At 36.8% G+C, this 57,671-nt stretch carries 46 protein-coding genes and 1 pseudogene (2 of these 47 cut by a window edge); 15 read left to right on the plus strand and 32 right to left on the minus strand.

All coding sequences use genetic code 11. The features are described from left to right. The 4 genes from ABXH06_RS13170 to ABXH06_RS13185 form a co-directional block, all read right to left on the minus strand. On the minus strand, nucleotides 1–13 hold the beginning of the coding sequence (locus ABXH06_RS13170) for a DUF1835 domain-containing protein (protein ID WP_311582819.1). Its footprint begins 782 nt before the window's first position; the window shows 13 of its 795 coding nt (coding positions 1–13); it begins with the start codon at nucleotides 11–13; the stop codon falls past the left edge of the window. A 122-nt stretch (nucleotides 14–135) separates the two neighbouring features. Next, the gene (locus ABXH06_RS13175; RefSeq protein WP_311582816.1) at nucleotides 136–357 is read right to left on the minus strand and encodes a hypothetical protein; all 222 of its coding nucleotides are present in this window, start codon (nucleotides 355–357) and stop codon (nucleotides 136–138) included. A 311-nt stretch (nucleotides 358–668) separates the two neighbouring features. Continuing rightward, complete coding sequence (locus ABXH06_RS13180) at nucleotides 669–1,580, minus strand: DUF2785 domain-containing protein (RefSeq protein ID WP_353518531.1); 912 nt, start codon at nucleotides 1,578–1,580, stop codon at nucleotides 669–671. A 219-nt stretch (nucleotides 1,581–1,799) separates the two neighbouring features. After that, nucleotides 1,800–2,162, minus strand: coding sequence for a HopJ type III effector protein (locus ABXH06_RS13185; RefSeq protein ID WP_311582811.1), 363 nt, complete (start codon nucleotides 2,160–2,162; stop codon nucleotides 1,800–1,802). A 235-nt stretch (nucleotides 2,163–2,397) separates the two neighbouring features. Here ABXH06_RS13185 and ABXH06_RS13190 point away from each other — a divergent pair, with 235 nt between their 5' ends. Beyond that, entirely contained in the window at nucleotides 2,398–3,030 is a 633-nt protein-coding gene (locus ABXH06_RS13190; protein WP_353518532.1) for a flavin reductase family protein, read from the plus strand. A 106-nt stretch (nucleotides 3,031–3,136) separates the two neighbouring features. Here ABXH06_RS13190 and ABXH06_RS13195 read toward each other — a convergent pair whose 3' ends face one another. Continuing rightward, nucleotides 3,137–3,853: a porin gene (locus ABXH06_RS13195; protein ID WP_353518533.1), complete on the minus strand. Its 717-nt coding sequence runs from the start codon at nucleotides 3,851–3,853 to the stop codon at nucleotides 3,137–3,139. A 421-nt stretch (nucleotides 3,854–4,274) separates the two neighbouring features. On the opposite strand from ABXH06_RS13195, the gene ABXH06_RS13200 reads away from it, so the two are divergent. Both ABXH06_RS13200 and ABXH06_RS13205 read left to right on the plus strand, forming a co-directional pair. Then, on the plus strand, nucleotides 4,275–5,099 hold the full coding sequence (locus ABXH06_RS13200) for a DUF2306 domain-containing protein (RefSeq protein ID WP_353518534.1): 825 nt from the start codon (nucleotides 4,275–4,277) through the stop codon (nucleotides 5,097–5,099). A 177-nt stretch (nucleotides 5,100–5,276) separates the two neighbouring features. Next, nucleotides 5,277–5,993: an META domain-containing protein gene (locus ABXH06_RS13205; RefSeq protein WP_353518535.1), complete on the plus strand. Its 717-nt coding sequence runs from the start codon at nucleotides 5,277–5,279 to the stop codon at nucleotides 5,991–5,993. A gap of 7 nt (nucleotides 5,994–6,000) precedes the next feature. On the opposite strand, the gene ABXH06_RS13210 is transcribed toward ABXH06_RS13205, so the two are convergent. Both ABXH06_RS13210 and ABXH06_RS13215 read right to left on the minus strand, forming a co-directional pair. Then, nucleotides 6,001–6,225 carry a glutaredoxin family protein gene (locus ABXH06_RS13210; RefSeq protein WP_311582793.1) on the minus strand — a complete coding sequence of 75 codons (225 nt, stop codon included), beginning with the start codon at nucleotides 6,223–6,225 and terminating at the stop codon, nucleotides 6,001–6,003. Between the two features lie 153 nt (nucleotides 6,226–6,378). Then, nucleotides 6,379–6,927, minus strand: a pseudogene (locus ABXH06_RS13215) (carboxymuconolactone decarboxylase family protein). A 290-nt stretch (nucleotides 6,928–7,217) separates the two neighbouring features. On the opposite strand from ABXH06_RS13215, the gene ABXH06_RS13220 reads away from it, so the two are divergent. Then, a complete protein-coding gene (locus ABXH06_RS13220; protein ID WP_353518536.1) occupies nucleotides 7,218–7,808 on the plus strand; it encodes a TetR/AcrR family transcriptional regulator in 591 nt (196 codons plus the stop codon). A gap of 2,953 nt (nucleotides 7,809–10,761) precedes the next feature. Continuing rightward, the gene (locus ABXH06_RS13225; protein ID WP_353518537.1) at nucleotides 10,762–11,544 is read left to right on the plus strand and encodes a hypothetical protein; all 783 of its coding nucleotides are present in this window, start codon (nucleotides 10,762–10,764) and stop codon (nucleotides 11,542–11,544) included. A 68-nt stretch (nucleotides 11,545–11,612) separates the two neighbouring features. Here the strand turns inward: ABXH06_RS13225 and sucD are convergent, their stop codons facing one another. From sucD to sdhC, 8 genes are all read right to left on the minus strand, one after another. Continuing rightward, nucleotides 11,613–12,485 (minus strand): succinate--CoA ligase subunit alpha, encoded by an 873-nt coding sequence (sucD, locus tag ABXH06_RS13230; protein ID WP_303451779.1) that lies wholly within the window; start codon nucleotides 12,483–12,485, stop codon nucleotides 11,613–11,615. Beyond that, nucleotides 12,485–13,651: an ADP-forming succinate--CoA ligase subunit beta gene (sucC, locus tag ABXH06_RS13235; RefSeq protein WP_311582775.1), complete on the minus strand. Its 1,167-nt coding sequence runs from the start codon at nucleotides 13,649–13,651 to the stop codon at nucleotides 12,485–12,487. The genes sucD and sucC overlap by 1 nt, the downstream gene beginning before the upstream one ends. A gap of 446 nt (nucleotides 13,652–14,097) precedes the next feature. Further along, nucleotides 14,098–15,579: a 2-oxoglutarate dehydrogenase complex dihydrolipoyllysine-residue succinyltransferase gene (odhB, locus tag ABXH06_RS13240; RefSeq protein WP_353518538.1), complete on the minus strand. Its 1,482-nt coding sequence runs from the start codon at nucleotides 15,577–15,579 to the stop codon at nucleotides 14,098–14,100. Nucleotides 15,580–15,609: 30 nt separating this feature from the next. Next, nucleotides 15,610–18,414 carry a 2-oxoglutarate dehydrogenase E1 component gene (locus ABXH06_RS13245; RefSeq protein ID WP_311582769.1) on the minus strand — a complete coding sequence of 935 codons (2,805 nt, stop codon included), beginning with the start codon at nucleotides 18,412–18,414 and terminating at the stop codon, nucleotides 15,610–15,612. Between the two features lie 148 nt (nucleotides 18,415–18,562). Next, on the minus strand, nucleotides 18,563–19,273 hold the full coding sequence (locus ABXH06_RS13250; RefSeq protein ID WP_353518596.1) for a succinate dehydrogenase iron-sulfur subunit: 711 nt from the start codon (nucleotides 19,271–19,273) through the stop codon (nucleotides 18,563–18,565). A 22-nt stretch (nucleotides 19,274–19,295) separates the two neighbouring features. Next, the gene (gene sdhA, locus ABXH06_RS13255) at nucleotides 19,296–21,062 is read right to left on the minus strand and encodes a succinate dehydrogenase flavoprotein subunit (protein WP_311582763.1); all 1,767 of its coding nucleotides are present in this window, start codon (nucleotides 21,060–21,062) and stop codon (nucleotides 19,296–19,298) included. After that, on the minus strand, nucleotides 21,063–21,410 hold the full coding sequence (gene sdhD / locus ABXH06_RS13260) for a succinate dehydrogenase, hydrophobic membrane anchor protein (protein WP_303451769.1): 348 nt from the start codon (nucleotides 21,408–21,410) through the stop codon (nucleotides 21,063–21,065). Next, on the minus strand, nucleotides 21,404–21,778 hold the full coding sequence (gene sdhC / locus ABXH06_RS13265) for a succinate dehydrogenase, cytochrome b556 subunit (protein ID WP_311582758.1): 375 nt from the start codon (nucleotides 21,776–21,778) through the stop codon (nucleotides 21,404–21,406). The genes sdhD and sdhC overlap by 7 nt, the downstream gene beginning before the upstream one ends. 412 nt (nucleotides 21,779–22,190) lie before the next feature. Between sdhC and ABXH06_RS13270 the strand changes: the two genes are divergently transcribed. Both ABXH06_RS13270 and tcdA read left to right on the plus strand, forming a co-directional pair. Continuing rightward, on the plus strand, nucleotides 22,191–23,477 hold the full coding sequence (locus tag ABXH06_RS13270) for a citrate synthase (protein WP_311582755.1): 1,287 nt from the start codon (nucleotides 22,191–22,193) through the stop codon (nucleotides 23,475–23,477). Nucleotides 23,478–24,449: 972 nt separating this feature from the next. Beyond that, nucleotides 24,450–25,244: a tRNA cyclic N6-threonylcarbamoyladenosine(37) synthase TcdA gene (gene tcdA / locus ABXH06_RS13275; RefSeq protein ID WP_311582752.1), complete on the plus strand. Its 795-nt coding sequence runs from the start codon at nucleotides 24,450–24,452 to the stop codon at nucleotides 25,242–25,244. A 47-nt stretch (nucleotides 25,245–25,291) separates the two neighbouring features. Here the strand turns inward: tcdA and ABXH06_RS13280 are convergent, their stop codons facing one another. Then, on the minus strand, nucleotides 25,292–26,953 hold the full coding sequence (locus ABXH06_RS13280) for a SufS family cysteine desulfurase (protein WP_353518539.1): 1,662 nt from the start codon (nucleotides 26,951–26,953) through the stop codon (nucleotides 25,292–25,294). A 155-nt stretch (nucleotides 26,954–27,108) separates the two neighbouring features. Here ABXH06_RS13280 and ABXH06_RS13285 point away from each other — a divergent pair, with 155 nt between their 5' ends. Further along, nucleotides 27,109–27,342 (plus strand): hypothetical protein, encoded by a 234-nt coding sequence (locus ABXH06_RS13285; protein WP_311582748.1) that lies wholly within the window; start codon nucleotides 27,109–27,111, stop codon nucleotides 27,340–27,342. A 3-nt stretch (nucleotides 27,343–27,345) separates the two neighbouring features. Here ABXH06_RS13285 and ABXH06_RS13290 read toward each other — a convergent pair whose 3' ends face one another. The 3 genes from ABXH06_RS13290 to pnp all read right to left on the minus strand — a co-directional run bounded on the left by ABXH06_RS13290 (nucleotide 27,346) and on the right by pnp (nucleotide 32,061). Then, a complete protein-coding gene (locus tag ABXH06_RS13290; protein WP_311582745.1) occupies nucleotides 27,346–28,788 on the minus strand; it encodes a hypothetical protein in 1,443 nt (480 codons plus the stop codon). A gap of 15 nt (nucleotides 28,789–28,803) precedes the next feature. Then, nucleotides 28,804–29,697, minus strand: coding sequence for a lipoprotein NlpI (nlpI, locus tag ABXH06_RS13295; RefSeq protein WP_311582742.1), 894 nt, complete (start codon nucleotides 29,695–29,697; stop codon nucleotides 28,804–28,806). A 225-nt stretch (nucleotides 29,698–29,922) separates the two neighbouring features. Beyond that, a complete protein-coding gene (gene pnp, locus ABXH06_RS13300; protein ID WP_311582739.1) occupies nucleotides 29,923–32,061 on the minus strand; it encodes a polyribonucleotide nucleotidyltransferase in 2,139 nt (712 codons plus the stop codon). A gap of 424 nt (nucleotides 32,062–32,485) precedes the next feature. Between pnp and ABXH06_RS13305 the strand changes: the two genes are divergently transcribed. Then, entirely contained in the window at nucleotides 32,486–34,420 is a 1,935-nt protein-coding gene (locus tag ABXH06_RS13305) for a RiPP maturation radical SAM C-methyltransferase (protein WP_353518540.1), read from the plus strand. A 57-nt stretch (nucleotides 34,421–34,477) separates the two neighbouring features. On the opposite strand, the gene ABXH06_RS13310 is transcribed toward ABXH06_RS13305, so the two are convergent. From ABXH06_RS13310 to ABXH06_RS13320, 3 genes are read right to left on the minus strand one after another with little or no spacing between them, the layout of a single operon-like run. Continuing rightward, entirely contained in the window at nucleotides 34,478–35,455 is a 978-nt protein-coding gene (locus tag ABXH06_RS13310) for a C1 family peptidase (RefSeq protein ID WP_353518541.1), read from the minus strand. Between the two features lie 57 nt (nucleotides 35,456–35,512). Continuing rightward, nucleotides 35,513–36,214 carry a heme oxygenase-like domain-containing protein gene (locus ABXH06_RS13315; RefSeq protein WP_353518542.1) on the minus strand — a complete coding sequence of 234 codons (702 nt, stop codon included), beginning with the start codon at nucleotides 36,212–36,214 and terminating at the stop codon, nucleotides 35,513–35,515. Next, nucleotides 36,214–36,396 (minus strand): hypothetical protein, encoded by a 183-nt coding sequence (locus ABXH06_RS13320; protein WP_353518543.1) that lies wholly within the window; start codon nucleotides 36,394–36,396, stop codon nucleotides 36,214–36,216. Before ABXH06_RS13320 ends, ABXH06_RS13315 begins: the two co-directional genes overlap by 1 nt. Nucleotides 36,397–36,628: 232 nt before the next feature. Here ABXH06_RS13320 and ABXH06_RS13325 point away from each other — a divergent pair, with 232 nt between their 5' ends. Continuing rightward, nucleotides 36,629–42,664, plus strand: coding sequence for a response regulator (locus ABXH06_RS13325; RefSeq protein WP_353518544.1), 6,036 nt, complete (start codon nucleotides 36,629–36,631; stop codon nucleotides 42,662–42,664). 66 nt (nucleotides 42,665–42,730) lie between these two features. After that, nucleotides 42,731–43,639, plus strand: a complete 909-nt coding sequence (locus tag ABXH06_RS13330) for a GGDEF domain-containing response regulator (RefSeq protein ID WP_311582720.1) — start codon at nucleotides 42,731–42,733, stop codon at nucleotides 43,637–43,639. 13 nt (nucleotides 43,640–43,652) lie between these two features. Here the strand turns inward: ABXH06_RS13330 and ABXH06_RS13335 are convergent, their stop codons facing one another. After that, nucleotides 43,653–44,855, minus strand: coding sequence for a T6SS phospholipase effector Tle1-like catalytic domain-containing protein (locus ABXH06_RS13335; RefSeq protein ID WP_311582717.1), 1,203 nt, complete (start codon nucleotides 44,853–44,855; stop codon nucleotides 43,653–43,655). A gap of 96 nt (nucleotides 44,856–44,951) precedes the next feature. Between ABXH06_RS13335 and ABXH06_RS13340 the strand changes: the two genes are divergently transcribed. Together ABXH06_RS13340 and ABXH06_RS13345 are read left to right on the plus strand one after the other, a co-directional pair. After that, nucleotides 44,952–45,494 (plus strand): YaeQ family protein, encoded by a 543-nt coding sequence (locus tag ABXH06_RS13340; RefSeq protein WP_353518545.1) that lies wholly within the window; start codon nucleotides 44,952–44,954, stop codon nucleotides 45,492–45,494. A 108-nt stretch (nucleotides 45,495–45,602) separates the two neighbouring features. Then, nucleotides 45,603–46,940 (plus strand): M20/M25/M40 family metallo-hydrolase, encoded by a 1,338-nt coding sequence (locus ABXH06_RS13345; RefSeq protein WP_311582712.1) that lies wholly within the window; start codon nucleotides 45,603–45,605, stop codon nucleotides 46,938–46,940. 107 nt (nucleotides 46,941–47,047) lie between these two features. Here the strand turns inward: ABXH06_RS13345 and ABXH06_RS13350 are convergent, their stop codons facing one another. The 4 genes from ABXH06_RS13350 to ABXH06_RS13365 all read right to left on the minus strand — a co-directional run bounded on the left by ABXH06_RS13350 (nucleotide 47,048) and on the right by ABXH06_RS13365 (nucleotide 51,009). Further along, nucleotides 47,048–48,514 carry a DUF3300 domain-containing protein gene (locus tag ABXH06_RS13350; protein WP_311582709.1) on the minus strand — a complete coding sequence of 489 codons (1,467 nt, stop codon included), beginning with the start codon at nucleotides 48,512–48,514 and terminating at the stop codon, nucleotides 47,048–47,050. Between the two features lie 117 nt (nucleotides 48,515–48,631). Next, entirely contained in the window at nucleotides 48,632–49,999 is a 1,368-nt protein-coding gene (locus ABXH06_RS13355) for an ATP-binding protein (protein WP_311582706.1), read from the minus strand. A gap of 5 nt (nucleotides 50,000–50,004) precedes the next feature. Beyond that, nucleotides 50,005–50,685: a response regulator transcription factor gene (locus tag ABXH06_RS13360; RefSeq protein ID WP_311582704.1), complete on the minus strand. Its 681-nt coding sequence runs from the start codon at nucleotides 50,683–50,685 to the stop codon at nucleotides 50,005–50,007. A 3-nt stretch (nucleotides 50,686–50,688) separates the two neighbouring features. Next, nucleotides 50,689–51,009 carry a PepSY domain-containing protein gene (locus tag ABXH06_RS13365; protein WP_311582701.1) on the minus strand — a complete coding sequence of 107 codons (321 nt, stop codon included), beginning with the start codon at nucleotides 51,007–51,009 and terminating at the stop codon, nucleotides 50,689–50,691. Between the two features lie 270 nt (nucleotides 51,010–51,279). Here ABXH06_RS13365 and ABXH06_RS13370 point away from each other — a divergent pair, with 270 nt between their 5' ends. After that, nucleotides 51,280–52,095 carry a choice-of-anchor H family protein gene (locus ABXH06_RS13370; protein WP_311582699.1) on the plus strand — a complete coding sequence of 272 codons (816 nt, stop codon included), beginning with the start codon at nucleotides 51,280–51,282 and terminating at the stop codon, nucleotides 52,093–52,095. A gap of 85 nt (nucleotides 52,096–52,180) precedes the next feature. Here the strand turns inward: ABXH06_RS13370 and ABXH06_RS13375 are convergent, their stop codons facing one another. Further along, nucleotides 52,181–52,939, minus strand: coding sequence for a hypothetical protein (locus ABXH06_RS13375; protein ID WP_311582697.1), 759 nt, complete (start codon nucleotides 52,937–52,939; stop codon nucleotides 52,181–52,183). A gap of 136 nt (nucleotides 52,940–53,075) precedes the next feature. On the opposite strand from ABXH06_RS13375, the gene ABXH06_RS13380 reads away from it, so the two are divergent. Next, nucleotides 53,076–53,507: a hypothetical protein gene (locus tag ABXH06_RS13380; protein ID WP_311582695.1), complete on the plus strand. Its 432-nt coding sequence runs from the start codon at nucleotides 53,076–53,078 to the stop codon at nucleotides 53,505–53,507. A gap of 130 nt (nucleotides 53,508–53,637) precedes the next feature. Here the strand turns inward: ABXH06_RS13380 and ABXH06_RS13385 are convergent, their stop codons facing one another. The 4 genes from ABXH06_RS13385 to ABXH06_RS13400 form a co-directional block, all read right to left on the minus strand. Then, complete coding sequence (locus ABXH06_RS13385) at nucleotides 53,638–54,528, minus strand: alpha/beta fold hydrolase (protein WP_311582693.1); 891 nt, start codon at nucleotides 54,526–54,528, stop codon at nucleotides 53,638–53,640. A gap of 63 nt (nucleotides 54,529–54,591) precedes the next feature. Next, nucleotides 54,592–55,239: a PepSY domain-containing protein gene (locus ABXH06_RS13390; protein WP_353518546.1), complete on the minus strand. Its 648-nt coding sequence runs from the start codon at nucleotides 55,237–55,239 to the stop codon at nucleotides 54,592–54,594. A gap of 174 nt (nucleotides 55,240–55,413) precedes the next feature. Then, nucleotides 55,414–57,012, minus strand: a complete 1,599-nt coding sequence (locus ABXH06_RS13395) for a dihydrolipoyllysine-residue acetyltransferase (RefSeq protein ID WP_353518547.1) — start codon at nucleotides 57,010–57,012, stop codon at nucleotides 55,414–55,416. A gap of 11 nt (nucleotides 57,013–57,023) precedes the next feature. Beyond that, a protein-coding gene (locus tag ABXH06_RS13400; RefSeq protein WP_353518548.1) for an alpha-ketoacid dehydrogenase subunit beta crosses the window boundary here: on the minus strand, nucleotides 57,024–57,671 show its 3' portion. Its footprint extends 330 nt past the window's final position; only the last 648 of its 978 coding nucleotides appear in the window; its start codon lies off the right edge, out of view; it ends in the stop codon at nucleotides 57,024–57,026.

Below are 57,671 nucleotides of genomic sequence, written 5' to 3' on the forward strand. Positions count from 1 at the left end.
GAAATTGAGGCATAAGATTGAAATTAGGAATTATTCATAATAATTACTTTATCATGAAAACAAGTTAAGTATTGGCAATAATCCTCACATAAACAACACAGAGAGCTCTTTCAAAAACAAACGTAAAAGTTAAATTTAGACACTCACGTCAACATTATTACCGCGCCGCTCATCTAGATTCTGTTTATTCGTTGCTAATTGTTGCTGTTTTTGTTCGTCTTGTAGCTCTTGAGTCTTTTTTGCTTGAGTTTGTTGATTTTTTACTTGCTCGGCTTGCAATTTTTGCTGGTCAACGGTTTCTTGTTGCTGCTTTAACTGCTGACTAACCGATGACCGAGTGCTAATTGAAGTTTCCATTATCATCTCCTTTACTTAGCATGAATTAAAAACAAAAAGTTAAGTAAACTACTTGAGTATAGCACCATTGATTACTTTTTATACAAAAGGGAGGGTAATTCTATAATGGACAAATTGTTTTGTAAGTTGCAAAACAATAACGATTAACGTTATCGATAAACTTAGTGAAAACAGATAATGAAAATATAGTAGGGATAAGACTGTAGAAAAAGCTATTAGCAACGCTGATAAACATATTGTTAATTTAAAACGATGAAACATTACTTTTATCGAACGTCGACAGAGCATATGGCAGTGAAAAAATTCAAAGATTATTGGATCTTTTTAATGGCATTTTCTAACGCTGGTACCATTTGTGATAACCGTTCGTTGTTACTATTTTTGATTAACGCATAAATAGCGAATAAAAAGTTTTGCGTGTTATGCAGTTTACTTAGTCCTGTTTGGCTTGAATAGACTTCGCCCCAAGACTTTAAAGGTGCTGGATTTGTTAAATCATTCAGCCAAGTCTGCCAGTTTTCTATCGTATACTCGTCATTAAGAAAAATATAAATAACAGGCATTGCCAAGCGCTTAGGTTCACCATAAATATAGAAATGATCGTTTTTCGCAACAACCTGGCTTAATAACGCAGATAACATGTGATCTAAATGCTGTTTGGTTATTGCTGGGTTTAATGACAGTTGCAGCATTAAATCTGCGGTATGCGCAACACTATGTCGCCAGCCAATGGTTGCATGATAACCGCGATAATCATCAACTGAACGTAAAAATGTTGTACCTAATGCAACAAGCTTTTCCCGAGCTACGTCAGTTAAAAAAGGAGATTTTCTATCAACTCTCGCCACTTCTGACAGCATTAATATGGCAAAAGGTTGATAGACACTGTATTCATCTTTCACGTCGGCGCTAATAACATTGCTTAAGGTTGTTAACATAGCAAGGTAAAAATCGGCATTAAAATCATTCGCTCTAAGCCATTGACTCAAACCAGTAAAAGCAATTTCGTCCCTAAGTACTGGATCAGGGCTTGCTAAACAATCTAGTAATTGTTTAGCAACAGCGGTTTTTTCTTCGGTATCTTTAATTAAAAAATTTTGCTCTTTCAGCAATAATAATGCCTTTTTATCATATGTTGATGTTTGACATCGTTTCGCGACATTCGCCGCATCAACGATGTTTTTGTCTGCCGCCAATGTAGCTGTGTTAAAAGAAACTAGCATTACGCAACTTAACAGGATTGGTATTGTTTTCATCATTCTTGCCTTATTATTTTAATTATCGACAAGGGTATCTTCTCATAACTTTACTCGTTTTTAATTTAATTATGTAACAGGTCTTTTACTAGACAATCAAAAAAGCAGCCTAAAAAGACTGCTTGAGGTTGGATGTTAGTGACGCAATAAAGATCAAAACTATAGCTTTAACTCAGTTTAAGCCTTTTATTTTAACGATAATGGTGCCTGTTCAAAAGTGATGCCTGGCCAACCATTTTTAATAAAGTTTCGAATGTTGCCATGATCTTTTCCTGTGGGATTTTTCAATACATCTTCACGATAATATTGCCCGAAACAATGTAACGTTGCTTGTTCAGATAAATTATTTAGCTGAGCATAAGCAAAGATTTTACATGAGCCTTCGTTTGTACCAGCTTGGTTGACAATGTCGCCATTATAAAATGTGCAAGGTTGGTAATGGTAATTAGCTGATATTACGGCAATTACCTCTTCAAAAGTAATGTTTTCCGTGATAGATGGCTCTGAAGCGTTTAATTTCGAATTTAGTGCGTCGATTGATAAAGTCATATTATTGCGTTTAGGTAAAATGTAGGGATATTTTCTCGCAATTAAAAATTTTGTCTATGAACGGTTTATATTTAAATATACCTTTAAAATATATCGACTAACATGTGTTAAACATTCAACGCTAATTAGACGCTATTACGATGCATAAAAGTCATTTAAAACTCCTATAACCGTTTTAAAATAGCGTGATATGATATTGTTTTACCATAATATTAGCGACTTAAAGTAACTTTTTATGAACATCAACTTTGCAGATCACAACGCAACTCAACGTTACCATTTAATGACACAAACCATCATTCCACGCCCTATTGCATGGGCGCTGACTAATTCAAATATAGATGGTTCACCAGAAAGCTTAAATTTAGCGCCCTTCTCATACTTTACGGCAATCTCAAGTGACCCTGCCTTATTGATGATTTCGGTAGGTAAAAAACCAACGGGAGAGCCAAAAGATACGTTAACCAATCTCTTGAAAACCCGAAAAATAGTGATACATATAGCCAGCGAAAACCAAGCAGACTTAGTTACACAAACGGCAGCCACATTGCCACATGGCGAGTCTGAAATCGCATTAGTTGATAATGAAGCACTGACAACCGTACCATTTGAACATTTTGATTTGCCTAGACTCGCCCAATGTGACATTGCTTATGGTTGCGAACTTTATGAAATTAAAGAACTTGGTGAGATACCACAAACCCTTATTTTTGTTGAAGTTAAACAATTGTATGTCAGCTCAAAAATTAGCACACAACATGATGGCCGGATAAAAATAAACGCCGATATTGTAAAACCATTAGCAAGATTAGGGGCAAATGAGTATTCAGGGATCACCACACCTTTTAAAAAAGCTCGACCTAAATAGAGTGGTACAAGAACAAATATAAGCGGCTGAAAACTAATGTTTCAGCCGCTTGTTAATGAGTGCTCGATTAACAATTCAGAAAAATTGTTCGATTCATATGCCAAAATTAAAAACGATAAGTTAGGTATAATCCAAGGCTACGTTCAAAATTATTTTTTAAATCATAGCCATTTTCTTTCGCTTCAAAATTGTCATAACTTGCATACATGCCAACATCAATATTTTTACTCAATGTATAGTTTAATCCAGAATGCACACTATGAGCCTTATCTTGGGTAAAGCCTTTTAAATCACGATAAGTGTAGTTGGTAAAAGCAGTCCAATTTTTCGCCACTTTACTTTGAACACCGACAGAAAATCGATTTTCACTTTTATTTGCTAAGTGCTCTTCATCCCAAATCACGTGACCTAATGAAAAAGTCATGGCAATATCTTGATTAAAAACATATTTACCATTTAAATCGGCGCCATAGCCAATAGCATCTCCATTACTCGTTGATTCTTGAAAACCTCTTAAGCCTACGCCAACAGCCAACTCTAAACCCGTTCGATTATTATTCCTAGCTAGCACTCGGTAATCAAGGCCAGCGAAACCTATCGTAAGATCATCAGTTAAACCATAAGCCGCATTTAAATTAAGCTCACCTCTGCTTTTATCTTTTTCTTCACCCCAAGAAATTGCTCCGCTAACAGCAATTGTGCCATCATTTAAAGTCAGTGGTCTTAAAATTGGGTTTTCAGGATAATTAGAATCAGATTGATCGCCAGCGAAAACGCCTGTAGAAGCTAAAAGTAATGCCATACTGATAAGTGATTTTTTCATAAAAGTATTCCCTGTGTTTGTTGTGTTAATCAGTTATGCAAGCATGGTATAGATAGCTTGTGTTCGATTCTTGCTGTAATTTGTTGATGAAATGCAAGAAGAATGTGAGATTTTGTAAGATTAAATTTTACCACCCAATCTAAATTATCAATCATTAAAACGGCTACACTCAAACCTATAAATAGTCATTAACTGTGTGTTAGTTGGCATTTTCATTTTATTTCTAAGCTAAATGTTTAGGTAACTACAGATTGCTGTTGAAAAACCTAAATAATGAACAAAAAGTAATAAAATTAGCCATTTTCAAATAGTATCGTTTTATAACTTATGTACCCCATTGAAATTTATAGCTTTTTAACTTGGTATGCTTTCTGCTCTAAAGAACAAAATATAAGACTATAAAAATGATTTAGAGGGAAAGATGACTAATTCAGTTCTAATGAGCACAGAAACGGTATCAATTAATGCCAACAAATGGTTAACGAATAGCGTAAAAGCATGGTTTATCACGGCTGTTTTGGGACAATGGTTATTTGCTGCTTACGTCGGCTTGTTCTATGGCGGCGCTACATTAAATGGCGATATTTCACAGTGGAACGAAGTCATGCCTCATGGATATGTTGAGGGTGATTTTGTTGGCAACCTTGCAGTAGGAGTCCATCTACTACTTGCATTCATTGTATTAGTGGCGGGGCCATTACAGTTCATTGGACAAATAAGAAACAACGCGCCAGCTTTTCACCGATTGCTAGGTCGTATATATATTTTTACCGCTTTTATCTTGAGTATCGGTGGTTTATACATGGTGTGGACAAGAGGAACAGTAGGAGCTGAAATAGGTAAATACAGCATAAGTATCAATGCGATACTCATCATGATTTTTGCCAGTTTAGCCGTTTACAATGCGATTAAAAGAAACATTAAAGTACATCGTCGTTGGGCAATTCGCTTATTTTTAGTTATGGGCGGCGTATGGTTTTTCCGAATCAGTTTAATGTTATGGCTGATGATCCATCAGGCGCCGGTAGGGTTTGACCCAAAAACATTCACGGGCCCGTTTCTAACCTTTTTAGGTTTTGCTCAATACGGCGTACCTTTAGCATTTGCTCAACTCTATTTTTATGCGCAAGACAGTAAAAGCACAGTTTTAAAAACGATAACAGCGATAGTCGTTTTATTACTAACACTCGCGACAATAGGTGGAATTTTATCTGCGACAATGGGAATGTGGTTACCTAGATTCTAATCAATGAATGTAAAAGCATAAAACCGTATTAACCATCCGATAATGCGGTTTTTTTATCGTGTAAATTCAAATGTTTTTTATTCATTATAATAATATTTATAATTGCATATTGTCACATCTGTCTCTACCCTTACCCTTTCAAAAAATGATCACAATACTTTCTCGTTAGGACTCATTATGCTCAAAATAGCACTGATACTTTCTTCGTTATTATTCTTTATGGCTTGTACGCATCACACCGCCACTTCCTCAAGCGACACATTGGCAATTCAAGAACAAAAAAACATCTTTATCGAAAATTCATGGTGGGTCGAAACCATTTATCACAAACCACTTTTTGATAATGTGAATATCACGTTGAGGGTAGTAGAAAAGAATAAAATCAGCGGCAAAAGTGGCTGTAATCAATACGCTAGCCAATTAACCATTGATGAAAATAAAATATCGATTGATAAAAGTCTGTCTACGAGAATGGCTTGTTCACCATTATTAATGAAAAGTGAACACCTCTATTTAAATGCTTTGGCATTATCAACAAAATATCAGATTGACTTAGCTGGTCATCTTACTTTTTTTGATGCGCAAGACAATCAAACCATCACTTTTAATCCTGGTAAAAATACTACAAAAAAATCACCATCGTTAATAGTCAACTATACCTGTGAGCGAGATACAAGCTTAACCGTTTCATTTGTCGAGCATGGATCTCAGAACAGTGAAGATAATATGGCTATAGTTACATTAAGTGATAATAAATCGGTTACCTTACCTCAAGCGCCATCGGCCTCAGGATTTTTATACACTAATGGTAAATTCAGTTTACAAGGCAAAGCGGATAATGCTTTATGGACCGTAGGTCGAATGAAAGCAATGCGGTGTAAAACCATCATGTAATTTGCTCTTAGCCGTAGATCTTTTTAAAATTTTTCAAGTTCCAACCAATCATAATTTCATTGCCAATTTTAAGAACAGGAACGGTTCGAGCACCGATAGCGTCTAATTCTTTTCGACCACGTTGCATTTTGGCATTAGTTAATCGGTATTTAATACCATTATCATCTAAATATTTTTGTGCTTCACGGCAGTGAGGACATTTATCGGAAATATACAAAACAACGCGTTTCATTTTGAACCTTGCTAAGTTTTTAAAGAAACTTATTTTATCGAATTACCTAAGGTAACAAAAGCGAATAACGAACAGAAGATATAATCAAATACGCTGATCCCATTGATATTGACGTTAAAGAGACAGTAAACCTATCTCTTTAACCACTCCACTTTATTTAGACCAAGCGAATTGTTCAAATAAAGGGTCGACGGGAGTTTCAGCAACATGATTAACATAATTACTGATCACCTTTTGCGATAGTCCTAAAATTACTTCTAAAACCTGTTTTTGTTGATAACCAGCAGCAAAAAATGTGCTCAATTGCTCTTTAGTAACAAAACCACGTTGACGAACAACCGCTAAAGTAAATTCATGCAATGCTTGTAACTTTTTACTAGGTAATTCTTCTTTATTTCTCAACGCTTCTGTAATTGCTGAATCTACTTGCATCATATTTGCAATAGCAGTGTGTGCCGGCACACAATATTGATATTCATGTTCAACATTTATCGTCTGCCAAACAACCGTTAATTCCTCATTGTCGAAAGACGTAGCAGTAAATTGCTGATGCAATTGTTTATAGGCATTTAATATTTCAGGTGATTCAGCCATCACAGCATATAACAAAGGCACAGCCCCCATTTCTTTTTAAGATGATTCTAAAAACGCTTTGCTCTCTTGTGGCGCAGTGTCAATAGTGTGTCGTGTAAATTCGTTCATTTGTTTCTCCAAAATACATATGCTTAATAAAACTGAGTGAATGTTCTTAACAATGTCTGTTGATGATCCAAACTATAAACGCAATTGAACGACCGTTCAATAATTATTTTGAACGATCGTTCATTAAATTGTAATTTTACTTTATCTGGCTGTTTTAATTGGTTATAAAGGAAAATATATTTTCGCCGTAAACAAAATTTTCTGTGCTAGCAGCGGTTTACTTTACCTTCACAATGAACGCCTTTATAATTGAACGGTTGTTCAACAATATATTTGGATACTCAAAAACCATGGCAAAAGCAGCAAAGTTTGATCGTCAAGAAGTAATAGATTTAGCAACTAACCTTTATTGGAAAAAAGGTTTTAATGCTACGTCTATGCGGAACTTACAAGATGAAATTGATATGCGGCCGGGTAGCATTTATGCTGCTTTTGGAAATAAAGATGGATTATTTATTGAAACCTTAAGAAACTACACAGACAAAGGTATTAGTCTAATACACCAATATGAAAAAGAGAAAGACTCTCCTCTTGAAGCATTGAAAGACTTTGTGAAGTATCAAGTAATCACCACGAAAGAAGATGCACCTAACAGTATGTGCATGCTGACAAAAACCATCAATGAACTCACTAGCGACAACCAAGAACTGCTTGATATCACCAAAGCTCACATTGAAGAAATAAGTCAAGAATTCGCAAAGCTTATTGAACAATCAAAAGAGCTGGGCGAAATAAATAGTGAAAAAAGTGCGTTAGAACTTGCTAAGTATCTTCAAGTACAAATAGCAGGACTTAGAACATTTGCCAAAATAGATGGCGTTGAATGTAATTTAGATAAAATGATTAACGAGTGTTTTGATCATTACCCGTTTAACGCTTAACAACTAGCCTTTTTCGTTGAAAAAGGTAATTTCACTTTGCGTGCATAGCTTTTACAAGCGCTTTTAGTATCAGCTAATGATCAGTCTGTTACCGAATTATTTAAATGATCTGAGCCTATTGATTTCCTACCCCGTTGGTTTCCTATCGCTTTAATAGGCTCGCAGATAACGCTCTAAATTTAAAAGTATTTATCGAGAAAAATACTTTTTATCCTAGTTATGCTTTCTGATTATATTGCGGTGGCGACATTAAACTGTTTTATACCGTGAGAATTTAAAGTATTTATCAATAACAATTCACAAAACTAGACAAATTCTTTCTAGCTTAAATAAACATCCTGATTATATTGTCGGTGTGCCGGCTGCACGATAGAGGGAAATAACACTGTTTCCCTCTAACAACTCCCTCGGTGCCCGACTCAGTGAAAACTGAAGCATGAATTTTTAGTCGTAATCGTAAACTGTCAAATGCTCGTACCTGCGCTGGCTCCAGTTTAAAAACACGATTAACGACTTTAAAAATAAATCCTTCATCGCTGGGATGGGGAATGGTTAAAACTGCCCTGCTGGTTTCTATGGTGAACTAGCTAATCAAGCTTATCTTCTCATTAACCAGTAAAATTCTTTCTAGATTTATTGAAATTTCGGATTATATTGCGGCGGTGGCCGCAGCACCCAAGGGGCGACGTACCGCCGTGCCTCCCCTTGGAACCCCTCCGACGCCCCAACAGCGGAATACTTTGCTAAACAACTAGCGTAAACCTCGATACCTGCCGAATGCTCGTCCCTCCGCGCGGCAGCCCTCGACATCCATGTCTCGGGTCGAGGTCTACCATTGCTAGTCATTTAGCAAACCGCTGACATGGGAAAAGGTTAAATCCGCCCTGCTCGTTTCTATAGTTAACTAGAAGATAAATGAAAATATAAAAACAGAATCCCATAACAACGAGATTAATCATCAAACTGAACGAAGCATATATCCTGCTTTAACAAACGCTGAAATAAATAAAAGTGTTCACGTATGTTCATCAGGGATGATGAACATACGTGAACACTTTTATTTATTTCAGAACCACGTTTGTTAGCAGCGCCGAGGGAGTCCAGAGGGAGGTCGGCGTCAGCCTCCCTCTGGGTGCTGTCGGCACCCCGACAATACAACTGAAACAATAAATAATGCTAGAAAATATTTAACTATTACAAATCGAACGCTCTGACCCCATTGATAACACTATAGTTTACTTCCGTAATTCCGGTAATGTTTTTGGCCGGAATCTCAAGATGCCTTACAGAGATCACCGACAAAACACCTCGGGGATGACGACCTCCTATCTAGAACGGAGCTTAAGTTCTGCTTGGAAAAATGTCTGAATGAATAATCAATATCAGCTATTGCTGGCAGGACGCCTGCAAAGTGAAGTAGCACATGGATGTGCTATCTGAACGTTAGCTCGAATATTGATGATGAATGAAGAACAACATTTTTCAGCAGCTCCGAGAGTTTCCAAAGGGAGGCCGGAGGCAGTCTCCCTTTGGGTGTCGTCGCCACCGCGACAATTTTACTAATTAAACGTCACCGCCCCCTTTAATTCTAATAATGATAATAAATATCAAATGTCACCGACCCCTTTAATTACGACTCAGTGAACTACTGAAGGATGAATTTTTAGTCATAATCGTAAACTGTCAAATGCTCGTACCTGCGCTGGCTCCAGTTTAAAAACACGATTAACGACTTTAAAAATAAATCCTTCACCACTGAGATGGGAAATGGTTAAAACTGCCCTGCTCGTTTCTATAGTTAACTAGCTAATCAAGCTTAACTTCTCATTAACCAGTAAAATACTTTCTAGATTTATTGAAATTTCGGATTATATTGCGGCGGTGGCCGCAGCACCCAAGGGGCGACGTACCGCCGTGCCTCCCCTTGGAACCCCTCCGACGCCCCAACAGCGGAATACTTTGCTAAACAACTAGCGTAAACCTCGAGACCTGCCGATTTATCATCCATGAACAACGGCAGCCCTCGACATCCATGTCTCGGGTCGAGGTCTACCATTACTAGTTATTTAGCAAACCGCTGATATGGGAATTGGTTAAATACGCCCTGCTCGTTTCTATAGCGAGGTCACATCAAAAAATGAACCTAAAACAAAGAGCAATCAAGCAATTAAAGAAAAACTAGAACGGAGCATAAACTCTGCTTTGAAAAATGTCTGAATGAATAATCAATATCAGCTTTTGCTGGCAGGACGCCAGCAAAGTGAAGTAGCACATGGATGTGCTTTCTGAACGTTAGCTCGATTATTGATTTATTTATGAAGAACTAAATTTTTCAGCAGCTCCGAGGGTTTCCAAAGGGAGGCCGGAGGCAGCCTCCCTTTGGGTGCCGTCGCCACCGCGACAATATAATAATCAACATTAAAAGAAAGAATAGAAAGTTTTTTCTAATAATGATAATAAATATCAAATGTCACCGACCCCTTTAATTAGACCCCTTTAATTATTAAATAAAAACTAGAACGGAGCATAAACTCTGCTTGGAAAAATGCTGAATAAATATAACCTGCGCTGCTATTGCTATCATGGATGATAGCAAAGCGAAGTGGCACATGGATGTGCATTCTGAGCGATAGCTTATCGCAGGTTAAATTTAAGAAGAATACATTTTTCAGCAGCTCCGAGGGTTTCCAAAGGGAGGCCGGAGGCAGTCTCCCTTTGGGTGTCGTCGCCACCGCGACAATATAATGAGAATATAAAGTAATATTAGAAAGTATTTAACAAGAACAAATCAAACGATCTGATCCCATTGATTGCCATAGAATACGAATGAGACGCATGTGTCACCGACCCCTTTATTTCGATCTATTTATATCAGATTTGTTTTTAGTATATTTGTTTAGTTTTCTATTTAATAATAGATAATTCATAAACTATAAAATCAAAAGGATCAATATTGAAAATCAAACCTATTCTTATAATTGGAACAGTTCTAATAATAATGGCTACGGCTTCAAACATATACACTAATCAAAATTCGGATACAATAATACTTTATTCTTTAAACCTTTTGGCATTATTAGGAATAACTACAACTGCATTTATCGCCAATAATATCTCAAAAAACTATTTAAGCGAAAAAGGTAAAAACCAAGCGGTCATAGAAGACATAAAAAAAATAACCGCATTAGTAGAAGAGGTTAAATCAGAATTTACAAAAGAATCTGCAATACTCACTTCTCAATTACAAGTAGTATCTGGTTCAAAGTTAAGTTTAAAAGAGAAAGAAAAAGATATTTTGATTAACTTAAACATCCACCTGTTTAAATGGCTTGAATATCTAGGAGATATCGATGTTAATTCAGTAGAAAGTTGTAACCATTATGAAGAAAGATTGAAAATTATACGTTTAGAAATGAAAGAGCATCAAACAACTTTTACACTGTTAATAGGGAGTCATAGATTAATAAATACATACAACAGTATAAATTTAAAAATATGTCAAACAATAATGATACCAAGACAAAAACAAGTAAGTGAATTAAAAAAACTAGCTTTAGAAATTGATTTATCCAAAACAGATATCGAAGAGTATAAAAGGTTATCCGACATTCAATTAACTAAGTATTCTAACTATATAAATTTTTACGTAGAGTGTTACAAACAACTTCTAAAAGACACCTCAGACTTTCAGCAACAATGTAGAGAGTTCTTATATTCTACAGATCATTCCTCTTAAGCTTCAATAACAAAAAACCCGCTAGTTAGCGGGTTTTTATTAAGAGTTACAAATTGTTAAGCCTTAGCTTACCAACCCGTTTTCTCTTTAAGTGCTACACCGATATCCGCTAAAGAACGAACCGTTTTAACACCAGCTGCTTCTAAGGCAGCAAATTTTTCATCAGCTGTACCTTTACCACCAGCGATAATTGCGCCAGCATGACCCATACGCTTACCAGCAGGTGCAGTAACACCAGCAATGTAAGATACTACAGGCTTAGTAACGTTAGCTTTGATATATTCAGCCGCTTCTTCTTCAGCAGTACCACCAATTTCACCAATCATTACGATTGCTTCAGTTTGTGGATCGTTTTGGAACATTTCTAAAACGTCGATGAAGTTAGTACCTGGGATAGGGTCACCACCAATACCTACACAAGTAGATTGGCCGAAACCAGCGTCAGTTGTTTGTTTAACGGCTTCGTACGTAAGCGTACCAGAACGTGAAACAATACCAACTTTACCTGGTAAGTGAATGTGACCTGGCATGATACCAATTTTAGTTTCGCCTGGCGTGATAACACCTGGGCAGTTAGGACCGATCATACGAACGCCTGTTTGCTCAAGTTTCACTTTAACGTCAACCATGTCTAAAGTTGGAATACCTTCAGTGATAGTTACGATAAGTTCGATGCCTGCGTCGATAGCTTCTAAAATAGCGTCTTTACAGAACGGAGCTGGAACGTAGATAACGGTTGCTGTTGCGCCAGTTGCTTCTACCGCTTCACGTACTGTGTTAAATACTGGCAGGCCTAAATGCGTTTGACCGCCTTTACCTGGGCTTACGCCACCAACCATTTGAGTACCGTACTCAAGCGCTTGCTCTGAGTGGAATGTACCTTGACCACCCGTGAAACCTTGACAGATTACTTTAGTATCTTTGTTAATTAATACAGACATTATTTGCCCTCCGCAGCTGCAACAACTTTTTGTGCTGCGTCAGTTAATGATTCAGCAGCGATGATGTTTACATCAGAGCTTGCTAATACTGCACGACCTGCTTCAGCGTTAGTACCTTCTAAACGTACAACTACTGGCACTTCAACGCCTACTTCTTTAACAGCAGCGATAATACCTTCAGCGATCATGTCACAACGAACGATACCACCAAAGATGTTCACTAAAACAGCTTTTACATTGTCGTCAGAAAGAATGATTTTGAATGCTTCGGCAACACGTTCTTTCGTTGCTCCGCCACCAACATCTAAGAAGTTAGCTGGCTTACCACCGTGTAAATTAACGATATCCATTGTACCCATTGCTAGGCCGGCACCGTTAACCATACAACCAACGTTTCCGTCTAAAGCAACGTAGTTTAATTCCCACTGTGCAGCATGTGCTTCACGCTCATCTTCTTGAGATGGATCGTGCATAGTACGGATTTTAGGTTGACGGTATAAAGCGTTACCATCGATACCAATTTTACCGTCTAAACAGTGAAGGTTACCTTCGTCAGTAATAACTAACGGGTTGATTTCTAATAAAGCGAAATCAAAATCGTTGAACATGTTCGCAAGACCCATAAAGATCTTAACAAATTGCTTCATTTGAGTTGGGTTTAAACCCAATTTGAAACCTAATTCACGTGCTTGGTATGCTTGAGGACCCACTAATGGATCGATTTCAGCTTTGTGAATTAACTCAGGAGTTTCTTCAGCAACAGTTTCAATTTCAACACCACCTTCTGTAGATGCCATAAATACAACTTTACGTGTACCACGGTCTACAACAGCACCTAGGTATAATTCGTTAGCGATATCTGTACAGCTTTCTACTAAAATTTTAGAAACTGGTTGTCCGTTCTCATCTGTTTGATAAGTTACTAAGTTCTTACCTAACCAGTTTTGAGCGAAATCTTTAATTTCTTGTTTAGTTTTTACTAGCTTAACACCGCCAGCCTTACCGCGGCCACCAGCGTGAACTTGAGTTTTAACAACCCACATATCGCCGCCAATTTTATCAGCAGCTTCAGCAGCTTCTTGAGGAGTGTCGCAAGCGAACCCTTCAGAAACTGGTAAACCATATTCAGCGAATAATTGTTTCGCTTGGTACTCATGCAAATTCATGGTGTTTTATCCATTTATCTGTAGATGAAAATGGCAGACTTTTGCAAAAATTCATTTACAAAGAGACCACCATCGAAAAAAGTCGACCGATTATAGTACAAAAGCTCTAGAGAACAAAGTCTTTAGAGCTAATACTATAGTCTAGTTCATGGTTTTTTTTATTTAATCTAGTAATATTTGTTATAAGTGTTGAAAATAGCGATGAAATAGATATCGAAATAACACTATTTTGTACAAAAATATAGTCAGTTACGACGAATATGCCGTTAAGAATAGTTGTCAGCTTTGAAGTGATTTTTGCGGCATTATCATGAGTACCACAGACAAAGTTTTCAACACTTAAAGTCGATCCCCTAAGGATAACCATAAAAAATTGACAAAAAAAACCGCACTATATTAGCACGGTTTTTATTAATATAACCTTGAGTAAAGTTATATTTTAATACTTAAATATCAAGCAATAAGCGTGTTGGATCTTCAAGTAATTCTTTAATAGTCACTAAGAAACCTACAGACTCTTTACCATCAATTAAACGGTGATCGTAAGATAGTGCTAAATACATCATAGGTAAAATTTCAACTTTTCCATCAACGGCCATTGGGCGGTCTTGGATTTTGTGCATTCCTAAAATACCTGCTTGAGGTAAGTTTAGAATAGGCGTAGAAATTAAAGATCCAAAAACACCACCGTTAGTAATAGTGAAGTTACCACCTTGCATTTCATCCATGGTTAATTTGCCATCGCGACCTTTAATCGCCAAATCACGAATACCATTTTCGATACCAGCCATGCTTAGTTGGTCAGCATCACGAAGTACAGGAGTTACTAGACCACGTGGCGTTGAAACTGCAATAGATACGTCAAAAAAGTTGTGATAAACAATATCATCACCATCGATTGACGCATTCACTGCTGGGTAACGTTTTAACGCTTCAGTTACCGCTTTAACGTAGAAAGACATAAAACCTAAACGGGTATCATGTGTTTTCTCAAAAACGTCTTTGTATTGCTTACGTAAATCCATGATTGGCTTCATGTTAACTTCGTTAAACGTGGTTAACATAGCGGTAGAATTTTTCGCTTCAAGTAAACGAGTCGCTATTGTTTTACGTAAACGAGTCATCGGCACACGTTTTTGTGAACGTTCACCTAAGTCTTGTGCTACTGGTGCTTTTGCAGCAGGTGCTTTACTTGCAGGTGTAGAAGGTTTATTAGCTGCAGCTTCAACGTCTTCTTTTGAAATACGTCCACCTTTGCCAGTACCAACAACATCACTTGCTGATAAGCCTTTTTCTGTCATTAAACGACGTACTGATGGGCTTGCTAATTCATCGCTGCTAATAGCTTCTTCTTTCGATTGAGTAGGAGCCGCTGCTTTAGCACCTGCGTTAAGTTCACCGATTTTTTGGTCACCTAATACTGTGTCGCCTTCAGCATGGATAATTTTACCAATTACGCCATTATCTTGTGCGACCACTTCTAAAACGACTTTATCTGTTTCAATATCCACTAAGTTTTGATCAACTGAGACTGTATCGCCTTCAGCAACATGCCATGCAGCTACCGTTGCATCAGCCACTGACTCAGGTAAAACAGGTACAACAATGTCGATTACCTTACCTTGAGAAGCGCTCGAAGATTCAGTTGCCGCGGCTGGTTCAGATTTTTCAGATGAAGATGCTTCTGCTTCACCTTCACTTAAAATTGCAATCACTTGCTCACCTAATACGGTGGCGCCTTCTTCTTGTGATATTTCAGTAATAACGCCGTCAGAAGTAGCCGGTACTTCTAATACAACTTTATCTGTCTCAATATCCACTAATACTTGATCACGAGATACTTTATCGCCTACTTGTACATGCCAAGTAGCTACGGTTGCGTCAGCAACTGATTCAGGTAAAACGGGAACCTTAATTTCGGTTGTCATTTAATTTTTTCCTTCACTTACAAAACTAGTCTATTCAACATTGAGCGCGTCATGGACTAGCGCTTGTTGCTCTTTAACATGAACTGACATATAACCAACAGCAGGTGCTGCAGAAGCCTTGCGGCCAGCATATGTCAAATAAGTACCTTCAGGTATTGCCGCTCTAAAATGATGCTGTGAACAATACCACGCACCTTGGTTTTGCGGTTCTTCCTGACACCAGACAAATTGCTTCACATGTTGATATTTAGCTAATTCAACTTGCAGCTCTTCTTCTGGGAATGGGTATAGCTGTTCGATTCGAATGATGGCGATATTATTTTGCTCATTCTTACGACGTTGCTCTAACAGTTCGTAGTAAACTTTACCACTACAAAATACCACGCGATCAACACTTTTAGGATCAATCTCATCAACTTCACCAATAACATTATGAAAGACACCTGTAGAAAGTTCTTCAAGTGAAGAAACAGCCAACGGATGACGTAATAATGATTTTGGAGACATAACCACAAGCGGACGACGCATTGGACGAATCACTTGTCGACGCAACATATTAAATACTTGCGCAGGCGTTGATGGCACACAAACTTGCATGTTGTGATCAGCACACAATTGTAAGAATCGTTCTAGTCGAGCAGACGAATGCTCAGGACCTTGACCTTCGTAGCCATGTGGTAACAACATAGTTAAGCCACATAAACGCCCCCACTTTTGCTCCCCTGAACTAACAAACTGATCAAAGACCACTTGGGCACAATTGGCAAAATCACCAAATTGAGCTTCCCAAATTGTTAAGCCAGCAGGTTCTGCTGTCGTATAACCATATTCAAATGCCATAACAGACACTTCAGATAATACTGAGTCGTGAACATCAAATGGCCCTTGCCCTTCACGAATGTTTTGTAAAGGTAAATACTTGCTTGCATCTTCTTGGTTATGTAAAACCGCATGACGATGGAAGAAAGTACCGCGTCCAGAGTCTTGTCCGGTAATACGTACCCGTTGACCTGAGTCAACCACGGAAGCATACGCTAAGTTCTCAGCCATCCCCCAATCAAGTAATTTCTCACCCGAAGCCATTTTTACACGGTCGTCATAAATTTTCTTAACCCGACTATGAACCTGATGAGACTCAGGGTAAGTTGAAATTTTAGCAGCAAGCTCTTTTAGCTTCTCAACTGAAATCTCTTTCTCGTAGTCATCATCCCAGTTGTGTCCAATATAAGGAGTCCAATCTACAGAATGCTCTGTCATTGGTCGCCATTGTTCAACAGTACACTGACCTTCATCAAGCAGTTTACGGTAATAAGCGGTTAACTCATTAGACTTATCCGTTTTAATCGAACCTTCAGAGTTCAATTTATCCGCATACAACTGACGAGGGGTTGGGTGTTTTTTAACTTTTTTATACATTAACGGTTGAGTTGCACTAGGCTCATCAGCTTCGTTATGTCCGTGACGGCGGTAACAAACTAAGTCAATAACCACATCACGTTTAAATTCATTTCGGTAATCAAGCGCTATTTGTGTCGCTAAAATAACGGCTTCTGGGTCATCACCATTGACATGAAGAATCGGTGCAGACACCATTTTGGCAATTTCAGTACAATATTCACCACTGCGAGTATCTTCTGAATTAGAGGTAGTAAAACCAACTTGGTTATTGACGACTACACGAATAGTACCGCCGACTTTAAATGCTCGCGCTTGAGACATGTTAAAGGTTTCTTGTACCACACCTTGACCCGCAATCGCCGAGTCACCATGGATAGTAATTGGTAAAACAATATCACCTTGCTCACAACCACGTCTGTCTTGACGTGCTCGAACAGAGCCAATAACAACAGGGTTAACAATTTCAAGATGCGAAGGGTTAAATGCTAGCGCTAAGTGAACATTGCCACCTGGTGTGACAAAATCTGACGAGTAACCTTGGTGATATTTCACATCGCCTGATGATAAAATTTCATCATGTTTGCCACCGAATTCATCAAATAATTTTGATGGATTCTTACCCATAACATTAACCAGTACATTTAGGCGACCACGGTGGGCCATACCAATAACGACTTCTTTAGTACCATGAGAGCCAGCGCGCGTAATTAACTCTTTCAGCATAGGAATGAGTGAATCGCCACCTTCTAAAGAGAATCGTTTGGCTCCTGGAAATTTAGCACCAAGATATTTTTCAAGACCGTCTGCAGCAATTAAACCTTTTAAGATTTCTTCTTTTTCAGCCGTAGTTAATTGTGCTTGTGACTGAACAGATTCAAGACGATTTTGTAACCAACGTTTTTCTTCAGTAGAAGTAATATGCATGTACTCTGCACCAATGGCGCCACAATACGTTGCTTTAAGTGATTTATATAAATCACCTAACTTCATGGTGTCTTCTGCAACGGCAAAAGAACCTACGTTGAATTCTTTATCAAAATCATTTTCTGATAACTCATGATGCGATAATTGCAAGTCACGCACTTTATCACGTTGCCATAACCCTAATGGATCAAGGTTAGCATTTTGATGGCCGCGAAAACGAAAAGCATTTATTAACTGTAGGACTTTAACTTGTTTTGCATCTCCTCCTGCTGAAACAACGACCGTTTTTTGGTTTTGTTTAGCAAGCTCTTTAAATTCATCACGAATTTCAGAGTGGCGATACTCTACATCAGCACCTTCAATTTTTGGAAGCTGTTGAAATACTTCTCGCCATTCTGCAGACACAGATTGCGAGTTATCTAGATATGATTCGTACAATTCTTCAATATAAGTAGCGTTAGCGCCACTTAAATGGGAAGACTCTATCCAAGCCTTCATTACACCTTCTGGCATTGCCTGTTCCTTTGTGGGATAAAAGCAACAAAAAGTTTAATAATTATCAAAAACTTTTCAATTAGACTATCGGCTAATTTATTCAATCAAGGACAATTATTCCGGTTATAAAACAGCAAAGTAAACATATACTTTGCTGTTAGAGTTTTTATACTGCGCGTGAAAGTAACATCGACTTAATATGGCCGATAGCTTTCGTTGGGTTCAATCCTTTTGGACAAACATCTACACAGTTCATAATACCGTGACAGCGAAATACACTGTAGGCATCTTGTAAATCATCAAGTCTTTCTTCTGTAGCTGTATCACGGCTATCAATTAAAAAACGATAAGCATGTAATAAACCAGCAGGACCTACAAATTTATCAGGGTTCCACCAGAAAGAAGGACAAGATGTTGAACAACACGCACATAAAATACATTCGTAAAGGCCGTCTAATTTTTCACGATCTTCAATCGACTGTAAATGTTCGCGAGCGGGTACATCTTTACCATCGTTGATCAAGTATGGTTTGATTTTTTCATATTGATTATAGAACTGAGTCATATCAATAATTAAATCACGTACGACAGGTAAGCCTGGTAATGGACGTAACACAATTGTTTTCGCTTTAAGCTCAGACAAAGGTGTAATACACGCTAAACCATTTTTACCATTCATGTTTAAACCATCAGAACCACAAACCCCTTCGCGGCATGAACGACGGAAAGATAACGTTGAATCTTGTTCTTTTAACAAAATTAACGCATCTAACACCATCATATCAGAGCCTTCAGGAATTTCTAACTCGTATTCCTTCATGTAAGGTTTATCGTCTACATCAGGATTATATCGGTAAATTGAAAATATCTGTTTCATCATTTATTCCTACAATAATTCCTTAGTAAACTCGTGCTTTCGGCGGGAAAGCATCACGGTGAATAGGTTCCATATTCACACCACGTTTTGTCATATCTTCAGTATCTGGAGAATAGATAGAGTGGCATAACCAGTTTTCATCATCACGTTCTGTGAAATCTTGACGAGCATGCGCTCCACGAGACTCAGTACGGAAGTTAGCAGCTTTAGCAGAACAAAAAGCTGTTTCCATTAGATTGTCTAATTCTAAACATTCAATACGCTGCGTATTAAATTCAGAAGACTTGTCATCTAATTTAGCATTTTGTAGACGTTCACGAATTTCCGTTAATTCTTTCATGCCTTGCGCCATTGCTTCACCTTCACGGAATACCGAGAAGTTAAGCTGCATACATTGCTGTAAGTCTTTACGAATCTGTACTGGATCTTCACCTGTTGTTGATGATTCCCAACGATTAGTACGGGCTAGCGAGGCTTCTAAATCTGACTCTGAAGCTTCTTTGCCAAACTCAGTATCGTTTAAGTAAGTTCCTAAGAAATTACCAGCTGCGCGACCAAATACCACTAAATCAAGCAGTGAATTACCACCTAAGCGGTTTGCACCATGCACAGATACACAAGCGATTTCACCGACGGCAAATAAACCTTCTACAATAGTTTCTGACCCATCAGCTGCAACATTTATGGCTTGACCGTTAACATTACAAGGCACACCACCCATTTGATAATGACATGTTGGAATAACAGGAATAGGCTCTTCAGCCGGATCAACATGAGCAAATGTTTTAGATAAATCACAAACACCTGGTAAACGTTTTTCTAGCGTTTCACGGCCTAAGTGATCAAGTTTAAGCTTAATGTGTGGACCCCAAGGACCGTCACAACCACGACCTTCGCGGATTTCTGTCATCATTGAACGAGCGACAACGTCACGACCAGCAAGATCTTTCGCGTTTGGCGCATAACGTTCCATGAAACGTTCGCCATCTTTATTTAATAAGTAACCGCCTTCACCACGACAACCTTCAGTAACAAGTACACCAGCACCAGCAATACCTGTCGGGTGGAATTGCCACATTTCCATGTCTTGCATTTGCACACCAGCACGAAGCGACATACCAACACCGTCACCGGTATTAATGTGAGCATTCGTTGTTGAAGCAAAGATACGACCCGCACCACCCGTAGCAAGTACGGTTGCACGCGCTTTAAAGTAAACAATTTCGCCAGTTTCAATACAAATCGCCGTTGTACCTACTACCGCACCATCACTGTTTTTAACTAAATCTAATGCATACCATTCTGAATATACGTTAGTTTTGTTTTTCACATTTTGTTGATACAAACAATGTAGTAAAGCATGACCAGTACGGTCAGCTGCAGCTGCAGTACGTGCGGCTTGCTCACCACCAAAGTTTTTAGATTGACCACCAAATGGACGTTGGTACACCTTACCGTTTTCAAAACGGGAAAATGGTAGTCCCATTTTTTCTAATTCAATGATCGATTCAGGACCCGTTTTACACATATACTCGATTGCGTCTTGATCACCAATGTAATCAGAACCTTTTACGGTATCGTACATGTGTTGTTCCCAGTGATCTTCATGGGCATTACCTAAAGCGACGGTAATACCACCTTGAGCAGATACTGTATGAGAACGAGTAGGGAAAACTTTAGAAATCAAAGCACAAGATTTGCCTGATTCTGAAATTGCTAATGCGGCGCGCATACCTGCACCACCTGCGCCAATTACGATGGCGTCAAATTCACGAACTGGAACGCTCACTTACACACCCCACACTGTTAATAGGCCCATTACTAAATAACCAAGTAATGTAACGGCAAAAATAAATTGTAAAGCACCACGTAAAAACGCAGGTTTTATATAATCAGACAAGACTTGCCAAATACCTATCCAGGCATGCACAAGTAATGAAAAAAGGGCTAATATAGTGAAAACTTTGGTACAAAGGCCTGAGAAAAAGCCTTGCCAAACATCATAAGTAACTTCGTTAGTTGTTACAAAGAAACCTAGAATATAGAAAGTGTACAAAGCAAGAATGATTGCACTCGTTCTAATAAGAATAAAGTCATGTACGCCACTACGGCCTACTGTTGCTGCATTGTTTACCATAAGTTAACTCCTACAACGATGGTTAAAACTAACCATAAGGCAATAACTAACTTGGCACTGGCGTTACCAGAAGCAAGTTCCTCAAAATGCCCTAAATCCATCAACAAATGACGTATACCGCCAAGAACATGATAAATGAGCGCTGAGATAATACCGATGATAATCAAAGTAAAGAACCAGCCATCAAGTAATGATTTTACTTGAGCAAAGCCTTCAGCTGATGATAAAGATAAAGAAAGAGTCCACAACAAGATACCAATAGCAAATACCATAATCACACCAGAAATACGGTGCAAAATAGATACGTTTGCTGCTGGATGCATTTTTATTGTAGTCAGGTCTAGGTTTACAGGACGTTGTTTTTTCACGATTGTGCCTAAGAGCTCATAGAGCCTTCAACTTTTTTTTATTGTCACTCAATTAATTAATATTAATACGAGCAACCCCCCAACGATCTTAGTCAATATTTTCAAACTTTCATAAAATTTGAGTAAATGATGTTAGATCACCTAGATTATATAGCCGATGATTTTTAATTACAATTTACTTAACCGACAAATTTACCGTTATTTATAAGGGCTTATGACTATTTTTTGACCTATAACAAATAAACTTATGACTTTAGTCTAATCTTATAATAATTGAATTGACTTTAGGGGGGGATCTTGAAGTAGAATACTGCGCAGTTTTATATTCATAAAAACTGATTAACTTTTCATTTTTAAAACGAAAAGATTTTTCAGAAAACGAATTTGATAGAATTTGATAGGGGTAAAACATATGGCTGATTCAAAAGCCTCTCTTAGTATTGATGGAAAAGTAATTGCCGAGTTGCCGATACTTTCTGGTACAGCGGGTAATGACGTAATAGATATTCGTACATTAGGTGGTGCAGGCTATTTCACATATGATCCGGGCTTTTTAGCTACGGCTTCTTGTGAATCAGCAATTACATTTATTGATGGCGGTAAAGGTGTTTTACAACATCGTGGTTACCCAATCGACAGCTTAGCAAAACAAGCGGACTATTTAGAAGTTTGTTATATCCTTCTAAATGGCGAAGCGCCAAGCAAATCACAGTATGACGAGTTTTCAAAAATCATCACTAACCATACAATGGTTCATGAAAAACTTGCACATTTCTTCCACGGTTTCTTACCTGATGCTCACCCAATGGCGATGCTTTGTGGCGTTGTGGGCGCTATGTCTTCATTTTATCATAGTGATTTAGACATTAACGCGGCAGATCAGCGTATGCGTAGTGCACATCGCTTAATTGCTAAAATGCCTACAATTGCTGCTATGGCGTATAAATACAGCATAGGTCAACCGTTCGTATATCCGCGTAATGACTTAACTTACGCAGAGAACTTCTTGCACATGATGTTCTCAGTACCAGCTGAAGAATATGTGGTAAGCCCTACAGTTGCTCGCGCAATGGATAGAATCTTCACTCTTCACGCTGACCACGAACAAAATGCATCAACATCAACGGTACGTTTAGCCGGTTCTTCAGGTGCAAACCCATACGCATGTATTGCTGCGGGTGTCGCATCACTATGGGGCCCTGCACACGGTGGTGCAAACGAAGCTTGTTTAACCATGCTTGAAGAAATTGGCTCGTTAGACCGTGTTGATGAATTCGTTGCTAAAGCAAAAGATAAAGCGGACCCGTTCCGTTTAATGGGCTTTGGTCATCGTGTTTATAAAAATTTCGATCCTCGCGCAACGGTTATGCGTGAAACTTGTCATGAAGTATTACAAGAGTTAGGTATTGAAGATCCGTTACTAGACGTAGCAATGGCTCTTGAAAAAGTAGCCCTTGAAGATCCTTATTTCATTGAGAAGAAACTTTATCCAAATGTAGACTTCTACTCAGGCATCATCTTAAAAGCAATTGGTATTCCTACGAATATGTTTACGGTAATTTTTGCGATGTCTCGTACAGTAGGTTGGATTTCTCACTGGGATGAGATGTTAGGTCAACCTGGTCAGAAGATTGGTCGTCCTCGTCAAAACTACGTTGGTGAAGTAAATCGCGAATTTACACCACTTAAAGACAGATAATAAGCAATAATCTTTCTTTTAAAAGGCAGCGTTTAGCTGCCTTTTTTACACGCTAATTTTGTATTATTCCAATAAAATTCAATCTAATAAAAGACAGTTTCAAACAATCGATTGAACTAATTACTCAAATAATTATTCATTTTGTATACAGAATACAACGGTTATTTTTTATCTAAAAACAAGCTTCATCGCAGTAAAATTTAACTTAATCGTGACCCGTTAATAAACATGTAATACATTAAAAATTTGCCTTACACATCACATTTTAAACCTATGGATAAAGTCGTTAATCCTTATTTACTTATTAATATTTTCTACTTTATTGCAACATTGTTACTTAGCCATAACTACGCGCTTTGGCAAGCTTCTATGTGACTTATTACTAGATCTCTAAGTCATTCAAGCTCATTTACTTAAGTTCGTAGTGATAAATTAACGGTTAAAATAATATCATGAACCGTATAAGCCTCAAATTTGCCAACAATTTTGTTTTTTTATCGCGTTTATCAGAACTACGCGTGTTTAGTTTTAAACTTATTTGTGCAAATTGGCGACAATAAAACAATAATCTGTGATTATTCGAGGTAATTTAGCTATAAACATCGATGAAAAACCAAGTTTTATAGAGTACTTTGCTATGGCTTAGCATTATTGGTAATAGAAAAACTCATTTTTGGTTAATATTTTCCATCAAAACACCTACCTAAATACAATAGAGCATACTTACCAATCAGTATAAATCGGTAACAACCAGTAATAAATTAGATTGAATACGTCTTAAAATTCACAAATATCACTTAAATAGCTCAAGGCTTTTGCCAACAAAATACGTTTATGCCGTGTTTATCAGTACGAGATCCGCATACTTTTCTAAGAATTAACATGAATTGTGCTAAAAAGTACGCTTAATAACATAGATAAACCGAAAAACAGGTATTATAATGCGCCATCAAAAACTTCCAACATGTGTTTATGTCTGAATATCAATTAAGATTTGGCGGTATCTCCCGTCTTTACGGTCAAACAGGTGCTAACATAATACAACAATCTCATTTTTGTGTTATTGGTATAGGTGGCGTAGGTTCATGGGCTGCTGAAGCATTAGCGCGCAGTGGCGTGGGAGAAATCACCTTAATTGATCTTGATGATATTTGTACTACTAATATAAATCGTCAAATTCATGCACTTACCAATACCGTGGGTGAAAGCAAAGTTGAAGTTATGGCGGCACGGATCAAACAAATTAACCCGGAATGCCAGCTTCATGTGATTGAGGATTTTGTTACGGCTGAGAATTTACGTGAATTAATGTCAATAGGGTTTGACTATGTTATTGATGCGATTGACTCCGTCAAAATTAAAACCGCTTTAATTGCTCATTGTAAACGCAATAAAATACCTTTGATAACCATAGGTGGCGCCGGCGGACAAACAGATCCAAGCAAAATTCAACTTACAGATTTAAGTCAAACCTATCAAGATCCGTTACTTTCAAAAGTAAGAAATCAATTACGAAGAGAGTATAATTTTTCTCGAAACACCAAGCGAAAATTTGGCATTGATGCAGTATTTTCCTCAGAACAATTGATGTATCCAGATGAATCAGGTGAAGTTTGTCATGCGAAACAATCACAAGAAGGCGCGATGCGATTAGATTGTAGCGGTGGCTTTGGTGCAGCAACACATGTAACGGCTAGTTTTGCTTTTTTTGCGGTGAGTAAAGCACTGAGTAAATTAATCAAAAAGAACAGTGCTAGCTCTCGTTAAACAATCAAAAGTTCATAAAATTATTTCAAGCGAATCATCATCACGCGTTAAGAAACAGCTTGTTTAATTTTTTTCACAATTGCTAGTAAGCCATTGCCACGTGAAGGGCTTAAATGCTGAATAAGCCCTAATTCTTGAAAGTATTGGTCAATATCAAAAGCTAAAATTTGTTCTGCTGATTTATTATTAAATGCCGCTAAAACGATCACCATTAAGCCACGAATAATCTTTGCATCACTATCAGCAGAAAACGTAAAAACTCCCGTTGATGACGGAATAACCGTTAACCACGCAGCACTTTCACAACCGGTAATTAATGTTTCATCTGTTCGCAACTCTTTTGACATTCGAGGTAAAGTTTTTCCTAACAACATAATTTCACGGTGCTTAGCATCCCAACTTTTCACTTGCGTAAATTTATCTAATAAAAGCTGTGTTTCATTCTCTTTCGTCTTTAATTTATTGACGCAAATCATATTATCCGTATCCGACGTTATGCCTATATAACGTTTTAGCGACGCAATAAAGTAGTCAATTTCGGCTAGCGAATTATAAGACGCTAATGACACACGAATACAACCAGGTACAGATAAAAACTCCATTAGAGGCATAGCACAGTGGTGCCCTACTCGCACAGCAATCCCCTCGGCATCTAAATAACTTCCGATGTCTTTTTGATGGTGACCGGCAATAATAAATGAAAACAAGGGAATATCAGGTTTTCCTTCGGCTAAAAGTTGCACTTCTTCGATCAAAGATAATTGCTGATAACAATAATCGTTTAAATTTTGTTTATGTTCATCAGCTTGATTCAAGGCAAATTGATGAATAAAATCAATGGCTGATGAAAAGGCGATAACTCCTGCAATATTAGGAGTTCCCGCTTCAAACTTAAACGGTAATTCATGGAAACTAGTGCCGGTAAAACTGACACTTTTAATCATTTCTCCACCCGTTTGGTAAACAGGCATCGCATTTAATACTTCGGCTTTGCCGTATAAAACACCGACACCTGTGGGGCCATACATTTTATGTGCTGAAAACACATAAAAGTCGCAATCTAGCTTTTGTACATTCACAGGAATATTTGCAATAGCTTGCGCGCCATCAATTAAGGTTTTAGCACCAACCGTTTTGGCACATGCGATGATCTTTTCTAAAGGGTTAATTTTGCCAATCACATTTGAAATATGCGAACAACAGACTAATTTGGTGTTTTTGGTGATAATTCGAGTAATTTTATCAACGTCAATTTTACCGGTTTTATCAAGCGGGAGAACCTTTATCTTAGCCCCTGTTTTTTCAGCAACCATTTGCCAAGGTACTATATTGGCATGGTGTTCGGCATAAGATAAAACGATCTCATCGTCACAAGTAAGGTTATTCATGCCCCAAGATTGGGCAACTAAATTAATGCTTTCAGTGGTACCTTTTGTCCAAATGATTTCATGGGCATGCCTTGCATGAAGTAAATGCTGAACGTTAATGCGAGCTGATTCAAAAGCACTCGTTGCTTGTGCACTTAATTGGTGAGCGGCTCGATGAACATTGGCATTGAATTGTTGATAATATTCTTTTTCTGTTTTTATCACGATCTCAGGTTTCTGGGTCGTGGCTCCATTATCAAAATATACCAATGCTTTTTCGTTTACTTTTTCGAAAAGTATTGGGAAATTAGCTCTAAAATTTACTAGCTCAATGGAATTCATAAGAGATAAAAAAAAATATTAAAAAATAATATTCAATTATATCCTAATTAATTCAATGAGATCTGTTTAAAACGCCTTTTATTCCCATATTTATATTGGGTGTATCCACATTTGATCGTCTATAATAGTGCTAACGTAATAACGAGGTGAGATGTATGGCCTTATTTTCATGGTTTAACGGTAGTAAAAAAGCCACGTCCTTAACAGTTAAAAATGATCATATTGACGAAAAAATATCTTCATTTAATGCCAGCACCATGTGGCCAACCGCTAAGGTAAGAAGAAATATCATTGTTAAACAACAGCAAATGATAGATGCGATCAAAAACAAAGAAACCACAATTCCACCCTCCTCTCATACTGAGGCAGAAGAAAGCACTAATCGCTAGATTTTAATGCGCGCGATTTAGTGCTTTTTCTATATTTCGATGAAAGCTTGGCATTAAAAATTTTCGAGTTTCTTTTTCTAATAAGCGTTGATATAGCGCAGGAAATTTCAGTTCGAAATAATTCAACGATGTACGTTTAGTAAGCGGCTTATAGGCTTGTATATTATTGGTGAGATCAGATGAAGCTTTTTGACAAGTATCACTTTTAAATACGCCTACTTCACCCTGAAAAGCTTTTGGTGTTCCAAGTAACCATGCGTTGTCTTGTTTGGTTAATATTGGCGTTTCACTTTTTATAAAAGCGCGCCAAGGCAATTGCATTAATACTTTATTACGAATTTCCTGTTTATCGCCATGGTATACTTTTGGTAGCACTGCGATATTGTGTGCGAACGTTTTATCCTGTGGTTTTAAACAACGACTATGATTTTTAGGTAAACTGTATTCATCAATAAACCCCAACAAATGAGCGAGTTCATGCGCAAATACAGCCACCGTATCTTTATTATCTAAATATAAAATCCCGTTATGAACTTTCGCTCCACCATTAGGCACCATCACACCAATATAGCGTGTATCTATCTGATTTTTATAAGAATGCCAAACCGCTTCATTACAAGTAATCGCTTCATCCTTATCATGGCTACAGCCAAGCGTCGGTAAAGGAATATACCTTGCCGGTGTAAAACAAATATATTTTGACAGAGGACGCAGTTTCACTTGCTTAATTAATCCGGTGATATAACGCAGGTCATGTAGGTTAGTGGCATAAAATTGTAAACTGGTCTCACAAGCTTTTATCTCACTTGCAGGAAAATCAACATCGCTTAAATGCTTATGCGTAGCAATATTATGCTCTAGTTTATCTTGAGTAAAAACCTGATACTTGTTCAATTCATCAAGTAAGTCATGATGTTGATTTAACTGGGATAGTTCAGCCGTAAAATGAGTTGCTTCGACTATATCTCCCTCCAACAAAGCAATATGAATTAATAACACTAAACTACTTTCAATGCTGTCATTCGCTTTTACCGATAAAATAGGAGTTAAAACCGCTTTAGCTTGTTGATAATTTTGTTGTTGATAATACAGTGACGCTAAAGTATGCCTCGCGTTATCTAGGCCATACTTAATGGCTTGTTGATACCAAAATATTGCTTTGACTCGTTTTTTTTCTTTCAAATAGTAGTCTGCAATTTCTATGGTAAGTTGTGGTGATTCATCAAGCAAAGCAACAGAGTTTTTCAACCAAACAGCCGAGCCTACAATGGCATTTCTACGCTGATGATGAAAATAAGCAGATAACGTTAATGATTTACTTACTGACAAAACGGCCTTATTTTGCGTATCGTGATCTAATAAATACGTTAAAAACCTCGGTAAAAAAAATGAGCTTACTGTTATAAATAACACTAAACTCATTAAATAGAACCATTGCTTAGTCATGCTTTTGCACACTCACTAATTGGTTACAGGCTCTTGTAGCACTTCTTGACGCATTAAATCTAATTCTAACTTTGCATATCGATGCTCTACAAATTCATAAACATTAGTACTTAAGGCTAATTTATAAAAATTTGCTGCAGCACGTCTATTGCCTTTTAGTAAGCTTAATTTTCCTAAATAAAAATATGCTTCACATAAACGTTCACTAAACTCTTTATTCGAGCGTACATTGACTGTGATATCTTGTAGAAATTTAGCTTGATCGATTTCACCACTATATAAGTTAACAATACTTTTTGCCCACACATCGTCTGATATATTGTTAGCACGTTGTTGAAGTTTTTTTAATGCATCTTCACTATCAACATCTTGTTCTATTAAGTAAAGCCATAACAAACGATAAGGGTCTGTGACTTTTTGCTGATAAAACAAAGCTAAGTCATCTACAGCTAATAACGAACGTTCGCCATAATATAACGCTATGCCACGGTTTAAATGAGCATATTCATGATCAGGTTCAAGATCTAAAGCAGAATCAAACGCTTCATACGCTTCATCAAATTCTTGTAATTGCGTGTAATGAATGCCCAAAAAGTTATAGGCATCAACCATGTCAGGTTTTAAATGCAAAGCACGGTTGAAATCTAATCGAGCCAAAGAACGCAAACCGACACTATCGTAAATCACGCCTCTATCATAAAAAAGTTGAGCACGTTGCTCATCGGTCACTTCCGCCCTTTGAATAACTTCCGTTAAACGCGCAAGTGCCACTTCACTTTTATAATTAACAGGGAGAGGTTCGGCAATTACTAACTGATTAATCATCGATTGAGATTTTTGCCCTGTTAAACTACAGCCCTGAACAAGAATAACGGTGATAATAACAAGTGACTTAAATAATAATTTCACGAAAAAATATAAACCTTAAAATGAATAACCCATCGATTATACCTCAGCACTTTAAAATTGCGAGATGCAACACCGGATATATTCATGCATTTACACTGCTTTTTTAGAATATTTCAAAAAAATAGTGCTGCTTAAAGACAACCTAAAGTACAGCACAAAAAAAACCAGTGACGAATCACTGGTTTTTAGGGGATTTTTAGCGTTTATGTTCAGCGCTAAAGATGATTACTCAGCGGCAGGCGTTTCTTCGCTTTCTGCTGGAGTAGCCGATTCAGCTGGCTTTTCAATCGCTTCTTTAATACTTAAACGTACACGGCCTTGACGGTCAACTTCAAGTACTTTAACAGTAACTTCTTGACCTTCAGACAATACGTCAGTAACAGCATTCACACGTTCTTCAGAGATTTGAGAAATGTGAACTAAACCGTCTTTACCCGGAAGTACATTAACAAAAGCACCAAAATCAACGATACGTACCACTTTACCTTGGTAAATAGTCCCTACTTCAATTTCAGCGGTTAATGCAGTAATGCGTGCGATTGCATCTTTTGCTTGTTCGCCGTCAGTTGCAGCAATTTTAACCGTACCATCGTCTTCAATTTCAATGGTTGTGCCTGTTTCTTCGGTAAGTTGACGAATCGTAGCGCCACCTTTACCGATAATGTCACGGATTTTATCTTGATTTACTTTCATCGTATGAATACGAGGTGCAAATTCAGAAATCTCTTCACGGTGAGCATTAATTGCTTCGTCCATCACGCTTAAAATGTGAGTACGAGCAGCACGCGCTTGATTTAATGCAATTTGCATAATTTCTTGCGTGATACCTTCAATTTTAATATCCATCTGAAGTGCAGTAATACCTTCAGTTGTACCCGCTACTTTAAAGTCCATATCACCTAAGTGATCTTCATCACCTAAAATGTCAGAAAGAACAACGAAGTCATCACCTTCTTTAACGAGGCCCATGGCAATACCAGCAACAGAAGACTTAATTGGTACACCAGCATCCATCAATGCTAATGAAGTACCACAAACAGAAGCCATTGAAGATGAACCGTTTGATTCTGTAATTTCAGAAACAACACGAACGGCATACGGGAATTCTTCAGCAGAAGGCATAACCGCTAACATACCGCGTTTCGCTAAACGACCGTGACCAATTTCACGACGCTTTGGAGAGCCAACAAAACCAGTTTCACCAACACAGTATGGAGGGAAGTTATAGTGCAACATAAAGTTGTCAGTTTTTTCACCCATAATAGTGTCTAAACGTTGTGCGTCACGCTGTGTACCTAAAGTAGCTGTCACTAATGCTTGCGTTTCACCACGTGTAAATACAGCAGAACCGTGAGTTCTTGGTAAAACACCTGTCATTACGTCTAACGCACGGATCATTTCAGGATCACGACCATCAATACGTGGTGAACCTTGTGTGATACGACCACGAACAACAGTTTTCTCTAAGTCATGGAACAAGTCTTTTGCTTCTTGTACGTTTAATTCTTCGTCAGCTTCTAATAACTGCTCGATAACAGCATTGCGAATTTCAGCAATTTTTTCGTAACGTACTGCTTTTTCAGTAATTTGGTAAGCTTCGTTAACTTGAGCTTCTGAAAGCTCAGCAATTTTAGCTACTAACTCAGCATTTTTAACTGGCGCTTCCCATTCCCATTTAGCATTACCAACTTCTTCAGCCATTTCTTTAATTGCTGTGATAGCTGTTTGCATTTGCTCGTGACCGTATACAACAGCACCAAGCATTACTTCTTCAGAAAGAACGTCAGCTTCAGACTCAACCATTAATACCGCTGAATCAGTACCAGAAACGACTAAGTCTAATTGAGACGTTTCTAATTCAGACTGTAATGGGTTAAGTAAATATTTACCGTCAGAGTAACCAACGCGAGCCGCACCAACTGGACCACTAAATGGCATACCAGAAATAGCTAATGCCGCAGAAGTACCTAATAATGAGATGATGTCTGGAGAAATTTCAGGGTTAGCTGAAACAACAGTAATAATGACTTGAACTTCGTTAGTAAACCCTTCTGGGAATAATGGACGAATTGGACGGTCAATTAAACGTGCGATTAACGTTTCTTCTTCAGAAGGACGACCTTCACGCTTGAAAAAACCACCTGGAATTTTACCCGCTGCATAAGTACGTTCTTGATAGTTAACTGTTAAAGGGAAAAAGTCTTGCCCTTCTTTTGCTTCTTTTTTACCAACAACAGACACTAATACTGACGTATCGTCCATGCTAGCCATAACAGCACACGTTGCTTGACGTGCGATTGCACCGGTTTCTAAAGTTACGGTATGGTTACCGAACTCAAATGTTTTTGTAACAGTATTGAACATTTAATGTTCCTTATATTTTGATTTTTCTAAAAATTAATCAATCTGTACAATTATTTATTCACTAAAAGCCAACAAGGTGTAACGCTTAAAGTTGAACAAAAAATTATACAGTTTGATTGATTAGCTCAATTTTTATTTCGCGAATAGATAAAACGCGTTTAATCGGTTCACTTAACAAAATTTTGCACGCACATTATACGCACACCATAGGTTATTACTAGCATTTATCTGCAAGAAAATTGGTAATTTTTGAAAAATAGCGCCTTCTTTTCATCTAATTATTGTTAATGGCTGGCAGAACAAAGGCTAAGCGAAATCACTTTAATAATTCCACCGAGTAAGTTAATGTGCATTACCAGAATAATTTAACGTGTAATATTCGTTATTCTTTACTTAGTTATTGAAACATCGACAAATTTTATCCATGAAAAAAAACATTTACCTAGTAAATATGCCCTATTCTTCGCTCACTCATCCTTCGCTAGCGTTAGGGCTTATTGAAAAATATATTTTAGCTTATGGTCATCAATCGGAGGTGATTTACGCCAATTTAGCATTTGCCAAGATCATTGGCTTAGCTCAATACGATGTTATCGATAGTTCCTATTTCGAACAATTAATTGGGGAATGGACTTTTTCTCGCGCCGCTTTTCCAGAAAAAATACCGCTAGACCATGAGTTTTTTGCTTTATTCTCTGACATCACTCCTACACTAATCGAACAACTTAAACAGGTAAGAGAAGAAGCCGAACTTTATATCAAAAATTTAAGTCAAGAAATTATCCAACATCAACCAAAAATTGTTGCATGTACTTCCACGTTTCAACAAAACTGCGCGTCATTAGCGCTACTTCGTGAAATAAAAAAACAATCACCAAGTACAATAACCATATTAGGCGGAGCAAATTGCGAAAGCATTATGGGGCAAACCATTAGCGAAAACTTCAACTGGGTTGATTATGTTTTCTCTGGTGAGTGTGACGCAGTTATTGGCGAATTTGTTGATAAAATAATGAATGATGAACCGATAGGCGTGCATAACCTACCTCATGGTTTTATTGCCCAAGGCCATAGTGACTTATTAATTACTCAATCAGCGAAAAACAACACCCCTCCCCGCGGTTTTATCCAAGATATGAGTCAGGTAGGTGTGCCTATTTATGATAGTTATTTTCAATCACTCTCAGATCTGAATTTAAGTGACAATATTTCAGCGGGTTTATTGATCGAAACCTCCCGTGGTTGTTGGTGGGGAGCAAAAAAACATTGCACATTCTGTGGATTAAACGGTGTTAGCATGGAGCATCGTGCGAAGAAACCAGAAGACGTATTAGCAGAATTTGAGCAACTTTCTTCTACTTATCACAATAACAAATTTGAAGTTGTTGATAATATTTTACCAATGGAATACATGAAAACGGTACTGCCTGAACTCAGTAAAAATCAAGACTACAACATTTTTTATGAAACTAAATCGAATTTAAAAAAAGAACATATCGAACAATTAGCTAACTCAGGTATAAACTGGATCCAGCCAGGTTTCGAGAGCTTGCATGATGGTTTTCTCAAACTCATCGATAAAGGTGTTACCGGCATACAAAACATTTCAGCATTAAAATACTGCAGAAACTCAGGGATTGTGGTGATATGGAACTTATTGTTTGCAGCCCCATTTGAAGAAGCAGATTGGTATGATGAAATGGCTGAAATTCTGCCATTAATTTCTCATCTACAGCCACCGAATAAAGAGTTATGCCAAATACGCTTCCCGCGGTTTAGTCCCTATTTTAAAACGCCCGAAAAATATGGCTTAATATTAGAACCTTTAAAAAGTTATCAATATATTTATCCATTAGAAGGGAAAGAACTATTTGATATAGCGTACTTTTTTGATCATATTTCAACAAAAACAACTAAAGTATTTCATTTGTCTGAGAAACCAAATCATGTAATTCCTGCGCATCAACGATTACAAGAACAGTTAAACGATTGGGTAAACCAATGGCAACAATCTTCAATGCCATTACTGTATATGAGTGACCAAGGTGATAAGTTAGTTATAATAGATACCAGAAAAGTTGCCACTAATTTCACTCACCAATTAACGGGAATGAGTGCGGATATTTACCGCTTATGCCAAGAGCCTATCACGAAAAATCGACTGTTGAAAAAACTGGAAGCCAAGGGAAAAGTTGATTGTCTAGAGCAAATTGAAAGCAACTTAACGTCATTAATCAACGATAAGCTATTATTATCGTTAAGTAACTGCTATTTATCGTTAGCTTTAATGGGTAATACGCCAGCGTTACCTGATTATAAAAATAGACCAGCAGGACACTTAAATATCTCAACGCATTAATCTTATAATTTTAATGGTTATACTGAAACAACCTTTCACTCAGCAATTTTATGTACGCTAATCATGAGTTAAACACCAATAACTAAAAGTATTGTCTTGTGTTTTACCATTTAAAGGATAGCCACTAGTGAAAAATTCATACGGCATATAGCAATAACCTTTATCACCAAACTCATCACCCCAAGAGTTTCTCACGATAAACACTTTTTTGTCGTCATCATAACCAACCGCGAGTAAAGCGTGTCCGCCAAGTCGCGCCTCAGTAGGACAAGGCATAGTCATTACACCATCTTCACCAATGGCATAAAAACTTTTCGGCACGTTCATGCCAAATATAACTGGTAAACCTTTTGATAACGCTAACCTTAATTCAGTTAAATCATCTTCTTCGTTCAGTTTACAATAGCGATTTATAATGTGTTTTTTTGCTTGCGTGATTGCCGCTTTAGAAGGTTTTTCTTTAATTGCCGCTTGAATATCTGCTTGATGCTCTGTCATCACGCGAGATAATTCTTGTTGTATTTCTGCCATTGAACCATTTGCTACAACAGTTTTTAAACTTTCTGGTAACATCATTTCAGGATATGGCCAAGATTTTTCAGAACAAATACCGTGTTTAAATAAAGACTTAATGCCATTGCGGATATAAACAGGTGCATTAATATCAACTTTATCTTCCAATACACGTTCATTGTAATAAACAAACATTTGTGAGGCATCTATATTACTGGCATTTTCATCGATAAAGGGTTGGCTTTTTTTTATTAAATATAACTCTGATGCAACCGCAATGGCACAGGCAGAACATGAATTTAACAAACCTTGGTTAATGATTTCTGAAGTAAGTTGTGACCTTAAATCAACTTTATTTAAGATGTATGAGGCGATTTCTTCTTTTACTTTATTCTGACAATCTATATCACAAAAATAAGAAGATTTAGCGCCATGAATATCACAAAAATTATGATCTCTATCATCATGGGGATCAGGCAATAACGTTCTTTGATGGACTATTTCCATGTTATGTTTATCCATTGTTTAAATTTATCCAAAAAAAAGAGCATAAAATGCTCTTTTTAAATCATAAGTAAACTATGCTGTAGCTTTATTATTAACCGGTGCTACTTTACAAACATCTTCCATTACTAACGCAATATAACGATAAGACTGAAATGCACTCATCTCAATAATTTTATAATGTTCTTCAGTCAGTGGTAATGAATTTAAGGTAGTAATAATGTCTTCTTTATGTCCAATATCAACCGTAGCATGCAGTAACATTGCGGTAAAACACTCTCGTGGTTTCCCAGAAATGCTAATTAAATTTTCTACGTATTCTACGGTAGGGTGATTAACTTCCGTGGCACATAAATACCCCATAAACGCGACAGGATGATGTCGAATCAGATGATATTGAGAACCTAAAAGAGCAGAGATATTCCCAGGAGGAATTCTTTCAAGTGCTTGCTCTTTAGTACCTCCTAATCGGATAAAGTCCTCTAATGCAATACGATCGTGCCCTTGTTCTTCTGGTATATGCTTTTCCATATACGGAATTAACAATTTTGCAATAGGATCATGAGGTAACAACTTAGCACAACGAATAGTTTCTGTGAGCAATGGGATTGTAGAGCTTGAAACACAGTAATTAATATAAGCTTGTTCTCTCACCACTTCAGGAAAACAAGCTAACTGTAAGCTTTTTTCGCTAACTAAAGAGCACCTTGATTTAAATAGTTTAATACTATTTTGCAAACGCTCAAAGTGACTTAATCGTAGTTTTTTTTCAAACATTAAAAGAAAATGCCTACAGGATTATCATTATCTTTATTTACATTTTTATGGATAGATTTTATTTGTTCGATTTCTTCTGCTGATAAACTATCTATTGCATTGACATGCTCATCACTTAGTTCAGCCTTATTTACTACGCCTTCCTCATGTAAATGTTCAGTATTGCTTTTATTATTTGACATGTGCTTTCCTTAGAAAATTAAATAAATGATTTATAACCAGTTGCTTTAAATAAGTTAATTAAAAATAACGATGATTTAAACAACCGATACAGAATAGTTTTTATATTAAAATAATGTCAAGTGTTTATTAATTATGTGTTGCTTAAATAATAACTTGTCGAAATATAGGATTAACTTTAAGCTACGCTTGGTAGCTAACTCACTAATTAGATTAAAACCGAAAGGCTGTTCAATGCACTTAAAATTAATGCTATTCGCAATACTCTGTCTAAATTTATTTGTAATGCCTTTATTCGCAAAAGATTTTTATGTTGAACACTACGATAGAGACCAAGGATTATCTCAAGCATCAGTACAAACAATGCTCATAGATGAACAAGGTTTTTTGTGGGTTGGTACAGGAGATGGTTTGAATCGATTTGATGGTTATAACTTCACTGTTTACAAAAGTGATTCTGAAATAACGAATACTCTGTCAAATAGCCACATTAAGTCTTTACTTGAAGATGAATTCCATAATATTTGGGTTGGTACAATATCTGGCTTGAACCGTTTTAATAGAAAAACGAATGATTTTATCACCTATAACCATAGTCCATCTGATCACAATAGTTTAAGTAACAATGTGATCAATAGCATGGTTCTTGACCATCAAGCGACCATGTGGATTGGCACGGAGAAAGGATTAAATCGCTTTGATGGAACTAATTTTACACGCTACTTCCCTAATTCAACCATTTTAGCATTACAAATTGATCAACAAAATAACTTATGGGTCGCGACAAAAAACGAAGGACTGTTAAAATTAAACCTAACAACACTTCAAGCTACTCCTATCATCAATAATAACAATATTAATACGCTAGCCATTCATGATCAAAAATTGTGGATAGGAACAAAAAGTGGCATTCTTTTATACGATTTAAACAACAATTTAATGCTCAACAATGATGAACGATTAAATTTATTTACCTATAAGCACATCAATAGCTTTTTATTTACTAACGATGAACTTTGGGTAGGAACACAAACAAAAGGAGTGATTAGATATAATCTAATCACTGATGATTTTCAGTTAATTCAAGCCAATGATGCCAACCCAAACAGCTTAGGTCATAATCAAATTACAGCCATTATTGCTGATAAATCAAGCAACATTTGGATTGGCAATTATGTTTATGGTTTGGATAAATATGAATTAAATAATGAGCAATTTAATCATATCAATCAGGAAAAAGGCAACAAAAACTCATTAAGCAGCAATACGGTGATGGGATTTGCGTCGCTACCTGATGATACATTTTTATTAAGTACTTATGATGCTGGGTTAAACTTATTTAACAAAAAAAATGGTACATATACCCATTTCAAACATCAACCAATTAACCCTAACAGTATTAGCTCAAATGGTATTGCTAAACTTTTGTTAGATGAAAACAATGGCGTTTGGATTGGAACAGTTAATGCTGGCTTAGAACTTCTCGACATAAAAAACCATACTTTTGCACATTTTAACCATCAAGCGGATAACCCCAACAGTATAAGCCACCCAGCCGTTTTAGATATTATCCAACAAGATGAAAATACCTTATGGTTAGGGACCTGGGGAGGCGGATTAAATCGCTTTGATATTCAAGAAAACACTTTTCAACATTTTAAACATGATCCTCAAAATGAAAACTCATTATCAGATGACAACATCTGGGCCATATATCAAGATATGGAAAGTAATTTGTGGATTGGCACACAAAATGGGGGATTAAATAAATATAACCTTGAATCTAAACAATTTACTCATTATAAATTTAATAAAGACAATAAAAATACAATATCCAGTAATTTTATTGTTGATATTCATGAAGATAAAAACAATATCCTTTGGATAGGAACTTTTTCAGGACTCAATAAATTCGACCCAAAAACCGAAACGTTTACCGTTTATAAAGAAAAAGATGGCTTACCAAATGATGTGATCTATACCATATTAGAAGATAATCAAGGTTTTTTATGGCTCAGTACCAATAATGGATTATCAAAATTTGATCCGGCAAATGAAACCTTTAAAAATTACGACGAAAGTGACGGCATTCAATCAAAGGAGTTTGCTTCCTTTTCTGCTTACAAAAGCAAATCAGGCGAATTGTTTTTTGGAGGTGTAAACGGTTACAACCATTTTTATCCTGAAAATATTGTCGATGATACTACCCCGCCGAAAGTGGTTTTGACTGACTTTCTTGTACATAACGAGCCAGTCGTTTTATCACAAAACAAAACCAATAAAGATACCTTCACAATTGACTCGGTGATTAATGAACTTGAAGAGTTAACGTTGACCTACAACGAAAAACTGGTTTCATTTGAGTTTGCTGCCCTTCACTTTTCAGAGCCAATGAATAATCAGTATGCTTATATGTTACAGGGCTTTGATGATGAATGGATTTATACTGACGCTAAAAACCGTCGTGCTACCTATACCAATTTGCCCGCAGGTCATTATATTTTAAAAGTAAAAGCAAGTAATGGTGACGGATATTGGAATGAACAAGGCAAGTCATTAACCGTACACGTGTTACCACCACTTTGGCAAACTTGGTGGGCTTATTCGATATATCTATGCTTATTTGTTGGATTAATTGGTTATATTTTGTATCGCCAAAACTATCAACGTTTAAAAGAACAAGCCATCAATGTGCGGTTAACCCGCGCCGATAAATTAAAGGACGAATTTTTAGCCAATACCTCCCATGAGCTACGTACGCCGTTAAATGGCATAATAGGTTTAGCAGAGTCTTTAATTGATGGCGTTGCTGGTCAATTACCTGAAAATGCCAATAAAAATTTAGCAATGATTGTGGCTAGTGGTAAACGACTATCGCACCTAGTGAATGACATTCTTGATTTTTCAAAAATGAAAAATCAAAACCTTAAACTCAATACTAGTGGGGTTGAACTACACAGTTTAACCGATGTGGTATTAACCGTATCAACCCCTTTAATTGGTGACAAACCAATCGTCTTAAAAAATAACGTTGTCAATACATTGCCGCTAGTCAATGCTGATGAAAATCGATTAGAGCAAATTCTGTATAACCTGATAGGTAACGCCATTAAATTTACTGAACAAGGTGAAGTAACTGTTGATGCAGAATTAAGTGGCAAGCATATCAAAATTTCGGTGACTGATACCGGTATCGGAATTGCGCAAGATAAGTTATCGGTAATATTTAATTCATTTGAACAATTACAAGGTCATAGCCAACGTCATCAAAGTGGTACTGGCTTAGGTTTAGCCGTTACCAAACAATTGGTTGAATTACATGATGGCTCAATATCTGTTACTTCAACTGAAAATAAAGGTAGTTGTTTTACCTTTACTTTACCGATAAATGCCGACCAAATTACCGATGTTACTAACGTAGTTAAATCAGCAAACCAACAAAAGCTGAATCGCTTACAACATTTAGACAGTGAAATTGAGTACATCACTGTAAGCGAGCAGGAACTTAATCAAGATAAAGACGTTCCTATTGATCATCAAAAATTTCATATCTTAGTCGTTGATGATGACCCTATTAACAGACAGGTTTTGTTGAACCATCTAAACCTTTTAGGTTATCAACTTTCTGAAGCCTCGAGTGGCAGCCAAGCACTAGCAATGATTGACCAAGCCGCTGAACAACAGGCTCAACAAAGCAGCTCAGCAGAAACACGACCATATGATTTAATTTTGCTTGATGTGATGATGCCGCAAATGTCTGGTTATGAAGTGTGTAAAACATTACGAAAATCGTTTTCCGTTAACGAACTTCCCGTCATATTTTTAACCGCCAAAAACCAAGTCATTGACCTAGTTGAAAGTTTTGCTGTTGGTGGTAATGACTATTTAAGTAAACCAATTTCAAAGCATGAACTACTCTCGCGGGTAGAAAACCATTTAAGCTTACTCGACATTAATCGAAATTTAGAATTTCAAGTAGCAAATCGTACCTCAGAGCTAGAAAAAGCAACAAAAGCGAAAAGTGAATTTTTAGCGAAAATGAGTCATGAAATTCGTACGCCGATGAACGCCATTATAGGATTAAGTCATTTAACGTTAAAAACTAAACTCGATAATCATCAAAAAGATTTAGTACAAAAAACTCAAGATGCTTCTCAAGCCCTTCTCGGCTTAATCAATGATATTTTGGATTTCTCTAAAATTGAAGCCGGCAAAATGACCATAGAATCTGTGGTGATGAATATTGAAGGTTTATTGAAAAAAACCGCCAACATTTGTGCTTTAAAAGCACATAGCAAAGGTTTAGAGTTAATTGTTAAAACCGCACCAAATCTGCCAAAACAAATTAAATCTGACCCGATACGTTTGCAACAAATATTAGTCAATTTAGTAACCAATGCCGTTAAGTTTACTGAAAAAGGACACGTGTTAATTGAAGTAAAATTAAACGAACAAGATCCAAATAAAATAGAATTTAATGTTGCCGATACTGGTATTGGTTTAAGTGAAGACTCAATCGAACACCTATTTCAGTCATTCAACCAAGCAGATGACACTATCACGCGTAAATTTGGCGGAACCGGTTTAGGGCTTTCAATTTGTAAACAACTTACTGAATTAATGAATGGTGATATTTGGGTAAAAAGTGAATTAGGCCAAGGAAGCACTTTTGGCTTTACGGTTAATTTTGAAGAAGTGGAACAAAGTGAATTAATTAAAGCCAACAGTGTGATGATTGAAGGCGTTAATGTATTAGTCGTAGATGACAATCCTCTATGTTTAAATGTCATTGTAGATTTACTCGAACAATTTGGCTGTAAAATTACCACAGCTAATGATGCAGAATCCGCCTTAGAATTCATTAATAGTGCCGTGATTTTAGAGCAACCTTTCGACTTAGTGATCACCGATTGGCGCATGCCAAAAATGGACGGTATTGAGCTTGCCCATGCTATTAATCAAAATATTCAGCAACAAAGTTTACCGGCAGTATTAATGGTCACAGCGTTCGATAAAAGCGATGCTATTTCGCTATCGCAAGCTGCGGGGATCAATGGCTACTTAGAAAAACCTGTTGATGCCTCGGTATTATTGAACGCGATGATGGATGCATTAAAATTAGATAACCTTAATAAACAATCTCAAACGCTACAAAATGGATTATTAGATTTATCTCACGCTGATATATTATTGGTGGAAGATAACGAATTAAACCAACAAGTAGTGTTAGGCTTTTTAGAAGAAACACACGCTAAAATTGACATTGCAGAAAACGGAAAAATAGCGTTAGATAAATTAGCTGAAAAAACATATGACATTGTTTTTATGGATTTACAAATGCCTGTAATGGATGGAATTACCGCCACACAAGAAATTCGCCGTCAAATAAAGTTTGCTAAATTACCGATAATTGCGATGACTGCACATGCGATGCAAGAAGAATTACAAAAATGTCTTGATGTTGGTATGAATGATTATTTCACTAAACCTATCGATCCTAATGCACTGTTTTTATTACTGTCAAAATGGTTAGTCAATGAGTCAAACAAGCAAAATCAAGGGGCTGAAAAGAAGATAAAGTCTTTGGAAAATGCAAAGCTATCAAACAGTCATAATGAAAATAATGCTATCCACAACAACAGTGCTGATAATTTTATTGTTGAATTATCAAAGCTAACTATTTTAGACGTCAATAATGCCATTAAAGCTATGGGCGGTAGAGCCCATATTTACAAACAATTAGTTATAGATTTTACTAAAAATTATAGCGATACCGTCGATAGTTTACGAGAGATATATCAACGCAAACACTATGATGAAGCTTTTAGGGTTGCTCACTCATTAAAATCCAATGCAAACTATATTGGAGCAACAACATTAACGAAACGAGCTACAGAATTAGAAGCACAATTAAAAAACAAGCCTGAGTCAGCTGATTTAATCATGGCTTCAACCTGCATTGAATTAAATAATGTTTTAATTGCGATAACATCTGTAACGAATGAAATAACACAAGAAGATCAGGTTGATACACAGTCAGAAATTTCCAATGTTGAATATTTCAATGGTCAATTAAAAGCATTACTTGTTGAAATTAAAGAATTAATAAATGATGAAAATGCCGAAGTAGAAGATTTATTACCAAGGTTAATATCGTTAACAAAAAATACTAAACATCAGACTATTGCTAAAAATATCGCTGATTCTATTGAAGATATTGAATACGAAGATGCACTTAACAATATTAAAGTGATATTTAATACCTTGTAGTTTCTTTGTTTAGATTAGCAATAATTAACAACCAGATAAAAGCAAGCACATGGAAAGTAAGCCATTATGAAAAATTTATCACAAAAAGTCTTAATTGTTGATGATGAAAAAGCTAACAGAAAGATACTCAAAGAATTACTCCAAGATGAAGCGACAATCATTTTTGCTAAAAACGGTGCACAAGCCGTTGAACTTGCTCGTAAACATCTTCCAGATTTAATGTTGCTTGATGTGATCATGCCTGATCGCTCTGGTTTTGAAGTGATTGAAGAAATAAAAAGTGATAAAAAAACCATGAATATTTCAGTGATTTTTGTTACTGGATTAGCCAATAGCGATGATGAAGAGCGAGGTTTTGACTTAGGTGGCTGTGACTATATTTATAAGCCCTTTAAAGCAAACATAGTTATCGCTCGCGTCATGATGCATTTAGAATTAATAAAGCAAAGAAAAATGCTCAACGAAGTTGCACACTTAGATGCGTTAACGGGTATTTCAAACCGACGTAGAATGGATATTGTGCTTGCCGATGAACTTGCTGCCAATAAACGTGATCATAAAAAATTAGCGGTTGCGCTTATCGATGTCGACTATTTTAAACATTACAATGACCATTATGGTCATGGTGCTGGAGATGCAGCCCTAAAAAAAGTCGCCACAAGTTTTCGAGAAGTGTTACAACGGCCACGCGATTTTGTCGCGCGATACGGCGGTGAAGAATTTTTAATTATCTTACCCGATAGTAATATTGAAGGTACTCAATTAATTATTAACAATGTAATGAAAGCACTAGCAGAAAAAGCCATTAAGCATGAATACTCTTTAGCCTCAGAGTTTCTTACAATCAGTATTGGTGCCGTTATTGTTGAAAGCGACCAATCCATTACACCAGCAGATGTATTAGCTAAAGCAGATAAATTACTCTATCAAGCGAAAGAAAACGGCAGAAATCAACTGGTGATAGAATCTTTATAAACTATATGAGTTATCACCAAATGGGTGGCCATTGCCCATGTTTCTTAATATAGTTTTCTATCGGTTGACTTTTATAGCTCGATAAATAGCGCGTTTGTACACTTGAATGTACGTAGGTTGGAATTTCAGTTTGAGCCGGTATTTCTCTAATACGTTTACCCAGTAATTTATATTTACCTTTATATTCATTATGTTGACTTGCATTAGCGCAGTTATGTGCTCTTAATGCTCGTTGTTTTAATTGATTATCAAACGCCAAACCGCTATTTTCTGCCTCGGTTAATAACCATTGCATGGGAATGTCTGACAAGACTTTGCCATCATTATCAGGTTTATAACTCCCCCCTATATCCGCATGAACACCAGCAAACCATACTTGCGCTAAATCAACATCATCTCTTGGTTGCCAAATTGTTGCTTCAAAATCATCGCGAGTTTCATCGAGTGACAATGCGTGCCGCACAGTTTTCAAGTTACTGCCCAATTTTCTGTCATAAAAAAGATGTTTATCTTTTATTAAGCCAAAAATACTAAAGGGTAATCCCAACGCCCCAACGGTATCCCAAACGCCTACAAAGTGAATTTTTACTTGATTCGCTATTGAGTGTTCGGCTCGCCAATCTTTGGCAAACTGACTTTTTGGCGTATGCTTTTTCGTTTTATAAATATCAAAGGCTTTTTCGACTAATCGCCCTTCAGCACTTTTTAATACACTACAATTATTAATTAAGCCGCATAAACTCCTAATGGTGTATGCACCTCGGCTAAAACCAAACAAATATATTTCATCACCAATATCATAGTTATGAACTAAAAATCGGTAACCGTCTAAGACATTTTTTTCTAAGCCCGCACCAAATGCACCACCAGATAATTGGTCATGATAAGAACCTATTCCCCAATCATAAAAAACTACCTGTTTAGTGCCCGTATCATCTTCCGGCAATAAATGCCGAGCAAATGTCAGAACACTAGTAGGATATTGATCTTTGCCTAATTGTTCAGGCCGATTCCAAGTTCCATCAGCACAAATAATAATACGTTTCATTTTAACATCCTTGCTGGTTGCACGAGAGTAAACGATGCCTCTCATTGTTACTTTACGAAAAAATTCACTAAAAACAGTGTAGACAAAGGAGAAAAAATGACCATTGAATAAGCCATATTTCCCAAATTCAATCCCAATGAGTAAAAACGGCTTTGATGAATTTTTCATGTATTTAAGCCATTAAGGTAAAAAGAGTGTATAAAGCGTTGAAATGAAGCGTATAATAAAAACTACTAACTACTAAGCTTATTATTACCAATTCATATGGCTTTGAAATCAACTATTTATAAAGCAACCATTCATTTATCCGATATGGATAGAGATTATTACGATACATTAAATTTAACGGTAGCTCAGCACCCTTCTGAAACAGATTTTCGTTTAATGACACGTTTTCTCGCATATATTTTACATGCTCATGAACATTTAGCCTTTGGCAAAGGCTTAAGCGATGAAGATGAAGCGGCACTATGGCAAATCAATTATTCTGAAGAAATAGAATTATGGATTGAGCTAGGTCAACCGGATGAAAAACGAATCAAAAAAGCCTGTAACAAAGCACAGCATACTGTTTTATATGGCTATAGCTCACCGTTTGACGTTTGGTGGCAGCAAAATAAAAATAAACTCGCCCAATATAAAAATTTAACGGTATCGCGCTTTAATGCTGAAACGATCAAAAACTTAAAGAAATTGTTAAATCGCACGATGGAAATTCAAGCCAGTATTCAAGATGGTCAGTTGTGGCTCACAATAGGCGATGAAAGCTTATTGATTGAAAAAGAAACTTTACAGTTTGAGGAGTAATCCTCTCAGTATCTTCATGTTAAGTTATTGCAAAGTCACACTAAATCTTCAATAGTATGATCAACTCCTCACAATAATTAAATAATGATGATAAAAAAAACAAATATAATGTTGGCAAAAAATGCTTTAACGATGGCTTTGTCTTTGAGTTTCACTCTCTGCACTTCTGTGAATGTTTTTGCCAATAATATTTCCCTCGACTCAATGACCAAAGATATTACTTTTTTAGCAAGTAATGAGCTCAATGGCCGGGCAAATTTTTCTGAAGATATTGATAAAGCGGCTAATTATATCAGTCAGCGTTTTCAGGAAATTGGTTTAGTGCCATTGGAAAGTGAGCAATCTTTCTTACAGTCTTTTGAATTAATCAATATAGCGCCTGAAAAGCTTAGCGCTGTTATCAATGATCTTGAAATAGCAGATAAACACATAACCATGGCAAGTACCATTGAACATTTCAATTGGACGATACCACAAGATTTTTCTACGCATGTCATTGGCAAAGACGATAACATGCGAGCAGTTATTAGTTCGCTTAATCAAACCGGCGGCAAACACTTAGTGTTAATAAACACGGCTCATGCAAAGTTATTTTCGAGCTATCGAGGTTACTTTGCTCGCGGATTAAATAAATTAAAGCTTGAGCACCAAGGCGCCATAGTCATGGTATTAACCGATGAACAACAGCTTGAATCTGTAAACATTTCGGCAACATCAAAGCTTACCAAACATAAACTGACTAATGTGGTGGGCGTATTACCGGGTAAGAAAAAACCGAAAGAAATCGTTCTATTTTCAGGACATTATGATCATTTAGGCATCACTCCTGCGAGTAATAAGCATGATAATGCAGATGTTATTTATAACGGTGCTGATGATGATGCCTCTGGGACAACAGCAGTCATTAACCTCGCGCAATACTACGCAAAGAAAGAAAATAATGCGCGTACATTAATGTTTAGTGCTTTCACCGCGGAAGAAATTGGTGGCTTTGGGTCGCGTTATTTTTCACAACAATTAAATCCCGATGATGTTGTCGCGATGATAAATATTGAAATGATAGGAAAACCTTCTAAATTTGGTCCTGGTGAAATGTGGATGACAGGTATGGAACGCTCAAATTTAGGCAGCTTACTTAATGAAAGCTTAAAAGATAAAGGCAATAAAGTACATCAAGACCCTTACCCTGAGCAGCAATTATTTTATCGTTCAGATAATGCGACATTAGCTCGTTTAGGCGTGCCAGCTCATAGCTTTAGTAGTACACAGTTAGATAAAGATAAACATTATCATCAAGTATCAGATGATTTAGCAAGTTTAAACTTATCTTCTATGCTTCAGGTAATTGAAAGTTTATCGATTGCTACACAAGGTCTTGTTAACGGCGATATTACCCCAACACGCGTTGATGTTAATCAAGTAAAAAAACGCGGTAAAATATATTAACTAGCGGATACATTCACGCAATTTTTCATTCGAAACACCTCATTTGAACGAAAAAAATACCGCAACAACAAAGTAGCTGCGGTATTTTACTTTTCAGTCAAACAAGATTATTTATGATGTTGTCTGCTTCGATTAGCAGACGATTTAGTTCTTGTTGAGCTGCTTTTTGCCACTCGGGTAGACTTATTACTAGAGTGACCTCCCCTTGCTTTATATGTTTTCTGGCTGCTTTTTCTGTCCACATGCTTACTTTGTGTTTTATAAACAGGTTGACTCGCTTTATGCTGTTTTTGCGCCACAACTTTTTGAGAGTTTCTGTCGAACGATTTAACGTTTACCGGTTGCTGCGTTGTTCTTTTGCTAACCACTTTGTTCTGATGGCTCACTATACGCTGTTTATTAACAAGTTTATGATCCCTTTTTGAAACGTTTCGAGTGGTTTTATGCTGAACTTTAACCCTGCTTTTGTTTTTTAAACGTTGAGCAACTTGCTGATGTTTTCGGGTAACAGTCTTAGGTAACACCTTTTTAACACTATGATTTTTCAAGTTATTTTTGTTTTTATAACTTGTGTTTACTACTACTTTATTATGATTATGGCGGATCACACGGTCGTGCTCAACACTTGGTCTATTGCTGCTATAACGATGTTTCACTTTTTTACTACGATAAGCCACGCCACGGCGATGCTGAGGATCATGACTCCAACGTTTAGCGTGATGGCTTGTCGCTATGCGTCTATTTGAATGATAATAACGTTTTTTGTGATGGTGTCTCACCACATGGTGATTACTCCAGTGAAAAGCACTAAAGAAGAAATCAAAACCGATATGCACCGATGAATGCCAATAAAAAGGTCCGTGATAATACGCGTAATGTCTTGGACGATGCCAATACACAGGCGGATAGTGTGACCATCGCCAATGCCCGTAAACTACACGAGTATCATAATAAGGCACATAAATGACTTCAGGCTCAGCCGGTTCTATAATGATGGTTTGTTTTTCTCTAACAATATCGACATTATCCATTTGCGATAAATTGCCAGCTTCATCGGCTTGATGTCTTAAAGTTTGAATACTTGCTAAAACGCTAACTTCATCTTGTAAAAATGCATCGCCAAGTTTTCTCATCCAATCAAGATCATTACTTAGGTTTTCAACGATTCGAGGAAAAGCGACAAGTGCTTTTACGCTAGGATCCCAATCTTTGTCGGCTGCTTTCGATAAAATTTCTTGCCCGTTTTTATTATCATGTTCTTTAATAAATCGATCCGCCTCTATCACTTCTAACGGATAGGTGGCTGCAATTAAAATATGAGTAAGTAAAGTATCGGGATATAACGCGATAGGCGCTAATAGTTGTTCGAGTTGTGCTTGGCTAAACTGAACGCCCTCTGACTGACTTTGTTGAGTGTTTTCATCCGCTATAACAGCAGTTGATGTCATAACTCCTGTAGAAAGCACTAAAGCAGAAATCATCATGGCTGAAGAAAATATGCTCGACGAAAAAATTCTTTTTCGAGATTTTGGTTCTAGTGCTGTTTGATTGATTGAATTAATTGAGCTAATCATAGTTTTCACCTCTCTGTGAGCTATGATTTTCAGTTTACTCGTCGTAAACTGAATGAATACTGAACGAATGTTAATTTTCGATATAATTCACATCCATTCATAAAAATAAGACTACAATTAACTGGAAAACGACACTGTAAATTTGGCTCCGGCCAACTCTGTTGAAGTAGTGATGACTAATGTTCCTTGATAACTTTCTACCAAATCTCGGACAATAGCGAGTCCGATACCATGACCTTGCGCATAAGTATCAGCTCGCGTACCACGCTGTAAGATGCTGTCAATCTTATCGTCGGCAATTCCACAACCATCATCTTCAACCGAAATAATTAACGACGACTCGATTTTACTAATTGTTAAGAGCACCTGCTGATTAGCAACTTTACAAGCATTATCCATTAAGTTGCCAATTATCTCCAAAAAGTCCGCCTCATCACCTTTAAAGATTATGTCAGTTTGCATCCGTTTATTAATAAAAAGGTTTTTATCTTGATATATTTTCTGCAAACTATTTAATAATTTTTCAACACATGGAGCAATTTTAACACCTAAATGCCATGAGGATTGTCCAGCACTCTGCGCACGTTTTAATTGGTGCTCAATCATAGCATTGATTTCATCAAGCTGATTTTGACTCTGGTTTACATCTTCAGCGGATAATTGACCTTGCAGTACAGCTAAAGGTGTTTTCAAACTATGTGCGAGATCAGATAAAGCATTTCGATATCGTTTTCGTTGATTTTGTTCTGTGATTAACAAGGTATTTAGTTGCTCGGTAACTTGTTTTAATTCTTGCGGATACTTTTCTTTCAGTAAGCTTTCTTTGCCTTGTTCAATCCCTAAAATTTCTTTTTTCAAAATAGCGAGCGGTTTTAAACTCCAGTTCAACCAAATGAATTGTAAGAGTAACAACACCGCCATTAACACAAATAACCCTAACCAAAGTTGTTGACGAAATTCAGCCATCAACATTTGATAATCGGCTTGTTGTTTAATGATATGTAAGGTCATTTCTTGCTGAGTGTTTTCTTCACTTGAACTATCTGAAAAACTTACCGAAAAGCTATAAACAAAGTGATTAATATCAACAATTGGAATCGAATAAAAACGACTTTCACCAACCTGAGGAGATTGCAACTCATAAGGGATCACCATGGCAAGTAATGACGCAGAACGCCATAATGTTCGAGGAATATTCCCTTTAGAAGTCATTAACGCGTATAACCCGGATTCACTGGTATTAAACTGATTTTCAGCTAACGCTTCAGGCATCAGTAACAAGCCATCTTCAAACTCAGCTACCGCTAATATAGAGTAAGAATAAGCGACCAGTTCATTTTCAACACTGGCATTCATGTGTTTTTGATAAGCGTTTGAAATAAAAAAAGCAACAATGGGCAAAATCACCATGACCAAAACTAACGCGCTGACAATAATGCGAGACTTTAACGAATTTAAATAACGATGAAAAAAGTGAGTTATCATTGCTTTTAGTCAGACGGAAATTGACGAAGTTTATAGCCTTGGCCGCGCAATGTTTCAATAAATTGATATTGCCCTTGCGGATCAAGTTTTTTACGTAATCGTCTAATAAAAACTTCAATGACATTTGAGTCTAAGTCAAAGTCTTGATCATAAATGTGTTCTGTTAATTCAGTTTTAGATTTTACCTGACCTTGATGGAGCATTAAGTATTCGAAGACCTTGTATTCATAACTACTTAAGCTGACTTCACTATCATCTACTTTTACTAACATACTCGCTGTATCTAAAACAAAAGGTCCGTTGGAGATCACAGGACTTGATTGACCAACACTACGTCTGATCAGTGCATTTAAGCGAGCGAGCAATTCTTCTTGATGAAAAGGCTTAGTGAGATAATCATCAGCGCCAGCATCTAAACCGTCCACTTTATCTTGCCATCGATCACGTGCCGTTAAAACTAAAATAGGAAAACTGATCCCCTGGCTTCTTAATGATTTAATTAAGGTTTTACCATCTACTTTTGGCAAACCTAAATCAATAATCGCAGCATCGTAGTTATATTCTTGTCCTTGAAATAAACCTATTTCGCCATCATCAGCAAGGTCAACACTATATTTTGCGGTTTCTAACTGGATTTTTAATTGTTGCTGTAAATCAAGATCATCTTCAACTAATAATACGCGCATTGTTTATCTTCCTGAAATTCGACCCGATACGGCATCAACCGTAACCGTAATAACATGACCATTATTCTTTAATACTTTGACTTTATATCCGCTATTACCATTAACTTTCGTTCGTTGCACTTTCAATATTTTGCCACCAAATTGCGATTTAACTATTCGAGCAGCCTGTTGTGAACTGCTAATAGCAAGTGAACTTGATTTAGCACCTTGAATATATGCACCATGGTATGCGGCAACAGGCATCGCAGAGAAAGACCAAGTAGTAACAACACTACTTAAGACGCTTATCATCAACAATTTTGAAACCTTAGTCATAGAGCTCATTTCACCTACCAATACTGAGTTAATTAAAAACTAGGCTCAGTGTAAAAGTAAACCACCACCAATTCCATAAAATTATCCTTACTGACCCGTTGATATTTTAAAGAGGTAAACTGAATCAATGCTGAACACCTTGTCTATGATTCGTATCAGTGAACAATTAGCGCTAGTTTTTTATTATTAATTTTTATTCATGCAATTTAGTTGTTCAGCTAACATTCAGATTAACTAAGGTTAAATGCGCTTAACGAATACATTTTCAAGGATATTATTATGTTCAAGTCATTAAACCTAGTAGCACTATTGACCTTATTTTCAGCATTAACTATGGCAAATGAGTCGATAGCTAACAACCAGACAATATCTGTCGGAAGCCTTAAGCAAAATTGGCAACAACACCAAGCCATCAAACAATTAAAAACCGTTGAAAACACGTTAAGTAACAGCCTACAGGGTAAAACACGCGATCAAATCTTAAGCCTAAAAAAACAGCAAGTGTTTAAACAAACAAAACCTGCGATGTTAGCGAACAATAACGCAGCATCGACGGCGCAAGATAGCGCGGTTTCAAGTAATAACTGGTATCGAAGCTTTAATATTTACGATGGTTTTAGCCAATTAATTGAAGATTATGATGAAGATGGTTTTTATCAAACCTTTAGTGTCACGTTTGATGCCGATGTGATTGATACTTATCATATTGATCAGGCAAATGTTTACGCTGAGCTGTATTTAAGTAAAAATGGTGGCGATTGGATTCATTATTATACCACCGATATCTTTTCGATTTACGGTGAAAGTGAAAATGATCAATACGAAGTGTATACCACCTTAAACCAAGGTTATATTTCAGATAATTATGATGTATTAATTGATTTATATGAAGTAGGTTATAGCGATATTGTTGCCTCGTATAGCTCAGATAATACCAATGCGTTATATGCATTACCACTAGAAAGCAGTGATTACGATCCAGATTATGTTGAATATCACAGTGAAAGTCATGGCCATGGCGGCTCTACTTCTTTGATGGCCCTGTTGTTACTTTTATTTATAGTCGTGTTTAAAAGTCACATTCAAAAAGCTTAACGTCGTTTAACGTAAGATAATTATCAGCAAGCACTCAGGGATAAACCGAGTAAAATGGCTTTATCCCTTGAACGAACTAAACACATTACAAGGCTAAACTGATGCTATATGTACAATGTATAGCCTTTGCTTCATTTGAATAAATGTTTGTAAACACCTTATCACTTACCCCTAACTCAAGAGGGATAAATTGCACTCCTTTACTTATGCCGTTAATTTCATTGCGTTTATAATGACTCTTTTTGAAGACTAATGATTTATCCCATGACGGGTGAGTTAAATGCAAAAAATCATCGTTTAACAACCGCCATTTTCCTTCAATGTACGACTGAAGGTAATCTTCTTTTTTATCATCCCATTTATTAATTTCAATTATAAATTCATCCGGTTCTTTTAAGTATAAAGTTGTCGCATCTTGACAATCTGTTGCGCCATATTCGTTCACTAAAGGGATTTGATACGTATTATTAATACTATTTGCCTCAGGCTGAACGTATCCTTCAGGAAATAAATATAACCCTAAATTATTTTCAGTAAAGGAATGGTTATTGGCAGATATTAAACTGGCAGTAGAAATATTAAATCCTAGCTTTGATAACACGGCCATTAAAGCATTTAAACGGTCTCTACTGTTGAGGCTAGGAGAATAAACAATGGCATTGTCATTAATATCATTCGGATAAGGTAAGCGATTTAATATCACGTTAAATGAACTTTTATCTATAGCACTTACTACTTCGTTAACTTTATTTTGAGGTAAATGATTCGTATAAAGATGCACTTGTGTTTTAGAACTGCATGAAGCAATGAATAACAGTATCATTATTATTAATATATTTTGCATAATACCTTGTAATTTCAGTAAATCATCTTGGATTGCGAATGTAATATAAATGAAGAGACAATTCCAATATTGCTTTTTATTTACTACACTCAACAGGTTCATCAATAATAAAAACTATAAAAATGAGGAAATAAAAATGACAGAAAAAATAGCAATTCCTAAATGGTTCAAGGTTACCGCAATACTTGCTTTTGTTTGGAATTTACTTGGCTTAATGGCGTTTGTTAGTCATATCATGATGACGCCTGAAATGATCAGTGAATTACCAAGCCAAGAACAAGCTTTATATAATGATTTACCTATGTGGGCGACCGCCGCTTTTGCTATCGCAGTATTAGCAGGAACGCTCGGTAGTTTATTATTAGTGCTAAAAAAGAAAATGGCAAAAATATTACTTATCGCTTCTGTAGTTGGCGTAATAGTACAAAACTATCATTCGTTCTTTGTGATAGATTCAATGGCCGTTTACGGTACAGCAAGCGTAATAATGCCGATTATGGTGTTGATTATAGCTATTACGTTAATTGTATTAGCCAATAAAGCAGAAAAGCATGCATGGCTCAGTTAAAAGGTTATTGATAGGACGAAAAGAATAAATAAAAAGAGCCATACATTGTGGCTCTTTTAGTTTAAATAAATAACATAGCGTATTGGTAAAGTTTCAAAACGAATTACCTAAGGTGCTTAACCTTAACTTTTTATTCATTTTTAAACTTGTTGAGCCAAGATAATACCTTAGGAAAATGATCTTTCACCGCTAATTTATGCGTTAATATATTAATGTGATCATAATCAACTAAGTTACCCGCTTTAACAGATAGCACCGAGAATTTAGCTTGTGGGTTTGATTCAGCAATAAAATGTTTCACATCTTCAGGATGTCCTAATAAAGAATCGTTTATTCCGGTTAAATGCCATGATGCAGGCCAATTAACCTCTTTATTAGCGTCATGATAATTAAAATTATCATGACTATCTTGCCATATCGATTCATTTAACCAAGGAATACTTTGTTGTAAAAAAAGAAAAGTTTCGTTATCTGAACCCGCTTTAAGCTTAACTAGATCAATGTATCTTTTGTGCTTGGCTAATTTTGGCGCTAGCCATCGCCAGAACCAATCAATTTTCAATTTCTTTTTAAAGTGCGTTTGATGAATCACTCTTTTTGTACCAAAAAAAACTAAACGAGCTATATCCTCAACACGATCAGGATTTCTGGCTAAAAATGCTTTTAGTAAAACACCGCCCCATGAATGACAGACAATATGCATCGGTTGCTTAGTACGCGCTTTAATGAAATCGATAAAAAGAGGAATATCGTGATTGATCATTTCCCATTGACCGTGCTCTGCATCCTCTGCTATGGGTGGTTTACTTAATCCTTTTCCCCGAAAATCTGCCACATAAACATCAAAACCATGTTCAGCAAGATAACAACCGAGTCCTCGACCTGACTCAGTATAAAAGATTTTTCCATTCTCCATGGTGCCATGAAGCATAAGCACAGGAATGCCATGTGGTTTTTTGACGATATGACGAAGGTGTAATTGGTGCTCGCCATCATTAATGTATAAAGATTCTTGTTGCATAAGAACCAGCTGATTAATTAACAAGTAAAACTACTTTACACAACAAGAGGTCTGACCACAACTTTAGTTAAGTGATTTTTTACGTGTGAAAGTCATCATAACGCCTAAACCCGCGAGTAAAACCACAAGAAATAGTCCTACCACACCCAACACTTGATCAAGCGCTTTAATGCCTGTCCAACGTAAATAATGAATATTATAAATGGTATTAATAAAATCGGTATCTACGCCTTGTTGGCGCAGGGTCATGCCTTGCCAATTAAGGTTTATTCTAACATCTGTACTAGTTGTAATTAAAAAGTTATCAATTGACTTAATTTCACCATATCTCGCTTTATTGCTTTTAATGGCATCATTAACTAACTGATAAATTGCTTGTTTATCGGGGGGAGCAATAATTTCAAATGACGTAGGTGAAATATGTTGCCAACCTTGCTCTGTTTTGACTAAAACATGATCGCCTAAAATAGTCTTAAGCTGCCTAATTTCAAGCCAATCTTTTTTTCTTTCCAAAAAGTCCGTCTCAGAGAAACTTGTATCCGTTATTGTTCTAGCAAATAAGTCACTCTGTACTAACGGATAAGTTTTGATAACTAAAGGTTGATAAGCTGTTTTATAACCAGGCTTAAAGAAAAAAAACACACCTGTTATCGCCCAAGCAATAAAAGGTAACAGCATAAAAAAGCCTAAGTATTGATGTAATTTTTTCACTGAACGTCCCTGATAATGAGTGTTCCATGATTTTAACATATTGATTAAATAACATTTATATCTTTTAACCACATATTATATTTAACCTGAACTCGGCTTACTTCCATGGAAGGTTAAAATTGAGAGATAAAAAAACCTGCTAAAAAGCAGGTTTTTAAATTTATTTATCGTAAATTAAGCCATATGCACTAACATATTACTTGGCTCTTCTAAGAATGATTTCCATAAGTTACAAAAACGAGCGATCGTTCCACCATCAATAATACGGTGATCACCAGACCAACTTACTTGCATAATAGAACGCGCTTCTACTTCACCTTTTTCATTAAAACGCGGTAATTTTTGCAGCTTACCTAACGCCACAATAGCAGATTCAGGTTTGTTAATAATTGGCGTTGCCACAGTACCACCGATTGCTCCGATATTTGAAATAGTGATAGTACCACCTTTCAAGAACTCGCTTGCAACACGACCAGAGCGTGCAGCATCAGTTAACTGCATGATATCTTTCGCTAAATCGATAATAGTTTTATTTTGTACCTGTTTAACATTCGGTACTAATAAACCCACTTTAGAGTCAACCGCCATACCGATATTGTGATCATCAAAGTAAGTTAATTCAGTACAATCTTCGTTCGGCTGTGAGTTAACCACTGGGAATTGCTTTAATGCTAATGACATCGCTTTCATGAAAAATGGCATCATGGTTAATTTAATATCTTGTTTGGCATACACTTCTTTTAGTTCGCCACGCAATTTAATTAAATTCGTCATATCGATCTCTTCACAATAGGTAAAATGAGGTATCGTCGATACTGAATTCACCATCGCTTTTGCCATCGCTGCTTTTACGCCACGAATCGGCTCTGTACGTTTACCGCCTGCGCTCGCTTGGTGAGTTGTTACAACATCAGAGGTAGTCGCTTGACTTACTAGTTCGTCATTACTGTTAAACGCAACAACATCTTCTTTGTAAACACGCCCTTTTTTACCGCTGCCTGGCACTTGGTGAATATTAACGTTAAGTTCACGAGCTACACGACGAACAGCTGGACTTGCTACCGCTTTTTCATTGATGACTTTAGCAGTTTGTAGTTTAGGCTCAACTTGTTTTTCAACGGAGGTATTTGTTGATTTTGACGCGCTCGCTTGCTGAGTTTTCATCTCAGTAGACGTATCGGCTGTTGATGTTGAACCCGCTCTTTCTATTGCAAATAATGGTTGATGTACTTTAGCAATGTCACCTTTGGCATAATGTAACTTCACCACTTTTCCGGCATACATGGCAGGGATTTGCACTAATGCTTTATCGGTCATTACATCAGCAACAGGTTGATCTTCTTCAAGAATATCACCTTCTTTAACAAGCCAATCAACCACCTCACATTCAACAATACCCTCACCAATGTCAGGTAAGATAAAGTCTTCAACAATGACCCCAGACGAGTTTTGTTGCCTTGTCTCAGCAACACTTTGCTCTGTTGTTGATTCATTTGCTGGTGCGATAGTATCGTTAGCCGCTGATGGAGTTTCGTCACTTGGCGTCATTGAAAACAACGGTTGATGAACCTTAGCAATTTCACCTTTTTGGTAAAATAATTTATCGACCACCCCAGAGTGCATCGCAGGAATTTGTACTAAAGCTTTATCTGTCATGACATCAGCAACAGGTTGATCTTCAGCGATGGTATCCCCTTCACTTACTAGCCATTCAACCAGTTCACATTCAACGATACCTTCACCAATATCTGGCAATATAAAATCAATGCTCATGTTTAATAATCCTAGTAATTTACGCTATTTTTAATGGCTTCGTATGTTTTTAAATGATCGCTAACATACTCTTTCTCTAATGCTAATGGATAAGGCGTGTCCATTCCGCAAACTCGTGCTATCGGTGATTCAAGATGTAAAAAACACTCGCTTTGTATGGTGGCGGCTATTTCACTGGCAAACCCTGCTGTTAATGGCGCTTCTTGCGAAATGACTAAACGACCAGTTTTCATTACCGAGGCGGCGATCGTGTCTACATCCCAAGGGAGAATCGAACGTAAATCAATGATTTCACAAGAAATACCGTCGTTCTCCGCCATTTCTGCAGCTTTTTCAATAATTTCCATTTGTGCACCCCAAGCAAGTAAAGTGATATCACTCCCTTGCTTAACAACTTCAGCTTTACCAAGTGGTAATTGATAATCTTCTTCTGGAACTTCGCCGGTTGATGCACGATACAAACGCTTAGGTTCAAAAAATATCACGGGGTTATCATCACGAATTGAAGCAAGTAACAAGCCTTTCGCCTGATACGGATTACGTGGTACGACAATTTTTAAGCCTGGTGTATGGGCAAAATATGCTTCGGGAGATTGGCTATGATATAAACCACCTGCGATCCCTCCTCCATAGGGTGAACGAATCGTTAACTTACCCAC

The sequence above is a fragment of the Thalassotalea sp. SU-HH00458 genome, assembly GCF_040362795.1.
Taxonomy (GTDB): Bacteria; Pseudomonadota; Gammaproteobacteria; order Enterobacterales; family Alteromonadaceae; genus Thalassotalea_H; species Thalassotalea_H castellviae.

Bases quoted from the DNA above. Each gene is read 5' to 3' on its own strand.
- ABXH06_RS13175 (WP_311582816.1), bottom strand. From the start codon at position 357: ATGGAAACTTCAATTAGCACTCGGTCATCGGTTAGTCAGCAGTTAAAG.
- ABXH06_RS13180 (WP_353518531.1), bottom strand. From the start codon at position 1,580: ATGCTAGTTTCTTTTAACACAGCTACATTGGCGGCAGACAAAAACATC.
- ABXH06_RS13185 (WP_311582811.1), bottom strand. From the start codon at position 2,162: ATGACTTTATCAATCGACGCACTAAATTCGAAATTAAACGCTTCAGAG.
- ABXH06_RS13190 (WP_353518532.1), top strand. From the start codon at position 2,398: ATGAACATCAACTTTGCAGATCACAACGCAACTCAACGTTACCATTTA.
- ABXH06_RS13195 (WP_353518533.1), bottom strand. From the start codon at position 3,853: ATGAAAAAATCACTTATCAGTATGGCATTACTTTTAGCTTCTACAGGC.
- ABXH06_RS13200 (WP_353518534.1), top strand. From the start codon at position 4,275: ATGACTAATTCAGTTCTAATGAGCACAGAAACGGTATCAATTAATGCC.
- ABXH06_RS13205 (WP_353518535.1), top strand. From the start codon at position 5,277: ATGCTCAAAATAGCACTGATACTTTCTTCGTTATTATTCTTTATGGCT.
- ABXH06_RS13210 (WP_311582793.1), bottom strand. From the start codon at position 6,225: ATGAAACGCGTTGTTTTGTATATTTCCGATAAATGTCCTCACTGCCGT.
- ABXH06_RS13220 (WP_353518536.1), top strand. From the start codon at position 7,218: ATGGCAAAAGCAGCAAAGTTTGATCGTCAAGAAGTAATAGATTTAGCA.
- sucD (WP_303451779.1), bottom strand. From the start codon at position 12,485: ATGTCTGTATTAATTAACAAAGATACTAAAGTAATCTGTCAAGGTTTC.
- sucC (WP_311582775.1), bottom strand. From the start codon at position 13,651: ATGAATTTGCATGAGTACCAAGCGAAACAATTATTCGCTGAATATGGT.
- odhB (WP_353518538.1), bottom strand. From the start codon at position 15,579: ATGACAACCGAAATTAAGGTTCCCGTTTTACCTGAATCAGTTGCTGAC.
- ABXH06_RS13245 (WP_311582769.1), bottom strand. From the start codon at position 18,414: ATGCCAGAAGGTGTAATGAAGGCTTGGATAGAGTCTTCCCATTTAAGT.
- ABXH06_RS13250 (WP_353518596.1), bottom strand. From the start codon at position 19,273: ATGAAACAGATATTTTCAATTTACCGATATAATCCTGATGTAGACGAT.
- sdhD (WP_303451769.1), bottom strand. From the start codon at position 21,410: ATGGTAAACAATGCAGCAACAGTAGGCCGTAGTGGCGTACATGACTTT.
- ABXH06_RS13270 (WP_311582755.1), top strand. From the start codon at position 22,191: ATGGCTGATTCAAAAGCCTCTCTTAGTATTGATGGAAAAGTAATTGCC.
- tcdA (WP_311582752.1), top strand. From the start codon at position 24,450: ATGTCTGAATATCAATTAAGATTTGGCGGTATCTCCCGTCTTTACGGT.
- ABXH06_RS13280 (WP_353518539.1), bottom strand. From the start codon at position 26,953: ATGAATTCCATTGAGCTAGTAAATTTTAGAGCTAATTTCCCAATACTT.
- ABXH06_RS13285 (WP_311582748.1), top strand. From the start codon at position 27,109: ATGGCCTTATTTTCATGGTTTAACGGTAGTAAAAAAGCCACGTCCTTA.
- ABXH06_RS13290 (WP_311582745.1), bottom strand. From the start codon at position 28,788: ATGACTAAGCAATGGTTCTATTTAATGAGTTTAGTGTTATTTATAACA.
- pnp (WP_311582739.1), bottom strand. From the start codon at position 32,061: ATGTTCAATACTGTTACAAAAACATTTGAGTTCGGTAACCATACCGTA.
- ABXH06_RS13305 (WP_353518540.1), top strand. From the start codon at position 32,486: ATGAAAAAAAACATTTACCTAGTAAATATGCCCTATTCTTCGCTCACT.
- ABXH06_RS13310 (WP_353518541.1), bottom strand. From the start codon at position 35,455: ATGGATAAACATAACATGGAAATAGTCCATCAAAGAACGTTATTGCCT.
- ABXH06_RS13315 (WP_353518542.1), bottom strand. From the start codon at position 36,214: ATGTTTGAAAAAAAACTACGATTAAGTCACTTTGAGCGTTTGCAAAAT.
- ABXH06_RS13320 (WP_353518543.1), bottom strand. From the start codon at position 36,396: ATGTCAAATAATAAAAGCAATACTGAACATTTACATGAGGAAGGCGTA.
- ABXH06_RS13325 (WP_353518544.1), top strand. From the start codon at position 36,629: ATGCACTTAAAATTAATGCTATTCGCAATACTCTGTCTAAATTTATTT.
- ABXH06_RS13330 (WP_311582720.1), top strand. From the start codon at position 42,731: ATGAAAAATTTATCACAAAAAGTCTTAATTGTTGATGATGAAAAAGCT.
- ABXH06_RS13335 (WP_311582717.1), bottom strand. From the start codon at position 44,855: ATGAAAAATTCATCAAAGCCGTTTTTACTCATTGGGATTGAATTTGGG.
- ABXH06_RS13340 (WP_353518545.1), top strand. From the start codon at position 44,952: ATGGCTTTGAAATCAACTATTTATAAAGCAACCATTCATTTATCCGAT.
- ABXH06_RS13345 (WP_311582712.1), top strand. From the start codon at position 45,603: ATGTTGGCAAAAAATGCTTTAACGATGGCTTTGTCTTTGAGTTTCACT.
- ABXH06_RS13350 (WP_311582709.1), bottom strand. From the start codon at position 48,514: ATGATTAGCTCAATTAATTCAATCAATCAAACAGCACTAGAACCAAAA.
- ABXH06_RS13355 (WP_311582706.1), bottom strand. From the start codon at position 49,999: ATGATAACTCACTTTTTTCATCGTTATTTAAATTCGTTAAAGTCTCGC.
- ABXH06_RS13360 (WP_311582704.1), bottom strand. From the start codon at position 50,685: ATGCGCGTATTATTAGTTGAAGATGATCTTGATTTACAGCAACAATTA.
- ABXH06_RS13365 (WP_311582701.1), bottom strand. From the start codon at position 51,009: ATGAGCTCTATGACTAAGGTTTCAAAATTGTTGATGATAAGCGTCTTA.
- ABXH06_RS13370 (WP_311582699.1), top strand. From the start codon at position 51,280: ATGTTCAAGTCATTAAACCTAGTAGCACTATTGACCTTATTTTCAGCA.
- ABXH06_RS13375 (WP_311582697.1), bottom strand. From the start codon at position 52,939: ATGCAAAATATATTAATAATAATGATACTGTTATTCATTGCTTCATGC.
- ABXH06_RS13380 (WP_311582695.1), top strand. From the start codon at position 53,076: ATGACAGAAAAAATAGCAATTCCTAAATGGTTCAAGGTTACCGCAATA.
- ABXH06_RS13385 (WP_311582693.1), bottom strand. From the start codon at position 54,528: ATGCAACAAGAATCTTTATACATTAATGATGGCGAGCACCAATTACAC.
- ABXH06_RS13395 (WP_353518547.1), bottom strand. From the start codon at position 57,012: ATGAGCATTGATTTTATATTGCCAGATATTGGTGAAGGTATCGTTGAA.